This is a genomic window from Pseudomonas sp. PME37.24/025 (assembly GCF_055556615.1).
This window is the reverse complement of the sequence record NZ_JBVHNK010000004.1, coordinates 282,319-339,989: the sequence shown is the minus strand read 5'-3', so window position 1 is coordinate 339,989 and position 57,671 is coordinate 282,319. Positions and strand designations below refer to the sequence as shown.

Here is a 57,671-nt window from a genome sequence, read left to right as displayed (position 1 = left end):
GACGCGGCGACCGTTCCCTGACCTTGCGTCACCAGCAACACGACCGCAAGCCGCTGGGCGATTCCACTGACGAAGTACTCAAGCACCTGCATCGCCTCTGGGGCTTCGACATTCACCTGGAAACCCTGCAAGGGGATCAGGTGATGAAAACCCACCATGTCCCACCCAGAAGCGATCATGGCGAGGGGGATTACGGCCGGCTGGACTTGGCAGTCATTCATCTTTGATCCTGTTTTCTGCCTCCGGAAGTTCGACGCAAAGGTTATTCTGTCGGGCTAACGGAGGTTTTTTATGCAGATTTATAAAGTCGGCGGTGCGGTACGCGATCGCCTGCTGGGCCAGCCTGTCACTGATATCGACTGGGTCGTTGTAGGCGCCACCACCGAAGAAATGCTCGCCAAGGGCTTTCGCCCAGTGGGCGCGGACTTCCCGGTGTTTCTTCATCCCAAAAGCGGTGAGGAATACGCACTCGCCCGCACCGAACGCAAAAACGGGCGCGGCTACGGCGGCTTCATCTTTCACGCCAGCCCCGACGTCACACTCGAAGAAGATCTGATTCGTCGCGACCTGACAATCAACGCCATGGCCGAAGACGATCAGCAGAACCTGACCGACCCTTACCATGGTCAACAGGATCTAGAGGCGCGCCTGCTGCGTCACGTTTCCCCCGCGTTCGCCGAAGATCCGCTCCGTGTTCTGCGCGTTGCCCGCTTTGCCGCGCGTTATGCGGAACTGGGTTTTACCGTCGCGCCCGAGACATTGGAGCTGATGCGTCAGCTCAGCGAATCAGGTGAATTGGAGGCATTGACCGCAGAACGCAGCTGGAAAGAAATAGCCCGCGCGCTGATGGAAGACCAACCCCAAGTATTCATCGAGGTGCTGCGCGAATGCGGTGCTCTCAAGGTACTGATGCCGGAAGTCGACGCGCTGTTCGGTGTACCGCAACCCGAAGCCCATCACCCGGAAATCGACACGGGCGTGCATACCCTGAGCGTGCTGGAGCAAGCGGCGCTGCACAAACAACCGCTGACCGTACGCTGGGCCTGCTTACTGCATGACCTGGGCAAAGGATTGACGCCCAAGGAAGAATGGCCCCGCCACATCGCCCACGAGCACAAAGGCCTGAAGCTGATCAAAGCGGTCAACGAACGCTTCAAGGCACCGAAGGACTGTCAGGAACTGGCGCTGCTGGTGGGCGAATATCACACCCATGGCCATCGTGCGCTGGAGCTTAAGCCGTCGACCTTGCTGGAGTTGCTGCAGAGTTTCGACGTCTATCGTCGACCTCAGCGCTTTGAGGAGTTTATCGCTGCGTGCGAGATGGACGCCCGTGGACGCAAGGGGCTGGAGCAGCGTAGTTATCCACAGGCGGATTATTTACGTGGCGCGGCAACGGCGGCGCGAAGCGTTGTGGTTCAGCCGTTGTTGGAGAAGGGATTCAAGGGACCGGAACTGGGCGAGGCGATCAAGCGCGAGCGGCTCAAGGCGCTGAAGGTTTACAAAGAGGCGTCGTCGGTCTGAAAAGCTTCGCGGGCAAGCCCGCCCCCACAGGTGCGAGTCGTTTGTCGATTATGTAAACGACGCTAACTTGTGGGAGCGGGCTTGCCCGCGATGGCATCATCCGCCTCACAGCAAATTCAAAGGGGTCAGCTGCTTGCCGCGCCACTCAAACGCCACCGGCGCCAACACCTGATCGATCTGCGCTTCATCCCACAGGGTCGCAAAGCTCTTGCCTACACCCGGATGCACACGATCCGGTGCAATCAGCGACAACGGCCACAGCACGAAGGCATTTTTCAGAATCTCTGCCCGCGGCAAGATCAAACCATCGAAGTTGCCCACCAGGTCGCCGAACAGCAGCACGTCGATATCCAGCGGCAAGCCCTTGCGGTCCGGCGCGTAACGGCCGTTATCCGCCTCGATGAATTTCAACCGTCGATCCAGCTCCATCAGCGGCAGATCGGTGAAGGCCGAGACCACAAAGTTGTAGAACGGCCCGCTCTTGATCCCCACCGGCTGGCTTTCGAATACCGCCGAGCAGCGCATATCCACCAGGAAACCCGCCAGGGCGTCCAGGCCAGCCTGCAAATGGGATTCGCGCTCGATATTGCTACCGAGCCCGAGATACACCTGAGTCAGCGACATCCGCGCTCGATCTCCACGCCCACACCACCCGTGGCAGCCGGGATGGCACCTGGCTTGGTTAGCTTGAGGCGCATCCAGGTGATCTTGAATTCGCTCATCAGCACTTCAGCCAGACGCTCGGCAAAGGTCTCGACCAGCTGGAACTGCGCCTGCTCGGCGAACGCCTGAATGCGTGACGAAACGCTCGCGTAGTCGAGCGCCAGGGTCAGGTCATCACCAGCGGCGGCCGGACGATTGTCCCAGGCGAAGCTCAGATCAAGTCGAAGACACTGTCGGATGCCTCGTTCCCAGTCGTAGGCACCAATCACGGTGTCGACTTCCAGGCCCTCGATAAACACTCTGTCCAAGCACTTCTCTCCACTGCACGACAAGGGCGCAATGCGCCGTTAGAATCAGGGCGTCCTCGCCCGGAATAGTTAGCATGTTTTGGTTACTGGCGATCCTCGCCTACCTGCTTGGCTCTCTGTCCTTCGCCATTTTGCTCAGCCGCCTGACCGGTAACCCCGATCCGCGAATGAGTGGCTCGGGCAATGCCGGCGCCACCAACATGTTGCGTCTGGCCGGCAAGAAACTCGCCATCCTGACCTTGCTCGGCGACCTGAACAAAGGCCTGCTGCCTGTATTGATCGCGGGCGCAATAGGCCTTTCACTACAAGAACAGGCCTGGATCGGCGTCTGTGCCGTTATCGGCCACCTGTTTCCGCTGTACTTTCGCTTTCGCGGTGGCAAGGGCGTCGCCACCGCAGCTGGCATGCTGCTGGGGCTCTACCCGCCTGCCGCGCTGCTGGCGCTCTGCGCCTGGCTGCTGACGTTCTACCTGACCCGCACCAGCTCACTCGCCGCCCTGATTGCCACGCCACTGACCCTGCCGCTGCTTGCCTGGCAAGAACCGGCGGCACTGCTACCCATGAGCGCGCTCACGGGCCTGATCGTCTGGCGTCATCGCGGCAATCTACGCGACCTGTTTGCCGGGCGCGAACGGCATTTTTAAATACCGCACGTGAGCGTCGCTCATCACAGCGCCGACAACTGCTCCATCGGCCAGCGTGCCTGCACGCTGATCGCCAGGCTTTCATGCTGACCGGCCTGCAAACGCTGGCAGCCAGCAAACGCAATCATCGCGCCATTATCGGTGCAGAACTCCGGACGGGCATAAAACACATCGCCCTTCATGTCGCCGAGCATTTTCTCCAGTGAAACCCGCAGCGCTTTGTTGGCGCTGACGCCCCCTGCGATCACCAGACGCTTGAGACCCGCCTGTTTCAGGGCACGCTTGCACTTGATGGTCAAAGTCTCCACCACGGCCTGCTGGAACGCCAGCGAGATGTCGCAACGGGCTTGCTCGCTGTCGTCCCCGGCGTTGACGCTCTGCTGCCAAGTGTTCAGCGCAAAGGTTTTCAGGCCGCTGAAACTGAAAGCCAAGCCTGGACGATCACACATCGGACGCGGAAAAGTGAAACGTCCTGCAACGCCCTGCTCCGCCAGACGAGCAATCTCCGGGCCGCCCGGATAATTCAGGCCCATCATTTTCGCGGTTTTATCGAAAGCTTCGCCGGCAGCATCGTCGAGGGTCTCGCCCAAGAGCGTGTATTGGCCAATCCCGTCGACCTGAACCAGCTGCGTATGACCACCCGACACCAACAAAGCGACGAACGGAAACTCCGGAGGTTGCGACTCCAGCATCGGCGCCAGCAAGTGACCTTCCATGTGGTGCACGCCCAAGGCCGGAATACCCCAGGCAAAGGCCAGCGCCTGCGCGCAGGAAGCCCCCACCAGCAATGCCCCGACCAGGCCAGGACCCGCGGTATAAGCGATGGCGTCGATCTCGGTCGGAACACAGTCGGCCTCGGCCAGGACCTGACGAATCAAGGGCAGCATGCGCTTGACGTGATCACGCGACGCCAGCTCCGGCACCACGCCGCCATAGGCACGATGCAGATCGATCTGACTGAACAGCGCGTCGGCCAACAACCCGCGTTCACTGTCGTAAAGTGCGACACCGGTTTCGTCGCAAGAGGTTTCTAATCCCAGTACTAGCATGGGTTTGCGCCTTGTAGAGGCTGAATTCGAAGGCGCGCATAATAGTCGTCGCGTGATGCCCCGACCAGCGGTTTTCGATCAGAGGCTTTGCATTCCGAGCGATGAGGGGTTAACATCCGCAACCCTTAAAAACCGACGTCTTCAAGTGCTCTTTTGCCGCGAGGATGTTGACCCCGGTAATGAATGAAGGTAGCTCTGGATGCCAGCCGTCAAAGTAAAAGAGAACGAACCCTTCGACGTAGCTCTGCGTCGTTTCAAGCGCTCCTGCGAAAAAGCCGGTGTACTGGCTGAAGTTCGTAGCCGCGAATTTTACGAGAAGCCAACTTCTGAGCGTAAGCGTAAAGCAGCAGCCGCTGTTAAGCGTCACGCCAAGAAAGTTCAGCGCGAACAGCGCCGCGCCGTTCGCCTGTACTAATACACAGACGATCGTAGCAAGCTTCTGCCAAGCCCGGCCCTCAGCCGGGCTAATGGCATTTGCGGAAAACGCTTGATGCTTCACCGTCGAAGCCGCAGACGCGACCGAGACAAATCTGCTTCACAGCGTCAGACCTGGCTCTTTTGCCAGCGGTGCACGTCTTTTCTGACGAGCCTTCCAAGGCTACTGACGAGCACACCCACTGATTCCTCTCACGACGATCAGCCCAAGGCGCCTTCTTGCGTGCCCGCTTATGAGCTATCCGAGGCCAATGACCGGCCGTCGCCGGATTCAGCGAAACACTTTCAAATAGTCGATTACTGATTGGTACTAACGTCAGTGGATTTTCGGCAGATACACTTCCCGACAGCGATACGCAGACGACACCGGTCGAGCCGCACACCCTGCGCGCCTCAAACAACGACCCGCGTTCGGCCGCCCTTCGTTTTGGGTCCATTTCAGCGCAGACGACGAGAACGCCATGGCCGGGCTAATTCCCCAGAGCTTCATTGACGACCTTCTGAACCGCACCGACATCGTCGACGTGGTCAGCTCGCGCCTGCAAATGAAAAAAGCCGGCAAGAACTACACTGCCTGCTGCCCGTTTCATAAAGAGAAAACCCCCTCCTTCAGCGTCAGCCCCGACAAACAGTTCTATTACTGCTTCGGCTGTGGCGCTGGCGGTAACGCCCTCGGCTTCATGATGGACCATGACAACCTGGATTTCGTCCAGGCTGTCGAAGAACTGGCCAAAGCCGCCGGCATGGAAATTCCCCGCGAAGAAAGTGGCCGACCGCACAAACCGCGGCAGCCCACCGACTCGCCGCTGTATCCGCTGCTCACCGCCGCCGCCGACTTTTATCGTCAAGCCCTGAAAAGCCATCCGTCGCGCAAAGCCGCCGTGGATTACTTGAAGGGTCGCGGACTAACGGGAGAAATCGCCCGGGACTTCGGGCTCGGTTTTGCCCCGCCCGGATGGGACAATCTGTTCAAGCACTTGAGCAGCGATACCCTGCAGCAAAAGGCCATGATCGATGCCGGCCTGCTGATCGAGAACGCCGAAACCGGCAAGCGCTATGACCGCTTCCGCGATCGCGTGATGTTCCCGATCCGCGACAGTCGCGGGCGCATCATCGCCTTCGGTGGCCGGGTATTGGGCGACGACAAGCCGAAATACCTGAACTCACCGGAAACCCCGGTTTTCCATAAAGGCCAGGAACTCTACGGCCTTTATGAAGCACGCAAGAACAACCGCAACCTCGACGAAATCATCGTCGTCGAAGGCTACATGGACGTCATCGCCCTCGCCCAGCAAGGCCTGCGCAATGCCGTCGCGACCTTGGGTACCGCTACCAGCGAAGAGCACTTGAAGCGGCTGTTTCGCGTCGTGCCCAATGTGCTGTTCTGCTTTGATGGCGACCAGGCGGGCCGAAATGCCGCCTGGCGAGCATTGGAAGCGACCCTGCCATGTTTGCAGGACGGGCGTCGGGCGCGCTTTCTGTTCCTGCCCGAGGGCGAGGACCCGGATACTCTGGTCCGCTCCGAGGGCACTGACGCCTTCCGTGCGCGAATCAATCAGCACGCCCAGCCGCTGGCCGATTATTTTTTTCAACAGCTGACCGAAGAATCGGACCCGCGCTCCCTCGAAGGCAAGGCCCACATGGCCACCCTCGCCGCGCCACTGATCGACAAAGTCCCGGGCGCCAACCTGCGCATACTGATGCGCCAGCGCCTGAGCGAAATTACCGGGCTTAGCGGTGAAGCCGTGAGCCAACTCGTTCAAAGCACGCCCCACCCTCAGGAAGCGCCACCCGCATACGATCCGGGCATCGATTACGACGCTATGCCGGATTACAGCGACTACCATCAGCCGCAGGCGCAAGAGATGTACGCGCCGCAGCAGGAATGGACGCCGAAAAAGCCTGGCGCAGGCGGCAAGAAATGGGACAAGAAGCCGTGGGACAAGAACGGCAAACGTGGCGGCGATCGCGATCAACCGCGCGCGCCACGGGTGCCGGCCGCTGTAGAGCCGCCCACCCTGGCCGCCTTGCGCACGCTACTGCATCACCCGCAACTGGCTGAAAAAGTCGAGGACGCCGGGCACTTCGCTGCCGAGGACCATACCAACACGCAACTGTTGGTCGCCCTGCTCGAAGCCGTACAGAAGAATCCCAAGCTAAACTCATTTCAACTGATTGCGCGTTGGCACGGCACCGAACAAGGCCGATTGCTCAAAGCGCTGGCAGAAAAGGAATGGCTGATTGATGGAGATAACCTTGAACAACAGTTTTTCGACACCATTACTAGCTTGTCAGCCCGCCAACGCGAGCGAAACCTGGAACAACTTCTTCGAAAAGCACGTCAAAGTGAATTGAGCACCGAAGAAAAAAATCAACTGCGCGACCTTTTAAGTCGCAATGTTTCCGCATCAAGCCCGACCTCAACTGGCGCGTGAGGTCATAGCTCAGGTATAATCCTCGGCTTGTTTTTTGCCCGCCAAGACCTTCAGTGGATAGGGTGTTATGTCCGGAAAAGCGCAACAGCAGTCTCGTATCAAAGAGTTGATCACACTTGGTCGTGAGCAGGGCTACCTGACTTACGCGGAGGTCAACGACCACCTGCCGGAGGATATTTCAGATCCGGAACAGGTGGAAGACATCATCCGCATGATTAATGACATGGGGATCAACGTATTCGAGGTTGCGCCAGATAAGGATTCCCTTATGCTGGCCGACGCCGATACCGACGAAGCCGCGGCCGAAGAGGCAGCAGCAGCGTTGGCAGCGGTCGAGACCGACATTGGTCGCACCACCGACCCAGTGCGCATGTATATGCGTGAAATGGGTACGGTAGAGCTCCTCACACGTGAAGGCGAAATCGAAATCGCCAAACGTATTGAAGAGGGCATCCGCGAAGTGATGGGCGCAATCGCGCACTTCCCTGGCACGGTTGACCATATTCTCTCCGAGTACACTCGCGTCACCACCGAAGGTGGCCGCCTGTCCGACGTCCTGAGCGGTTATATCGACCCGGACGACGGCATTGCGCCGCCTGCAGCCGAAGTGCCACCGCCTGTCGACCCAAAAGCCGTGAAAGCGGATGACGACACCGACGACGATGACGCCGAAGCGACTGATGACGAAGAAGAAGCCGAAAGCGGTCCGGATCCGGTCATCGCCGCACAGCGCTTTGGCGCTGTCGCCGATCAGATGGAAATCACCCGCAAGGCCCTGAAAAAGCACGGTCGTGGCAACAAGCTGGCAATTGCCGAGCTGATCGCCCTGGCTGAGCTGTTCATGCCGATCAAACTGGTGCCGAAGCAATTCGAAGGCCTGGTCGAGCGTGTTCGCAGTGCCCTGGATCGTCTGCGTCAGCAAGAGCGCGCGATCATGCAACTGTGCGTTCGTGATGCCCGTATGCCGCGTGCCGACTTCCTGCGCCAGTTCCCGGGCAACGAAGTCGACGAAAGCTGGACCGATGCACTGGCCAAAGGCAAAAGCAAATACGCTGAAGCCATTGGTCGCCTGCAACCGGACATCATTCGTTGCCAGCAGAAGCTGACCGCGCTGGAAACCGAAACCGGTTTGACGATCGCCGAGATCAAGGACATCAACCGTCGCATGTCGATCGGTGAGGCCAAGGCCCGCCGCGCGAAGAAAGAGATGGTCGAAGCGAACTTGCGTCTGGTGATCTCCATCGCCAAGAAGTACACCAACCGTGGTCTGCAGTTCCTCGATCTGATCCAGGAAGGCAACATCGGTCTGATGAAAGCGGTAGACAAGTTCGAATACCGCCGCGGCTACAAATTCTCGACTTATGCCACCTGGTGGATCCGTCAGGCGATCACTCGCTCGATCGCCGACCAGGCCCGCACCATCCGTATTCCGGTGCACATGATCGAGACGATCAACAAGCTCAACCGTATTTCCCGGCAAATGCTGCAGGAAATGGGTCGCGAACCGACCCCGGAAGAGCTGGGCGAACGCATGGAAATGCCTGAGGACAAGATCCGCAAGGTATTGAAGATCGCTAAAGAGCCGATCTCCATGGAAACCCCGATCGGTGATGACGAAGATTCTCATCTGGGTGACTTCATCGAAGACTCGACCATGCAGTCGCCAATCGATGTCGCCACTGTTGAGAGCCTTAAAGAAGCGACTCGCGAAGTCCTGTCCGGCCTCACTGCCCGTGAAGCCAAGGTTCTGCGCATGCGCTTCGGTATCGACATGAATACCGACCACACCCTCGAAGAGGTTGGTAAGCAGTTCGACGTGACCCGTGAACGGATTCGTCAGATCGAAGCCAAGGCGCTGCGCAAGCTGCGCCACCCGACGAGAAGCGAGCATTTGCGCTCCTTCCTCGACGAGTGATCACAGAACCCCCGGCCCAGGCCGGGGGTTTTGCTTTATACAGATTAAATGCCTCGTACATCCCCCCCGCCGCATAGCCCGTCTACACTCGAAACATTCCCCCAAGCCGTAACGAGACCGTTATGCCCAGATGGCCGACCGTGCTTTTTTTGCTGTCGCTGATGACCTGGACCGCAACGGCTGGCGCGTTGACTCTTACCGACGAAGAACGTAGCTGGCTGACGGCTCACCCGGAATTGCGCCTGGGCGTGGACGCGTCTTGGCCGCCGTTTGAGTTTCGCGACGAACATGGGCGCTATCAAGGCCTGGCAGCGGACTACATCAACGTCATCCGTCAGCGGCTGGCCATCAAACTCACGCCCATCGAGCCAGTCAGCTGGACCGAAGTCTTGCAGCAGGCCAAACAAGGCAAGCTGGATGTCTTGCCAGGCATCATGTCGACTCCCGAGCGTCAGACATATCTGTCGTTCACCCGCCCCTATCTCGACTTTCCGATAGTTATTCTGGCTCACGTCGGAGGGGCCCAACCGCGCAAACTCGAAGACCTGTACGGGCTGAAGATCGCCGTGGTGGAAAACTATGCCCCCCACGAACTGTTGCGTAGCCACCATCCCGACTTGAATCTGGTGGCGATGCCCAACGTCAGCTCGGCGCTGCAGGCGCTCGCCACCGACGCCGTGGACGCCGTAGTGGGCGATCTTGCCTCCAGTGTCTGGAGCCTGCGCCAGCTCAAGCTCGACGGGCTCTACGTCAGCGGTGAAACACCCTATCGCTACCAATTGGCGATGGCCGTTCCCCCGAACAACAAGCTGCTGGTCAGCATCCTGGACAAAGTCCTGGCAGACATGACCCCGAGTGAAATCAGTGCCATCCAGGAACACTGGGTCGGTAACGTCCTGGACCATCGAACCTTCTGGCTCGACGTGCTGAGTTACGGCCTGCCAGGATTATTGTTTTTGATGATCGTGCTGGCAGTGGTTATCCGGATCAACCGCCGTCTCAGCTCTGAAATTGCCCGTCGGGTCGCCCTGGAACAGGAGCTGCGCAGCAGCGAATACCATTACCGCGGGCTGGTGGAGAGCCTTTCAGCCATTGCCTGGGAAGCACGGATCAGCGACTACACCTACAGTTACGTGTCACCTCATGCCCAGGATCTCCTTGGTTATCCCCTGCCCCATTGGCTGATTCCGGGCTTCTGGCGCAACATCATTCACCCCGCGGATCTGACCCGCGCCCAGACCTTCTGCGACCGTGAAGTGGCGGCCGGGCGCGATCACAGTGTCGATTACCGGGTCATCACCGCTGATGGCCGTTGCCTGTGGGTTCGCGACATCGTCAGCCTGATCGAGCACGCCCACGAACCGGTACTGCGCGGGCTGATGATCGACATCAGCGAAGCCAAGCGCACTGAAGAGGCGCTGCGCCTGTCGGAGCAGAAGTTCGCTTCGGTGTTCCAGCAATGCCCGGACATTCTGGTGATCGCGCGGCTTTCCGACGGTTGTCTGCTGGAGGTCAATGAAGCGTTCGAAGAACAGATCGGCCTCAAGGCCGAAGACGTCATAGGCCAGACCGCCACCGACCTGAACATCTGGGGCGTACCCGGTGTGGGGCCGGGTTTGTTGCAGCGCTTGCAGGCCGGCAGCATCCGCAACCTGGAGATGCCCTTTCGTCGCAGCAATGGCCAGGTGTTTACCGGCCTGATTTCTGCCGAGCCTTTCGATCTCGATACGACCCCGGCCCTGGTGGTCGTCGTGCGGGACATCAGTCAACTCAAGGAAACCCAACAACAGTTGCAAACCTCCGAGGAGAAATTCGCCAAGGCCTTTCATGCCTCCCCCGACGGCTTGCTGCTGTCCCGGCAGAGCGACGGTTTGCTGTTGGAGGTTAACGAAGGCTTCAGCCGTATAACCGGCTTCAACAGCGCGATGTCCGTGGATCGGTCAGCCCTGGACCTGGGGATCTGGGTCAATCTCAACGAGCGCAAACAGATGCTCGAGCTGTTGCATCGGGATGGTTTCGTCCGCGACTTCAGTTGCCACATTCGCCGCAAAGACGGGCAGATCCGGCTCTGTGAGGTTTCAAGCCGGCCGTTGCCCATTGGCGATGAAGATTGCATGCTGACCATTGCCCGGGACATTACCGAGCGACATCTGATGCAGGAGAAACTGCAACAGGCCGCCACGGTGTTCGAGAGCACTGCCGAGGGCGTATTGATCACCGACACCCAACAGCACATCAGCGCGGTCAATCGTGCCTTCACCGAAATTACCGGCTACAGCGAGAGCGAAGCGCTGGGCCACACCCCTCGCCTGCTCGCCTCGGGCCTGCATGACAGCGCATTTTATGCGGCGATGTGGCATCAATTGACCGCCGACGGTCATTGGCAAGGCGAGATTTCCAACCGGCGCAAGAACGGCGAGCTCTACCCGAGCTGGCTGACCATCAGTGCGGTGCGCAACCGAGACAAACTCATCACCCACTTTGTTGCGGTGTTCGCAGACATTTCCAGCCTCAAACACGCGCAGGCCAAACTCGACTACCAGGCGCACCACGACCCGTTGACGGGCCTGCCAAACCGCACGCTGTTCGAGAGTCGGCTGTTGACGGCACTGAACAGCCAGCAGGAAAACGGTGGCCAAGGCGCCGTGCTGTTTCTCGACCTGGACCGCTTCAAACACATCAACGACAGCCTCGGCCACCCGGTTGGCGACCTGCTGCTCAAAGGCATCGCCGTGCGCCTCAAGGAGCAACTGCGCGATATCGATACCGTGGCGCGGCTGGGTGGCGACGAATTCATCATCCTGCTCCCCGGCCTGCAACAGTCCAGCGATGCCGACAACATTGCCACCAAGCTGCTCAATTGCTTCTCCGCCCCTTTCCAGGCCGGCGAACACGAGTTTTTCATCAGCGCCAGCATTGGCACCAGCCTGTACCCCAAGGACGGCTGCGACGTCGCCACGCTGGTCAAGAACGCCGATGCCGCGATGTATCGCTCCAAGGCCAAGGGCCGTAACCGGGTTGAAAGCTACACTCGCGACCTCACCGCCCAAGCCAGCGAGCGCGTGGCGCTGGAACATGAACTGCGGCGTGCCATCGAGCGCAATGAGCTGTTTTTGTACTACCAGCCCAAAATCAGTCTGGACGATCATCGAGTGGTCGGCGCCGAAGCGTTGATTCGCTGGCATCACCCCACCTTCGGCGATGTACCTCCCGAGCACTTCATTCCCTTGGCCGAAGAAAACGGCATGATTCTGCAAATCGGCGACTGGGTACTTGAGACCGCCTGCCGACAGATGTACGAGTGGAATCAGGTCTATGAATGCCTGGGCCCACTCTCGGTCAACCTCGCGGGCGCGCAACTGCGCCAGCCGAACCTGCTCGGCCGGATCGAGCAATTGCTCAAAGACAACCACCTCAACCCCGGCTTCCTGCAACTGGAAATCACTGAAAACTTCATCATGAGCCAGGCCGAAGAGGCGCTGGCGGTGCTGCATCAACTCAAACGCCTGGGCGTGCAATTGGCAATCGACGATTTCGGCACTGGCTATTCGTCCCTGAGCTACCTCAAACGCCTGCCACTGGACATCCTCAAGATCGACCAATCCTTCGTCCGCGGCCTGCCAGACGACCCACATGACGCGGCGATTGTTCGCGCAATTATCGCCCTGGGCCGCAGCATGCAATTCACCGTCATCGCGGAGGGCGTCGAAACCCAGGCGCAGCAGCAATTCCTGGCTGCGGAGGGCTGTGAACAGATCCAGGGTTACATCGTCAGCCTGCCCTTACCAGCGGATGAATACGCCGCGACGTTTCTTCGTACAGCCATATTGGATTTTTCGGATAGCACAGCTGAGAAACCATCGCTATAATCCGCGACCTACTGAGGGCCTATAGCTCAGTTGGTTAGAGCAGGGGACTCATAATCCCTTGGTCGTAGGTTCGAGTCCTACTGGGCCCACCATACTCAAAGCCGCGCACTGCGCGGCTTTTGTGTTTTCTGGTCGGCCACCGCTGGTACAGTCCTATGGACACCGTCCCGATCCAGGACTGGTAACTCCTTCGCTGTAAAGGCTTGCGTGATCCGCCTTAACTCGATTGGTAAACTCCCTTTCAGCCGGTGCAAGTTCGGGGAACTCAACCAGCAGTGCCTTGTTACCCCTGGCGATGTGTTCCATCACCGCCATGGCGATGTTTTCACGCACCATCCCGACCGAGACGTAATACATGGCCCAGGCTTGTTCGGGCGTGCAGTGGCCGATCTGCTCCTCAATCTCCTTGTAGGCTTTGTATTCGTCCGACTCCAAGTAGCATTGGCAATCACCTTGGTACATGATTTTTCTCCTTCCTTAGAATCTTTGTGACAACCCCTAAGTAAGTCGGCTGATAAGGGCTGCCCCTGCTCCCTACGTGATTACCAGTGCTCCAAATAAACGCGGGCTATTGCAGGAAACGCACCAATTTCGCATATACAGAACCTTCCCATCAAGCGCCCTTCAGGAGTCCCGAACCGTTAGGCGCAGAGGATATTGGCTGGCTTGAAAGAGTCCGCTTTATCCGTCTCCGAGCCCTGAAGGTCGAATTGATATAGTTTCGCCTTTAATTTCTCTGCAACACCCCCCTCACATAAAACAAAGATCCTCATAGAACAACAAAAATGATAACCCAGTCAGATCACGTACCACTCTTCACTTTGGTCCAAACCCGAGTGCGAATTCGCTCCAACTTCAATGGCAGCGGCTCAAGTGGAACAAGTGTAGCAACGGTCTTTTTGTCTGGATAAATCCAAGTATTGTCGCGCAGTTTCTGCTCAACAAATTCAGTGGCATCTTTATTAGCGTTAGGATACAACGTGTGATTTGAGCTCTTGGCAATAATTTCTGGTCGTAACATATAATTAATAAATGCCATGCCTTCCTTTGGGTGGGGAGCATCTTTTAACAGAACCAGATTTTCTGACCAAACCAGCGCTCCCTCGCGAGGAAGGCTGTATGCAATCTTGCGTCCAGTATTAGTCTTCTCGTTGATGGCCTGCGCAGCAAGGGCACCATTGGCCCATCCTACAACTGCACAAATATTGCCATCAGCCAGGTCTGAGTCGATTCTGGATGAGTCGAAATAGAGGACATAGGGACGGATTTTTAACAACAGGGCTTGAGCTTTCTGGTAATCATCCGGGTTCCTACTGTTGCTAGGGAGCCCAAGGTAATGCAAAGCAATTGAAATGATCTCACTTGGAGAGTCGAGCATTGCCACACCGCACGACTTGAGTTTGCTGATGTTTTCTTCTTTGAAGATCAAGTCCCAGCTATTCACCGGAGCATTATCACCCAATGCCGCTTTGACTTTATCAACGTCATAGCCAATGCCGGTGGTGCCCCATAAATAGGGAACAGCGTAGCGATTACCAGGATCATTGATCGCAAGCTGGGACAAGATATCAGGATCGATGTGTGACAAATTACTCAGTTGATTACGGTCCAACGGCTGAAGGACTCCCGCCTGGATCAGGCTTGGCAACACGTTGGAGGTAGCCACAACCACGTCGTACCCCGTGCGCCCAGCCATCACTTTACTCTGCATGATTTCGGCACTGTCGAACGCATCCATATGGATGCTGGTGCCGGTTTCCTGCTCAAACTCCTTTGGGGTCTGCGGTGCGATAAGATCGAACCAGTTATACAGATACACCCCAGGCTCTACAGCCCCCACTGATGTGCTTATCCCTGCACAGAGAAGCGAGGCGGCAAAAAGGGTTCGCAAAGGTGATTTGCTCATACAACTATCCTTGTCAAGACGACATGCCTTCATGGCCATCGTGAATCCTGATCGTGAATATACCCGGCATTGACGAATAGTAAATACCTACGAATACTTACCTGCGACCCACGAATCCCTAACCCTAAAGGGGTAGAAAATGCCACTCGACCTTCATAGCCTGGCTTGGCACCGATCGATTGGAAAGCTGATCATGCAGTTGAACCGTCCAGAATTCTGGAGCTCACTTATTCGTACGTTAAATGAATATGTGCAAATCGATAACTGGGTCGTATTAATATTTAGCAATCAGCAAGTGCAAGTTGTCAGCCTTCCTGAAGTAGCAGATACAGAAGAGATAGATGCGTTCACTCATCGCTATGTGAAGGGGCTTTATATGCTGGATCCGTTTTATATTGCGAATCGAGAAAACCCACAGAGCGGTTTCTTTCATATGCTGGATATTGCGCCGGAGCACTTCCTTAACACCGAGTATTATCATCAATACTTCGCGCAGTATATTTGCGTCGATGAAGCGCAGTACAATGTCCAGCTTGACGCCGATAGAACGTTATGCATTTCCTTTGGTAGCAAAGCCCGCTTTAATCCAGAGCAAATAACAATACTTGATACTATCAAACCATGGGTGACTGCGTTAATGCATCAACGTATGTGCTTTGAGACTGACGTAGCAAAAGATCTCCCTGAACCACCTTCATGGCCAGAAACGATCATTCAGCTTGGCACACAAATAACAACGCGCGAAAAAGACGTACTCAAACTATTACTTAGCGGCTTTTCCAACAAAGAGATAGGCGGAAAACTTGCACTGTCAACAGAAACGATAAAAGTTCACCGCCGAAACATTTACGCCAAATTAAACATCAAGTCACAACCTGAACTATTTGCTCGGTTTTTTATGCCAAAACAGGATATCTTCCCTGCAAATTGAAGTCAGCGCTTGGCACTTTTCAGGCCCAAACACTCAACGACGGAATCGCCTGCACTGGCCGCAGTCGCTCAAGCATTTCACCCGTCAACACAACCTCATAGGTATCCGCCGGCCTACCCCATTGCTCCACAATGGTCATGCCGTCTACTAGTGCCGCGCCCAATCCGGTAATCGTATCGGCCAACGCCTCTACGATTTGTTGAGTCCGCAGCCATACACGATCAGTAATCTCTTTAAGTTCGGCAGTTATGCGCTCGGACGACGCTGGATCCGTATCAGGGTAGGAGATATTCCGCAGCAAGTGCCGTAACTCCCTTATTTTTGCGTAATCCTGTTCCGCTCCAAGTTCTCCATTCAGAATGGCTGTCGCTTTCGATTTATCGACGAGTTTCCTGGCTGAATGTTTTGCAGGTAATGTCTGACTCATAGCACCAGCAAAGAGGACGATCAGCCGACCTTCCAAATGTTCCTTCATGTCTTCTATCGAGAGAATTGACCGCGTCAAGATAATGGAAGCCCCGGCCTGATGCCTCAAGTCCATGGTGACTTTCAGGGTCACATCACCCGTTTCAAAGCCCAAGGCTCGGGCAACTACGTAGTGCCCCATTTCGTGATTCGCAATCTGCAATGCATGTTCCCGTATAGCGGGAGGCATCTTCTTCATCATTTCCATCCCGTCGCAGTCCTTAGTAGCGCATTCGACTACGAGTTACGACACCTGTCCATGCTATCGACCATTGTTTATCCAACCTGAATCAGCGATTAACCATTTCGTTACACCGCATCCTGGTAAACCGACCGAGATGCCTCTGATGATCCGGATCGGACAACCGCCACGAGCACCGCGCAGGATGTGCCTGTAACATGCCTGCCCATTGATCTGTGCCGCTGGAGACGACCTTTGCCTGACACCCGCCCGCCTGTTCTTGACGAAATCGACCGCCAATTGATCGCAGCTTTGCAGATCAATGCCCGCGAAAGCGTGGCCATGCTCGCCCGGCAACTGGGCATCGCCCGCACCACGGTGACGTCGCGTCTGGCGCGGCTGGAAAAGGCCAAGGTGATCACCGGTTACGGTGTGCGCCTGGGACAGCGCGTGGTGGATGGCGGATTGCAGGCGTATGTCGGGATTACGGTGCAACCACGGTCCGGCAAGGAAGTGCTGCGGCGCCTCAGCGCCATGGCGCAGGTTCAGCAGTTGTGCGCGGTGAGTGGTGAGTTTGATTATGTGGCGTGGTTGCGCACCGACTCGCCGGAGCAGCTGGATCAGTTGCTGGATCAGATTGGCAGTGTGGATGGCGTGGAGAAGACGACGACTTCGATCATCCTGAGTAGCAAGATTGATCGGGGGCAGCCGGTTTGAGTGTCTACCGGTAGGTCTTCGGTGTCTGGTCGGGCCTCATCGCGGGCAAGCCCGCTCCCACATTGGACAGTGTGCAGTAATAGATCGTCGCATTGCATAGATAACTAGCAAAATGACGACACATTGCGTCTTATTAACGTGTTCTACGCTCTCTAGAATGGCTGCCATCTTTTCCTATACTCAGACGCGCACTCTGCGTCAGGTCGCCAGCAAGGTCAGCCATGAACAAGCACAATCGCCATCCTGCAGACGGTAAAAAACCGGTCACCGTTTTCGGCCCGGATTTTCCTTTCGCCTTCGACGACTGGATCGAGCACCCGGCCGGGCTGGGCAGCATTCCGGCGCACAATCACGGCGCCGAAGTGGCGATTGTCGGGGCTGGCATTGCAGGCCTGGTGGCCGCCTACGAATTGATGAAGCTGGGTCTTAAACCCGTCGTCTACGAAGCCTCGAAGATGGGCGGCCGTCTGCGCTCCCAGGCCTTCAACGGCGCTGAAGGCATCATCGCCGAACTCGGCGGTATGCGTTTCCCGGTGTCGTCGACCGCGTTTTATCACTACGTCGACAAGCTCGGCCTGCAGACCAAACCCTTCCCCAACCCGCTGACGCCTGCGTCGGGCAGCACCGTGATCGATCTGGAAGGCAAAACTCATTACGCACAGAAACTGGCGGATCTTCCCGCACTGTTCCAGGAAGTCGCTGACGCCTGGGCGGATGCTCTGGAAGCAGGCTCGCAGTTCTCCGATATCCAGCAAGCGATCCGAGACCGCGACGTGCCGCGTCTCAAGGAACTGTGGAACACTCTGGTGCCGCTGTGGGACGACCGCACGTTCTATGATTTCGTCGCCACCTCCGAAGCTTTCGCCAAGCTCTCGTTCCATCACCGCGAAGTGTTCGGTCAGGTCGGTTTCGGTACTGGCGGCTGGGATTCGGACTTCCCCAACTCGATGCTGGAAATCTTCCGCGTGGTGATGACCAACTGCGACGATCACCAGCACTTGGTGGTCGGCGGCGTGGAACAAGTGCCACTGGGCATCTGGCGCCATGTGCCGGAGCGTTGCGTGCATTGGCCTGAAGGCACCAGTCTCAGTTCGCTGCACAGCGGCGCGCCGCGCTCCGGCGTAAAGAAAATCGCCCACGCACCGAACGGGCGTTTTACCGTTACCGACAACTATGGCGACACCCGCGAGTACGCAGCGGTGCTGACCACCTGCCAGAGCTGGCTACTGACCACCCAGATCGAATGCGACGAAAGCCTGTTCTCGCAAAAGATGTGGATGGCCCTGGACCGCACCCGCTACATGCAATCGTCGAAGACTTTCGTGATGGTCGATCGCCCATTCTGGAAGGACAAGGACCCGGAAACCGGCCGCGACCTGATGAGCATGACCCTCACCGATCGCCTAACCCGTGGCACTTATCTATTCGACAATGGCGACGACAAACCCGGCGTGATTTGCCTGTCGTACTCGTGGATGAGCGACGCGCTGAAAATGCTCCCGCACCCGGTGGAAAAACGCGTGAAGCTGGCACTGGACTCGCTGAAGAAGATCTATCCGAAAGTCGACATCGCCGCACGGATCATCGGCGATCCGATCACCGTGTCGTGGGAAGCCGACCCGCACTTCCTCGGGGCTTTCAAAGGTGCACTGCCCGGCCATTACCGCTACAACCAGCGCATGTACGCGCACTTCATGCAGGACGACATGCCGGCCGAGCAGCGCGGGATTTTCATCGCCGGCGATGACGTTTCGTGGACGCCGGCCTGGGTCGAAGGTGCGGTGCAGACGTCGCTCAATGCGGTATGGGGGATCATGAAACACTTCGGCGGTGAAACTCACGCCGAAAACCCCGGCCCAGGAGATGTGTTCAACGAAATCGGTCCGATCGCCCTGCCCGAGTAAGAGGAATCCGAAATGCGCGTAGCCCTTTACCAATGCCCACCGCGGCCCCTGGATGTCGCAGGTAATCTACAACGCCTGCATCAACTGGCGCTGGAGGCCAAGGGCGCGGACTTGCTGGTGCTGCCGGAGATGTTCCTGACCGGCTATAACATCGGCATCGATGCGGTCAGCGTGCTGGCGGAGGTGTATAACGGTGAATCGGCGCAGCACATCGCGCGCATTGCCAAGGCGACGGGGATCGCCATTTTGTATGGCTACCCGGAGCGCACCGAAGACGGGCAGATCTACAACGCCGTGCAGTTGATCGACGCCCATGGCGAGCGGCTGTGCAACTACCGCAAAACTCATCTGTTCGGTGACCTCGATCACTCGATGTTCATCCCCGGGCCGGATGAGTTTCCGTTGGTTGAACTCAACGGCTGGAAGCTTGGCTTTTTGATCTGCTACGACCTGGAGTTCCCGGAAAACGCCCGGCGTCTGGCATTGGCCGGCGCCGAACTGATTCTGGTGCCGACGGCGAACATGATTCCCTACGATTTCATCGCCGACGTCACCGTCCGCGCACGCGCCTTCGAAAACCAGTGTTATGTGGCTTACGCCAACTACTGCGGGCACGAAGGCGAGATCCAGTATTGCGGCCAGAGCAGCATCGCCGCACCGGATGGCAGCCGCATCGCCCAGGCCGGACTTGATGAAGCGCTGATTGTCGGTGAACTGGATCGTCAGCTGATGATCGATTCCCGCGCCGCCAATCGCTACTTCCTCGATCGCCGTCCCGAGCTATACGGCGAGCTGAACAAGCCCTAATCCGCTAGCATTAGCGCTTCTCTGTTCTGGAAGTGCTCATGCCTGCGCTGAATCACCCTCGCCTCCACACTGAAACCCTCGCCAATGGCCTGCGGGTGACGCTGCGTCATGCTCCCGATTTGAAGCGCTGCGCCGCCGCGTTGCGGGTCGCTGCCGGCAGTCACGACGTGCCATTGGCCTGGCCGGGGCTGGCGCACTTTCTTGAGCATTTGCTATTCCTGGGTACAGAGCGCTTTCCCGCAGAGCAAGGGCTGATGGCCTACGTACAAAGTCATGGCGGGCAGGTGAATGCGCGAACCAGCGAACGTACGACGGATTTCTTTTTCGAGCTGCCGCCTCAGGCATTCAGCGGTGGGCTGGAGCGTCTGTCAGACATGCTCGCTCATCCGCGTATGAAGCCGGACGATCAGCGGCGGGAACGGGAAGTGCTGCATGCCGAATTTGTCGCCTGGTCGCGGGATGCGACAGCCCAGCAACAATTTGCATTGTTTGATGGACTGTCGGCGGCTCACCCATTACGGGCATTTCATGCGGGAAACCGTTACAGCCTGCCGGTACCGCAGCCCGAATTTCAGCAAGCATTGAAGGACTTCTATCGGCGGTTTTACCAGACCGGGCAAATGACGCTGAGCCTGGCCGGGCCACAGAGTCTCGATGAGTTGAAGGGGATGGCGCAGGCGTTTGCCATTTCCCCTGGCGAGAAAGTCCCTCAGACGAAGCCCACCCTGCTGATGGATTCTTCAGACAGTAGTTATCAACAGGCTGGAGAGCGTCGGCTGGATTTGCTGTTAGCCTTCGAAGCGCTGCCCGACTCATCGCCCGAAGCGCTGGAGTTCCTGTGCCACTGGCTGAACGCCGAAAAACCCGGCGGCCTGTTGGCGCAGCTGCGAGAGCAAGGGTTGGCGGACAACCTGAAAGCCACGCCGCGCTATCACTATGCCGGCCAAGCTTTGCTGCACATCGAATTCACCCGGCCCGCCAACACTACGCAACCGGACAACGTGATCCGCAAACGGCTCCTGGATTGGCTGGGCTTCTTTGCCTCTCATCAGGATTGGGTCAAGTTGCGCGAAGAATATGCAGCTCTGCTGCAGCGCCAACAGCAAGTCAGCAGTGCCTTGCAACTGGCCCAACGAGACAGCGAACAGCTTGAACCCGGGCTATCCGAACAGGGCGTTGTCGCCCTCAAGGCAATCCTCAAACAAATCGGCGCTGTGGATAACTTCACCGACCAGTGGCAACTACCGACCCCCAACCCGTTTTTGCGCGCCGAGACTCCAGCCTCGAATGCCGGATTGATTCGCGGCCAGACCAGCGCCCACCGTGGCCTGCGGACCTTTGCCCAGGATCGCTCACGCAGTCGCCGCGAACGATCGCCGATGCAGTTCAGTCAGGCGTTGCCGGATAACACCGATGTAGGTGCGGTTTATCTGCGCTGGCGCCTGGAATTCACACCTCACAGTCGCCTTCAGTGGAGTCTGGAAAACAACCTGCGGATGCTGCGCGAAGATGCGCGTCAGGCCGGTGTCGACTTTTCCTTCAGCGCATCAGGCAATGAATGGCTGCTGAAAATGACGGGCCTGCAGGAGCCGATGCCGACAGTCCTCGAACATGCGCTGAAAGAACTGACAAAACCTGATTCCGATTTCTCACAGGAAGAGCTGGCGGCCGTTGCACTGATGCCGATTCGACAATTGCTCAAGGCACTGCCCGATCTATGCCTTGAGCACACCGTGGCCTCAGATAACCTACAACAACTCTGGTCGAGCGCACGCTGGGATGGTCTGGCGACGGGCCTGTCTGCCCAGACTCAAGCGGCGATGGGGCTTGCCTTGAGTCGTATTCCCGGCACTGCGGATAGTCAATTGACGCCGTCTCCGTCGATTCGCTCGCAGCGTCTCTGGGGTTCCGTCGCCACCGAATCCAGCGAACATGCGCTGTTGCTCTTTTGTCCGACAGCAACCCATGACATCGCCGATGAAGCCGCCTGGCGTTTGCTCGCGCACGTGTGCCAGACGCCGTTCTACCAGCGCCTGCGGGTGGAGCTGCAACTTGGTTATGCCGTTTTCAGCGGACTACGCCAGATAAACGGTCAGACCGGGCTGCTGTTCGGTGTGCAATCGCCGAGCGTCGCGCCTCTGGATTTGCTGGAGCACATCGAACAGTTCCTCAGCGAATTGGAAGGGATGATCGAAAGCATCGATGACACGACCTTTATCGCTCAGCGCCAAGCCCTGGCCGATCAATTCGACAGCACTGCTCTGCCCAACGCCCAAGCCGCCGAACTGCTCTGGCAAGGCAAACTGGCCGGCCACTCGTCGGATTACCTGAAACGTCTGCCCCAGGCAATTCTGATGATCGACCGTGAAGCCTTGCTGGCGGCGGCACAACGACTGAGTCGGGCCGACGGTGGATGGCGCTGTCTGGCCAACGGGCCTTGCCCTACTACGCTTTGGCAAGTGGCAAAATGATCATTACCAGCGCTGCAATTAGCTTTCTCAAAGATTCGTGGCCAATCGCTGTGTAATTTTGAGTAACATAGCCACCTAACTATCTGAACATCTCCGGTTGGAGGTGGACTATATGTATAGGTCTCAACTGTCCCATCCACCTGAAGGAGCGCTTCTATGTCCTGGTCCAAACCTGCTTACACCGACCTGCGTATCGGCTTCGAAGTCACCATGTACTTCGCAAGCCGCTAAGCTCTGCCGTCCGGTAGAGAATGCAGTGCTACGCCTCGGCTCGCCGGGGCGTTTTTATTTTCAGCTTTCAATGATGGAGCGGCCATGTTTGTCCAGATTCTAGGTTCCGCCGCCGGCGGCGGTTTCCCCCAGTGGAACTGCAACTGCGTGAACTGCGCAGGTTTTCGCGACGGCAGCCTGCGGGCCGAGGCGCGTACCCAGTCGTCCATCGCGATTTCCGATGACGGCGTGAACTGGGTGCTGTGCAATGCTTCGCCGGACATCCGCGCCCAGCTCCAGAGCTTCGCTCCGATGCAGCCAGGTCGCGCGCTGCGTGACACCGGCATCAGCGCAATCATCCTGATGGACAGCCAGATCGATCACACCACCGGCCTGCTCAGTCTGCGCGAAGGTTGCCCGCACCAAGTGTGGTGCACCGACATGGTCCACGAAGACCTGAGCACCGGTTTTCCGCTGTTCACCATGCTGACCCACTGGAATGGCGGGTTGAACTGGAACCGCATAGAACTCGATCAGAGCTTCACCGTCCCGGCCTGCCCGAACCTGCGCTTCACCCCACTGCCCCTGCGTAGCGCCGCCCCACCGTACTCGCCGCATCGGTTCGACCCGCATCCGGGCGACAACATCGGTCTGATTGTCGAAGACCTGAGCACCGGCGGCAAACTGTTCTATGCACCGGGCCTGGGCAAGGTCGACGCAGCGCTGATGAAGATCATGGCCAGCAGCGATTGCCTGTTGGTGGATGGCACGATGTGGGACGACGACGAAATGCAGCGTCGTGGTGTCGGCACGCGCACCGGCCGGGAAATGGGCCACCTGGCGCAGAACGGCCCCGGCGGCATGCTCGAAGTGCTGGAACAATTGCCCAAGCAGCGCAAAGTGCTTATCCACATCAACAACACCAACCCGATTCTCGATGAGGATTCGCCGGAGCGTGCGGAGCTGGTTCGGCGCGAGGTTGAAGTGGCGTATGACGGCATGAGTATTGTGTTGTAGCGGATGACCCCATCGCGGGCAAGCCACGCTCCCACAGTGATCGCGTAATCCTGTGGGAGCGGGCTTGCCCGCGAAGGCGTCAGACCAGACACCAAAGAATCCACCGGTTGTACCCGGAGAACCGCAATGACTGACACCGCAATGTCCCCCGCCGAATTCGAAGCGGCCCTGCGCGCCAAGGGCGCCTACTACCACATCTACCACCCGTATCACGTGGCGATGTATGAAGGCCGGGCGACGCGCGAGCAGATCCAGGGCTGGGTCGCCAACCGTTTCTATTACCAGGTGAACATTCCACTCAAGGACGCCGCTATCCTGGCCAACTGCCCGGACCGCGAGATTCGTCGCGAGTGGATTCAGCGCCTGCTGGACCATGACGGCGCCCCCGGCGAAGAGGGCGGCATCGAAGCCTGGCTACGCCTTGGCCAAGCGGTCGGCCTCGACCCGGATCAACTGCGCTCTCAGGAACTGGTGCTGCCTGGCGTGCGGTTCGCCGTGGATGCCTACGTCAACTTCGCCCGCCGGGCCCGTTGGCAAGAAGCCGCCAGCAGTTCGCTGACCGAGCTGTTCGCGCCGCAGATCCACCAATCGCGCCTCGACAGTTGGCCGCAGCATTACCCGTGGATCGACCCGGCCGGTTACGAATATTTCCGCACGCGTCTGGGCCAGGCTCGCCGGGATGTGGAGCACGGTCTGGCGATCACTTTGCAGCACTACACTACGCGGGAAGGCCAGGAGCGCATGCTGGAAATTCTCCAGTTCAAACTGGACATTCTTTGGAGCATGCTCGATGCCATGAGCATGGCCTATGAACTGAACCGCCCGCCTTACCACAGCGTGACCGAGCAGCGGGTCTGGCATAAAGGAATCATCGTATGAGTTTCGATCGCAGCAAAACCCCGACCTGGCGCCCTGGCTACCGTTTTCAGTACGAACCGGCGCAGAAAGGCCATGTGCTGCTCTACCCGGAAGGCATGATCAAACTCAACGACAGCGCCGCGCTGATCGGCGGCTTGATCGATGGCCAACGGGATGTCGCGGCCATCATCGCCGAGCTCGACAAACAGTTCCCCGGCGTGCCCGAGCTCGGTGACGACATCGAGCAATTCATGGAGGTCGCCCGTGCTCAGCACTGGATCGAACTTGCCTGATTCCGTGTCAGACAAGTTACCGCCCAAGCCTGAAATCGGCCTGCCACTGTGGTTGCTGGCCGAGCTGACCTATCGCTGCCCGCTGCAATGCCCGTACTGTTCCAATCCGCTGGATTTCGCCGAGCAGGGCAAAGAATTGACCACCGAACAGTGGATCAAAGTATTCCGCGAAGCCCGGGAGATGGGCGCGGCGCAGCTGGGCTTTTCCGGCGGTGAACCGCTGGTGCGCCAAGACCTCGCCGAGCTGATCGCTGAGGCGCGCAAGCTGGGTTTTTATACCAACCTGATCACCTCCGGCATCGGCCTCACCGAGCAGAAAATCAGCGACTTCAAGAAGGCCGGTCTGGACCACATCCAGATCAGTTTTCAGGCCAGCGACGAGCAGGTGAACAACCTGTTGGCCGGCTCAAAAAAGGCCTTCGCGCAAAAACTCGAAATGGCCCGTGCGGTGAAGGCTCACGGCTACCCGATGGTGCTGAACTTCGTCACGCATCGGCACAACATCGACAAGATCGACCGGATCATCGAGCTGTGCATTGCCCTTGAGGCAGACTTCGTCGAACTCGCGACGTGCCAGTTCTATGGTTGGGCTCAGCTCAATCGGGTCGGCCTGTTGCCGACCAAGGAACAACTGGTTCGCGCCGAACGCATCACCAATGAATACCGCGCAAAACTGGAAGCCGAAGGGCATCCGTGCAAGCTGATTTTCGTGACGCCGGACTATTACGAAGAACGTCCGAAAGCTTGCATGAACGGCTGGGGCAGTATTTTTCTGACGGTCACGCCGGACGGAACTGCCTTGCCCTGTCATGGTGCCCGACAGATGCCAGTGCAATTTCCCAACGTGCGCGACCACAGCATGCAGCACATCTGGTACGACTCGTTCGGCTTCAACCGCTTTCGCGGTTACGACTGGATGCCCGAGCCGTGCCGTTCCTGCGACGAGAAAGAAAAGGACTTCGGCGGCTGCCGCTGCCAGGCGTTCATGCTCACGGGTGACGCGAGCAACGCCGACCCGGTGTGCAGCAAGTCGGAACATCACGGCGTGATCCTCAAGGCCCGCGAAGAAGCCGAGCACGCGTCCCAGACCATCGAACAACTGGCCTTTCGCAATGAACGAAACTCACGCCTCATCGCCAAAAGCTGAACCCTTGAGCGCCGCCAGGGCTGTTGCGGCCGGCATCGACTTCGCCGAGTTGCAGGTCGGGCAACATGGCCTGTTCTGGAACGAGTACCGCCCCGAGGATGCCGCCTGCCGAATCTGGCAGTGGCGCGACGGTCAGGCTCATTGCCTGACACCGCCCACCTTCAGTGTGCGCAGCCGGGTGTACGAATATGGCGGCGGGTCGTTTTGTCTGACCGATGACGGGCTGGTTTTCGTTAACGAGGCCGATCAGCAGCTGTATCGGCAATCGCTGACCGGTGAGGCGCCTGAGGTACTGACTTCAAGTGAATGCCGCTACGGCGATTTGCACTTCGCTAACGGGCAAGTGCTGGCGGTGGAAGAGAACCGCGATCGACATCGCCTGGTGGCTATCGATCTGGCTGACGGACAACGTCATCTGCTGGCCGAAGGCGCCGACTTCTACGCGGCACCGACCGTGAGTCCTGACGGTCTACGTCTGGCCTGGATCGAGTGGAATCGCCCGGATCAGCCCTGGACCGCCACTCGCCTGATGGTTGCCAAACGCCAGAGCGATCACACCTTTGCGCCACCGCACTGTGTGGCGGGTGACGGTGCCCAGGAGTCACTGCAACAACCACGATTCGATGACTGCGGCCGTCTGTTTTGTCTGACGGATCGAGGCGGTTTCTGGCAGCCGTGGGTGGAGTCGGGCAACGGTCTGAATCCGCTCCCAAGCGCTGCTGCCGACCATGGACCGGCGCCTTGGCAACTGGGTGGTTGCACCTGGTTGCCGTTGGACGAAGACACCTATCTGGCGAGTTGGACCGAGGGCGGTTTTGGTCGACTGGGGCTTTGTCATGGCGATGGCTCCTGTGACGATTTCACGGGCGACTACAGCCGCTTCCGCCATCTCGCACAGGATGAACAGTTCATCTACTGCATCGCCGCTTCGCCGGTCAGTTCGTCGGCAATCATTGCCATCGACCGTGAAACACGCCTGGTCAACGTTCTGGCCGGCGGTATCGCACCGCTGCCCGCCGAACAGATCAGCCGCCCGCAAACCCTGCGCTATCCGAGCGGTTCGGGAGAGGCCCACGGTTTCTTCTACCCGGCGATGACCGGTGACACGAAAGCGCCGTTGGTGGTGTTCATTCACGGCGGCCCGACTTCGGCCTGCTACCCGATGTTCGACCCGCGAATCCAGTATTGGGCACAACGCGGCTTCGCCGTGGCCGACCTCAACTACCGAGGCAGCAGCGGCTACGGCCGCGCTTATCGCCAGGCGCTGCATTTGAGTTGGGGCGATGTGGATGTGGAAGATGCCTGTGCGGTGGTGGCCTACCTCGCCGATCGGGGGCTGATCGACGCCAACAAGGCGTTTATCCGTGGCGGCAGCGCCGGTGGCTACACCACGTTGTGCGCACTGGCCTTTCACAAGGTCTTTCGTGCGGGCGCCAGCCTGTATGGCGTCAGCGATCCCGTTGCGCTAGGCCGCGCTACGCACAAGTTCGAAGGCGATTATCTGGATTGGTTGATCGGCGACCCGGTGCAGGACGCTGAACGCTACGCCGCACGCACGCCATTGCTGCACGCGAACAACATCAGCGTTCCGGTGATTTTCTTTCAAGGTGAACTGGACGCCGTGGTGGTGCCGCAACAGACCCGCGACATGGTCACTGCGCTACAGGACAACGGGATTCTGGTTGAAGCGCATTACTACGCCGACGAACGCCATGGCTTTCGCAAGGCCGGCAATCAGGCCCATGCGCTGGAGCAGGAGTGGTTGTTTTATCAAAGGGTGATGGCGTTGGCGGACTGAAGTCTGCGCTCAGTGCAGCTATTTGCGGCGGCCCATTCGCGAGCAAGCCCGCTCCCACATTTGATCTCTGGTGTTCACAAATGATGTGTTCACAGAAGGTCGCGTGTGGGAGCGGGCTTGCTCGCGAATGTGATTTAACCGGCGCCACAAAACTCAGCGCTTGGCGATGATGTACACCGCATGCACGATCCCAGGAATGTAACCGCACAACGTCAGCAGAATGTTCAGCCAGAATGCCCCAGCGAAACCGACTTGCAGAAACACACCCAGTGGCGGCAACAGAATGGCGATGAGGATTCGAATAAAGTCCATGGGGTAGCTCCTGATTGAAGTAGGCTCTTGTGAACCCTACAGCTAATCGACCTGCGGCGTTCTTCAGGGTTCAGTTGTGGACTCTGATCACAGCCCCTCCAAATACCGATGAAGAAAAAAACGCCCACGCCAAAAGAATCAGGCGTGGGGCGATGCGTTATACCGCGAGACGGTTCTGGAATTCGTGTAGGACGGGTCTGATCAGACCGCAATACCTTTGCGGCACTGCAGTTGCGCGGTGCGTACGCGGGAGAAAGCGCGGGCCAGACGCAGGAGCATTTCGTCGACATTGGCCTTGCTGACGGTGAGGGCCGGGGTAAAGCGCAGGCAATCGGGTTGTGGGGCGTTGAGCAGCAAGCCTTCGTACAACGCAGCTTTGACTACGGCCTCAGCCGAATCGTCGGACAGATCAAGCCCCCAGAGTAGTCCTTGCCCGCGCAATTCACCGTGACCATAGCGATGAGCCAGACGACTCAGCCCTTCACGCAGATGCTGACCCATTTCCCGTACATGATCGAGATGGCCCTTGTCCTGCACGTTGTCGAGGACGACAAGACCGGCCGCACTCGTCAGTGCATTGCCATGATGCGTGCCGGTCAATTCGCCGACTTCGAAACAACAGGCCTTGCCCCGTGCCAGCAATGCCGCCAATGGCACGCCACCGCCAAGCCCTTTGCCGAGCACGACGATATCTGCCCGCACGCCGTAGGACTGTTCGGCGAGCAAGGTGCCGCAGCGACCGAGGCCGGTTTGCACTTCGTCGAGTATCAGCAAGATGCCAAGCTCACGACACAGGCGCTCGACACCTTTGAGGTAGTGTTCGGTGGCGGGAATCACTCCGGCCTCGCTCTGGATCGGCTCGAGCATGATTGCGACAGTCTGGGCGTCTACGGCCGCATGCAGTGCTGGCAGGTCATTGAACGGGACATGACTTAAGCCCGGCAGTTGTGGCTCGAATCGGTTGATCAGATTCGAACTGTCCGACGCTGAAATCGTCCCGAGACTACGGCCATGACAACCTTTACTGGCAACGATGATCCGCGAAGCGCCGCCACGATGTCGCTGGCCCCATTTGCGCGCCAACTTGATCGCCGCTTCACAGGCTTCGCTGCCACTGTTGAGCAGGTACGCCTGGTCACTGCCGGTGCAGGTACAGAGCCGTTCGGCAAGATTGAGCATGCCACGGTTATGCAAACTGAAACCTGGGTTGATCAACGACTGAGCCTGTTCCGAAATCGCCTTGACCAGTACTGAGGGGCTATGTCCGAGGCTATTGGCGCCGCCACCCTGGGAGAAATCCAGATAAGCGCGGTCATCGCTGTCCCACAGCCATGAGCCTTGGCCCCGCACGAAAATCTGTTTCGGCCGTTCGACACTGGGCATCAGGCACTCGCTGGATAAGTTGTCGCTTCTGGACGACTGGGAGGTATCCATCGCCAGGTCATCAAGGCTTGGTGGTTTGCGTCGCAGGTTGAACAGATTCATTGGATAAAACCTCGTTTGAGGTTTTCTGCCTTGCCTATGTAAACACCATCGTCGTAAACGGTATTCATCGTGCGCTCTGGCCCTGTAAGCCTTGTGAATGCGGTTAGACTAGGCTTAGGCAAGGCACTGAGCCATTTCGATTTCCCAGCATTTTCGATAAGTATTACTTATGGATTTCAAGCAACTGCGTTATTTCGTCGCGGTCTACGAAGAAGGCCACGTCGGTCGGGCCGCCGAGCGACTTTCAATCTCCCAGCCAGCGTTGTCCCAGCAGATTCGCCAACTCGAAAAAAACCTCGATGTGAGCCTGTTCGAACGCAGCAGCAAACGTCTGCTGCCCACCCTGGCGGCCCACACGTTGTACAACCATGCGCTGCCCTTGCTCGATGGCCTGCAACGCGCACGCGAAGCCTTGGGCAATTTCAAAGGGAAGGCGCTGCGAACCTTGGCCATCGGCGTACTGCAGACCGTCCATTCCAGTCTGGTGCCGCAAATGCTCGAACGCGTGCGCAAGGCACAGCCACATTTGGTGGTGCAGATCTATGAACTGACCGGCCTGGAAATCGAGCGGCGGCTACTCAACGGATCTCTGGACATTGGCATCAGTTACCTGCCGCCCCGTCAGCCGGGTTTGCACGGCGTGCAGTTGTACGAAGATGAACTGACCCTTGTCATCCCGGCGGACCACCCGTTGCGGGAATTCAAGAAAGTATCCATGAGCCAAGCCGCCGAGTTGCCGATGTTGCTACTGGGTGAGGAGTTTCAGGTGCGGCAGATCTGGCAGGCGCAATTGGCCAATCTTGGACGTCGCCCGCAGGTGCAGGCTGAGCTGAACAACATGGCGGGGATTCTCGACAGCCTGCCGCACACGCGACTGGCGACGGTTCTGCCTGGGCGCTCACAAAAGACCCATGCCGATCAGGCTTTGCTGTGGAAGCCTCTGAGCGAGCCGCGGGTGCCGCTGAAAGTCGGATTGGTGTGTCGGGATGTGCAGCGGCAACAGGCTTCGCTGACGTTGTTGCGGACATTGTTGGAAGAAGTGATGAATGGGCCGGATGACCACTTGAATGGCCCGGCGACACTGGAGGGGTTGAGCTGAGTACTTTTTTCCAGACAAAAGAAAACCCCGCCGAAGCGGGGCTTTGCAGACTGTTTCCCTGACATCCATTTCACTCCGCCATCCTGGCAGAATCCTACGTGTCCATGTTGTTGCTTTGCGCTTCCTGCGCGACGTCCATGTGAAGTAGATTAGCTCTGGATCCAATCTTCGCCTATGGGAAAACAGCAGCACGTTATGTAAGAGAATGCTTACATAACGTTAAAGGGTCAGAATTGTCCTGCGTCCAGCAGGAACAGCGATTCGCTACCGGCCTTTACCGACGCGCTCAACGAGTGAATACGCGGCAGCAGACGTGCGAAATAGAACCGCGCCGTACCGAGTTTGCTCGCGTAGAAATCGTCCTGCGCTTCTTTACCGAAGGCTGCCTTGGCCATCAGTGCCCACATGTAGGCGTAGGCCATGTAACCGAATGCTTGCAGATACTCGACCGACGCCGCGCCGATCTCGTTCGGGTTGTTTTTCGCCCGATCCAGCAACCACGCAGTCAGTTCGTCGAGGGTTCCCACCGCATCACTCAGCGGCTGGGTGAACTCCGCCAGGTCAGCATTGGCTGTCCCGATGAAGTGACGAATCTCGTCAGCGAACAGATTGTAGAACGCCCCGCCGCTACCAACGATCTTGCGCCCTACAAGGTCCAGCGCCTGAATACCGTTGGTGCCTTCGTAGATCTGGGTGATCCGTACATCACGAACCAGTTGCTCCTGGCCCCACTCACGGATGTAGCCGTGACCGCCAAATACCTGCTGGCCGTGAACCGTGGTTTCCAGACCCAAGTCGGTCAGGAAGGCCTTGGCCACCGGCGTCAGCAGCGCAACCAGATCTTCTGCGCGCTTGCGGGTGGTGGCGTCTTCGCTGAATTTTGCGGTGTCCAGCTGCATCGCCACGTAAGTGGAGAAGGCACGGCCGCCTTCATTCGAGGCTTTCATAGTCAGCAGCATGCGACGCACGTCCGGGTGGACGATGATCGGGTCAGCCACCTTGTCCTTGTTCTGCGCGCCGGTCGGCGAACGGCTTTGCAGACGGTCGCGAGCGTATTCGATAGCGTTCTGGTACGAGCGCTCGCCAGTGGCCAGGCCCTGGATGCCGACGCCCAGACGCTCGTAGTTCATCATGGTGAACATTGCCGCCAGGCCTTTGTTCGGCTCACCGACCAGGTAACCCACGGCTTCGTCGAAGTTCATCACGCAGGTCGCGGATGCCTGGATGCCCATCTTGTGTTCGATCGAACCACAATTCGCCGGGTTGCGCGCCCCCAGGCTGCCATCGGCATTGACCATGAACTTCGGCACCAGGAACAGCGAAATGCCTTTCGGCCCCGCTGGCGCGTCGGGCAGTTTGGCCAATACCAGGTGGATGATGTTCTCGGTCAGGTCGTGTTCACCGCCGGTGATGAAGATTTTGGTGCCGCTGACTTTGTAGGAGCCATCGGCCTGAGGCTCGGCCTTGGTGCGGATGATCCCCAGGTCAGTACCGGCATGCGGCTCGGTCAGGCACATGGAACCGGCCCAGACACCGGCGTACATGTTCGGCAGGTACGCGGCTTTCAGCTCTTCGCTGGCGTGGGCGTTGATCGACAGGCAAGCGCCGGCGGTCAGCATCGGGTACAGACCGAACGACAGGCTCGCGGAGTTGACCATTTCTTCGACCTGCGCCGAAACCGCCTTGGGCATGCCCATGCCGCCGTAGGTCGGGTCACCACCGACACCGACCCAACCGCCTTCAGCGTAAGTCTGATAAGCCTGTGGGAAACCGGCCGGGGTGGTGACGGCACCGTCGGCCCAGTGGCAACCTTCTTCGTCAGCTGCACGGCTCAGGGGCGCGATGCTTTTGCTGGTGACCTTGCCGGCTTCCTCGAGAATGGCTTCAACCGTTTCCGCATCGACGGTCTCGGCCAGCGCAGGCAGTTCGGCCCAGAGTTTGGCGACCTCGAAAACTTCATTGAGGACGAAGCGCATATCGCGCAGGGGCGCTTTGTAGTCAGCCATGGCAAACCTCGCAAGATCTAAACAGGTGGTTCGTAGAATAGTGATTTCGTTGTGTCCGAGTGTACCTCAACAACTTTTACGACACATAGGGTCAACTCATGACTGTTTTGTTATTTTTAGTCACTGAAGATCAGGCGGATGTCTTAGGTGCCAAAACGCATTCGCGGGCAAGTCGGATCGCCGCACCGCTCGCTCCTACAGGTCGTGTCGCATGCATTTCACGTGAACGACATAGAACCGTAGGAGTAAGGCTTGCCCGCGAAGCTTTCAAATATTCCTCAGAGCGCAAACAACTCCGCCGGCAGTTTCATCAGACAATCGCTGCCCGCCTCGATGGCCGCCCGATGTGCGGCGGTGCGTGGCAGCAAACGCTTGAAGTAAAACTCGCTGGTTGCCAGTTTTCCCCGGCAGTAATCGGCATCGCCGCCGCCCGCCTCCAACTGCGTCTGAGCCACCAACGCCATGCGCAACCACAGATAGCCAAGGATGATGTAGCCGCTGTACATCAGGTAATCCACCGAGGCGGCGCCGACTTCATCCGGATTTTTCATCGCCGCCATACCGACCTTGGTAGTCAACTCGCCCCACTGCTGATTCAAGCCATTGAGTTGCGCTACATAGCTGCCGAGTTGCGGATGTTCAGTGTTTGCCGCACAGAACTTGTGGACGATTTTGGTGAAGCCGCGCAGCAGTTTTCCCTGACTGCCAAGGACTTTACGCCCAAGTAAGTCGAGCGCCTGAATGCCGTTGGTGCCTTCGTAGATCGGCGCGATCCGGCAGTCGCGAACCAGCTGCTCCATGCCCCACTCACGAATGAAACCGTGGCCACCAAACACCTGCATGCCGAGGTTGGTCACCTCCAGCCCGGTGTCGGTCATAAAGGCTTTGCAGATCGGCGTCAGGAATGCCAACAGATCTTCGGCATCCTGACGCGCCGTTTCATCCGGGCTCAGATGAGCAACGTCCAGCAACTGCGCGGTGAAATAGGTCAGCGCCCGGTTGCCTTCGTTGAAGGCCTTCATGGTCAGCAACATTCTGCGCACATCGGGATGAACGATGATTGGGTCGGCGACTTTTTCCGGTGCTTTCGGGCCGGTCAGCGAGCGCATTTGCAGGCGGTCGTTGGCGTATTTGATCGCGCCCTGGAAGCTCGCCTCCCCCAGACACAAACCTTGCATACCGGTGCCGAGCCGAGCGTGGTTCATCATGGTGAACATGCAGTTCAGGCCCTTGTTCGGCTCACCAATCAAGAAGCCTTTGGCGTCGTCGAAATTCAGCACGCAGGTGGCCGAGGCCTTGATACCCATTTTGTGCTCGATCGAACCGCAGGAAACGCCATTGCGCTCGCCCGCTTCACCCTCGGCATTGGGTAGGAATTTGGGAACGATAAACAGCGAAATGCCCTTGGTACCGGCGGGAGCGTCCGGCAGTTTGGCCAGCACCAGGTGAATGATGTTGTCACTCATGTCGTGCTCGCCGGCGGAGATAAATATCTTGCTGCCGGAGATCGCGTAACTGCCATCGGCCTGAGGCACGGCGCGGGTCTTGATGATGCCCAGATCGGTGCCGCAATGGGCTTCGGTCAGGCACATGGTGCCGGTCCATTGGCCGGCAGTGAGCTTGCTCAGGTAGGTTTGTTTCTGCTCTTCGGTGCCATGGGCGTGAATCGCCGACATCGCACCGTGAGTCAGGCCAGGGTACATGCCCCAGGAGGTGTTGCTGGAACCGACCATTTCACTGATGACCAAACCCAAAGAACTTGGCAAACCCTGGCCACCGTAAACCGGATCCGCCGCCAGACCATGCCAGCCGCCCTCAACGTATTGTGCGAATGCTTGCTTGAAGCCTGTAGGCGTTGTGACCACGCCGTTGTCGAAATGGCAGCCTTCTTCGTCGCCGCTGCGGTTGAGCGGTGCGAGAACGTTTTCACAGAATTTTGCGCCTTCTTCAAGAATCGCATTGATCATGTCCGGGCTGGCATCGGTGGCGCCCAGCGCGGCGTAGTTGCTGTGAAAATCGAAGACGTGGTCGATCAAAAAGCGCATATCGCGCAGGGGAGCTTTGTACTCGGGCATGGTCATTTCTCCGGCAGCAGATTGCTCAAACCTACTGCCGCGCACCACGCCTCACAATCACAGTCCAGACGCTGAATGCGCCATCATCACTCAACCCGCAGCGGCGTCCATGCGCACCGCCCCACGGCGGTTCTGACCGAAGGCCATCACACAATTTCGCCCCGCGCCTTTGGCGCTGTAGAGCGCCTGGTCAGCGGATTTGAGCACTTCTTCCGGCGTGCGTTGCTCCAACCGCTCGGCGACACCGATGCTGACCGTGACGGATACACTCGACGTACCCGAGCCTGCACGGCGCTGGCGTCCCTGTTGGTCATCCTGAGGACGGTTGTCCTGATTGCGCAATTGGATGTTGTAGGTGGCGATAGATTCGCGGATGACTTCCAGGTGCGGCATACACTCTTCGAGGGTTTTGCCTGCGAATACCAGAGCAAATTCTTCACCGCCGTAGCGATATGCCCTACCGCCCCCGCTGATTTTCGACAACTTGCTGGCGACCAATCGCAGCACCTGATCGCCGACATCGTGGCCGTGGGTGTCGTTGAATTTCTTGAAGTGATCGACGTCGCCCATGGCCAGCACGTAATTGCGCCCCAACCGTTGCATGCGTTCGTTCAGGGCGCGGCGACCCGGCAGACCGGTGAGCTCATCGCGGAAGGCCATCTGATAGGCCTCATGGGCAACCGCGGCGGCAATCATCAACATCACCTGACTGCACATGATGTTCAGGGTGAATGGCAGGATGAAGGTTTTCGGCAACATCCAGAACAATCCCAACAGCCCCACCAATTGCGCAGCATGCAAGGGTCTTGGGTTGCGCCAGTATTGCCAGGCCAGTAACAGGAATGAGGCAATGAATACCGGGTAAGACAACTGAATCAAGCTCATCCAGGCGCCATGCAAAGCTGGCCAGCGGATCTCCGAAAGCCACATCAGCAGCGCCTGTGGGTAACTTTGTTCCAGCCCCAGCGCCACGCTGCCGAACGCCAGCAACACAGCAAAGCGCGCCACCATGTCCTGGAACAGGTGAGTACGCTCTTGCCAGGCGGCGAACACGCCAAAGAGCAACGGCAGCAACAGACAGCACAGATGGAAAACCACGGCGGCGTCTTCACGGACTTTGCCGTTGTCGCGGTAGAAGTCGGTCTGGGTGTCGAGCAGGAAGTAGGCGATATACACCGTGACCATCAGAAACAGTTCACGCTGACGTCGGTAAACCGCGCAATACGCCCCGCCGAGCAACAGCACCAGAGTGGGCAGCACGTTAAACAGCGAAGTGAAGAAGACGTTGAGATCCTTGACGTAAGCAGCCGCAAGCCCCGCGAGCAACAACAGCAGCGATGGCAAAAAATGACTGAAACGTACAGCGGAAGAACGCGGCAAGGGTAAAGCTCCGACCCGGCAAACAAAGATGGCATTGTGCCTGCATTTAGAGCAGCTAAGCACGTGCGATGTGACGTGTGTCACATCGCCATCCTCTTTAACGGCAGCAATGGTGTTCTTCTTAGCGTTTTAGTCAGGAATATTTACAAGCGCAGCCCGTTTGCGTCAGGCACAAAAAAGCCGCTGCTCCCGAGGAAGCAGCGGCTTTATGAAGGACTTAGTAGGGCTTAGTAACCCAGTGCGAAGTCTTCTTCTTTCATGTCCATCAGGTTGTTGGCGCCCGACAGCATGGTTACGACGTGAGTGCGGGTACGCGGCAGGATACGCTGGAAGTAGAAGCGCGCAGTCTGCAGCTTGGCGGTGTAGAACGCCTCTTCGGTGGTGCCGGCAGCCAGTTTCTCGGCAGCCAGACGCGCCATGTCAGCCCAGAAGTAGGCAAGGCACACGTAACCGGAGTACATCAGGTAGTCCACCGACGCCGCGCCAACTTCTTCGCGGTCTTTCATGGCAGCCATACCGACCTTCATGGTCAGCTCGCCCCACTCTTTGTTCAGCGCAGCCAATGGCTCGACAAACTCTTTGACCGCGGCATTGCCTTCGTTGGTCTGGCAGAACTTGTGGACGATCTTGGTGAAGCCTTTGAGCGCTTCGCCTTGAGTCATCAGCACTTTACGGCCCAGCAGGTCGAGTGCCTGGATACCTGTGGTGCCTTCGTACAGCATCGAAATGCGGCTGTCGCGAACGTTCTGCTCCATGCCCCACTCGGCGATGAAGCCGTGGCCGCCATAGATCTGCACGCCATGGTTAGCGGATTCGAAACCGACTTCAGTCATGAAGGCTTTGGCGATCGGTGTCATGAAGGCCAGCAATGCGTCGGCTTTCTTCTTCTCTTCTTCATCGACGCCGTACTTGACGATGTCGACTTGCTTGGCGGTGAAGTAAACCATCGCACGGTTGCCTTCGGCGAAAGCCTTCATGGTCAACAGCATGCGACGTACGTCAGGGTGAACGATGATCGGGTCAGCGGCTTTGTCCGGCGCTTTCGGGCCAGTCAGCGAGCGCATTTGCAGACGATCGCGAGCGTATTTCAGGCCGCCCTGGAAGCCGATCTCGGCGTGTGCCAGACCTTGCAGCGCAGTCCCCAGACGTGCGGTGTTCATAAAGGTGAACATGCAGTTCAGGCCTTTGTTCGCCGGGCCAATCAGGTAACCGGTGGCCGCGTCGAAGTTCATCACGCAGGTGGCGTTACCGTGGATGCCCATTTTGTGTTCCAGGGAACCGCAGGTCACAGCGTTGCGTTCGCCGATCGAGCCTTCTGCGTTTGGCAGGAATTTCGGAACGATGAACAGGGAAATGCCTTTGGTGCCGGCCGGTGCATCCGGCAGACGTGCCAGAACGATGTGGACGATGTTGTCGGCCATGTCGTGTTCACCGGCCGAGATGAAGATCTTGGTGCCGGAAACTTTGTAGGAACCGTCGGCCTGAGGCTCGGCCTTGGTGCGCAGCATGCCCAGGTCGGTGCCGCAGTGCGGTTCGGTCAGGCACATGGTGCCGGTCCATTCGCCGGAAACCAGTTTGGTCAGGTAAGCCTCTTGCTGCTCAGGCGTACCGTGTTCGGAAATGGTGTTCATCGCGCCATGGGACAGGCCTGGGTACATGCCCCACGACCAGTTGGCTTCGCCAACCATTTCGCTGACTGCCAGACCCAGAGACTCAGGCAGGCCTTGGCCGCCGTGCTCTACGTCGTGAGCCAGGCTAGGCCAGCCACCTTCGACGAATTGTTTGTAGGCTTCTTTGAAACCGGTCGGGGTTTTAACGCCGGACTCGCTCCAGGTGCAGCCTTCGGTGTCACCCACTCGGTTCAGCGGAGCCAGCACCTGCTCACAAAACTTGGCGCCTTCTTCGAGAATGGCGTCAACCATGTCCGGAGTTGCGTCTGCACAAGCCGGAAGGCTCTGATAGTGCGCTTCGTAGCCGAGCAGTTCGTCACGAACGAAGCGAATATCACGCAAGGGGGCCTTGTAGTCAGGCATAGCGATAAACCTCTGCTGATGTAACCGGGAATGAACGACCGCGTTGATTTGTTGTGACGGTCAAACAGTTGTTTGAAACATACGTTTACGCCTAAATCTTGTCAAGCGCCGATCTTTTGCCGTTCGTCATGCAAGGGGCTTTCGATCTTCCGAAAACCACTCACCATTGGCCCTCAAAGGATGTGAATTGGCTTCTAAAGAATGATGAACTGTTATTTTTTACAGGTTCGGAAACTCTGCAAAACGTATGTACTGACTATAGCTGTCGCGCTTCAGGCCATGGTGGTCATGGAAAATGCGTACTGCAGGAGAGTCAAAATGGAAGTGCAAACTCGCGACAATAGTCAGCCTCGCAGCCCCGGCGAGCTCGACCGTACCTTCGCTACCGATGGCTACATCGAGATCAGCGAAAGAGGCACCGCAAACTCAATCACCTCTGACAAAGACGGCAAGCTGATTCTTGCCTCCCAGATCGGCGACAGTTTTCGGTTATCGCGTTACCTCGTCGACGGAGCTAAAGATGGCTCATTCGAGGAAACAACCTGGAACTTCGAAGATGGCGACCAATCCGCGCCGATGCGCGTACTGTTGCAGGAAGATGGAAAAATTCTGGTCATCGGTGACTCGCTAAAAGCCGGAGCAGTGAGGCCCGCCGTCACCCGCTTGAACTCCAGTGGCAGCCCCGACCTGATGTTTGGCCGCCAAGTCATTACTACCGGACCAGAAAATGCGAAGCCACCAAATTTTCGCTACAAGTTCGTAGATGGCTGTCTGCAAAAGGCTCAAAAAATACTCATAGCAGCGAGCTATACACTTCAATCAGGTCGCCCTTTGAGCAGGCTGTTTTGTCTGCTAGCTGATGGCGAGGCTGACAAACTTTTTGGCGAAGGCCGTGGATTCATCGATATCAAGTTCCATGACCGCGATAGCTACGCCTGTGACGTCCAGATCCAAAGTAATGGCAGCATTATCGTCGCGGGCAGTTGGAGATATGACGGCGAACAACAGAGAACACGGACCGTCGCTCGATACACGGTTGAGGGCATTCTGGACAATACCTTTGGCCAAGCAGGTTATGCCGATGTTGTGGTGCCCGGCGAGCAAGGGGAAATGTCACCGACCGAGAAGCTTTTTCTGGACGATATTGTCAGCCGGGTTGCTGTTCAGAAAGACGACAAAATCATCATCGCCGGCTCTGCAAAAGGCCCTGACGGCCTCGGCAGCGGGCTGCTGGCCAGACTCGAAGCCGACGGCAAGAAACTTGACGAGCAATTCAATGGCGGGAAACCTCTACTGATCTCTCGCCCATTGAATGATTTGTCCTTCCATTCCATTACGATACAACCGGATGGAAAAATCGTGGCCGTAGGTAGAGGCAACATGGCAAACACGACCATGGAGTTTTACGAACGGGTTAGCGAAAACGGAGAAATAGAGGGTTTTAGGAGCGACTGTAGTTTCGGTGACTGTACCGATGTGACGACTCAGCTGACAGGACGAGTTGTTATTTCGGGTAGTCGCGGGAGCTCTCTCACCGGCCCTCGCTTTCCAAGAGTATGGGGGCGCCTGGGGTCCTGATTCTGATTTTTTGCCACACACGTACGCTTAATAGTCACAAGCCATTGAGCGTACACATTAAAAGGACATTGGTTTGTCGCTCAACCAGGATCAGGCGAACGTATCGATCAGCGTACCGAGCATTTCATCGGATGCCTTGGCAACTTTGACGCCCAGCTCCACCTGGAACTTGCCTTGGGACATCTCGACCATATTGCTGGCCAGATCCGATTGCTGGCTGCGGTCTACCGAGCGCAGGCGATCGACCTGAACCTCAGAGGATTGACTGGTGACTGAACGCTCGATGGTGTTGTTGGCGATCTGACCCGAAGCCTGATCGACACGGTTCTGCCCTGTCTGAATGGTGCTCAGACCAGCATAAAAAGCAGTGTTTCCTGAGATTTCCATGGGGGAACTCGTCCGACAAAGGATCAACAGCGGCCATTGAACCAGACACGCCGACAAAAGGCCCGACAAAAACACTAATAGCACAGTGCCTTGTCATAGGTAAAACCCCAAGCCAACAATCAGTCCAACAGATCCAGCTGCAGATGTTCGGCTACCGCATCGGCTGTCACCGACTTGAGTTTCGGCACCCTCCCCAGACACGGCGCGGGAATGCGCTCGGCCAGCGTCGCGAGGTTCTCTTCCAGGCGTGAGGTCTTCGGATCGATGATGTTGGCCACCCACCCCGCCAACTGCAAACCATCCCGTGCGATCGCTTCGGCTGTCAGCAGTGCATGATTGATGCAGCCCAACCGTACGCCGACCACCAGTATCACCGGCAGACCCAGCGCCATGGCCAGGTCCGACAGATTGTCCTGATCCGCCAACGGCACTCGCCAGCCGCCAGCGCCTTCGATCAAGGTGAAGTCCGCCTGCATATCGAGAATCTGTCGCATCGGTGTCAACAGGGATTGCACGGTCAACGCCACGCCAGCTTCCCGCGCCGCCAGATGCGGTGCAATCGCCGGTTCGAACGCGACCGGATTGACCTGCTCGTAGGTCAACGGTATCGAGCACTCGGCAAACAGTGCCAGCGCGTCGGCGTTGCGCAAACCCTTGGGCGTCAGGTCGCAACCCGAAGCCACCGGTTTGCCCGCTGCCGTGCTCAAGCCCGCCAACCGCGCGGCATGCAGCAAACCTGCGGCGACGGTGGTCTTGCCGACATCGGTGTCAGTACCGGTGATGAAATAGGCTGCACTCATAAGGGTTTCTCCAACACGGCGTAAACCACTTGATAAGTCGCCGGCAGTCCCTGTGCCTGACGATACTGCTCGTAAGCCTCGATCAGGCCGAGGATCCGCGCCCTGCCGGTCAAACCGCCCGGCCGACCGGGGTTCAGATTGTGCGCCCCAAGTGCCTTGAGCTCATGGGTCAGGCTGCGGACATCGGGGTAATGCAACACATGCGGCTGCGTTTCGAGGCTGACGACCTTCAAGCCGCTGCCCGCGCAAAGCTGTTGGTAAACACCGAACTCGCGGAAGCGGTTGACGTGCACCATGCCATCCACCTGACGCCAGCTGTCGCGCAATTCGTACAGAGTGCCTACACACAGACTAGCAAACGCGAAAATTCCGCCCGGTTTAAGTACTCGATACGCTTCATTGAGCACCGAGGAGAAATCCGCGCACCATTGCACCGCCAGGCTGGAGAAGACCAGATCGCAGGTCGAGTCCTGCAACGGCAAGCGCTCGGCATCGCCCGCGATGAAGTGGGTCGCGCCGCCCAAGGGGCGGGCGTGATTGAGCATGCCTTCTGCGATGTCCAACGCCACTCCGGCGCTTGCAGGAAACTTCTCCGCCAAGGCTCGGCTGAAATACCCGGTGCCACAGCCCATATCCAGCCAACGAGCAGGGACAAAATCTTCCGGCAACCGACGTAACAACTCGCTGCCCACGTCGCGCTGCAATTCGGCCACGCTGTCGTAGCTCGCCGCCGCACGGGAAAAGGATGCCGCCACCTGGCGTTTGTCGGGCAAGCCGCCGGGCAGGTTGGGAAGAGACAAATCAGTCATCACCGGACTCATGCAAAAAGGCCTGAATCGCCCCCGCCACACCGTGAGGGTCTTCCAGAAGAAACGCGTGACTGGCCTGTTCAATCAGGCCGATTTCGACATCCGGCAGCAGTGCCAGCAAATCCCCCGCCGCTTCGGCCGGGACCAGCCCGTCGAGGCCGCCAAACAAATGCAATTGCGGCCCGCGAAACGCTTGCAACGCTTGCCGGGTATCCAGCTGGGCAAGCAGTTCCAGGCCGCTCATCAGCACCGGCGAAGACGTATGCGGTGCGCCAGCGAGCAACAGTCGCGATAGCCCGCGTGGGTCTTCGGCACCTTGGGCGCACAGCAGCGAAAAACGTTTTAACGTCATGCGCGAGTCAGCCTTGCAGCCGGCCAGAAACGCATCGAAGGTCTCGCCGGGCATCGCGCTCGGCCACTGCTCATGGGCGACAAAAGAAGGGTTACTCGCCAGCGTCACCAAGCCACAGCAGCGGTCACCGCGTCGCGCCGCCAATTCGGACGCCAGCATGCCACCCAATGACCAGCCACCGAGCCAGGCATCCTGTGGCAACGTCGAGTCCAGTTCATCGAGCCATTCTTCAAGGTCGCTCGATTCCAGTTCCGGCAACGGCTCGATCTCGACGCGCAGGTGCTCATCCAAACCCTGCAAGGCGGCCGCCAAGGGTTCCAGCGGCGAAATCCCGAGACCCCAACCCGGCAGCAGAATCAGACGATCACGCATGGCTTGGCTCCGGTCCCAGTTGTTGAAAACAATCGGCCAGTCCATTTAACAATAGCTGTACCTGCGCCTCGCTGTGAGCGGCGGTCAGGGTTACGCGCAAGCGTGCGCTGCCTGCGGGCACAGTCGGTGGACGAATCGCAGTCACCATCAGCCCGCGGTCGCGCAGCATCTGCGACAGTCGCACTGCGCGCCCGGCGTCGCCGATCATGATCGGCTGGATCGGCGTGAAGCTGTCCATCAGCTCCAGGCCAATCTGCTCGGCGCCATTGCGGAACTGGCGAATCAGCGTCTGCAGATGCTCACGTCGCCAGTGTTCGCTGCGCAACAGCTCCAGGCTTTTCAGCGTCGCGCAGGCCAGCGCCGGCGGTTGGCTGGTGGTGTAGATATAAGGGCGAGCGAATTGGATCAGGCTTTCGATCAACTCTTCACTGCCTGCCACAAAAGCACCGGCCGTACCGAACGCCTTGCCGAGGGTGCCGACCAGTACCGGCACATCTTCCTGGCTCAGACCGAAATGCTCGACGATACCGCCGCCATTGGCCCCCAGAGGACCAAAACCGTGAGCGTCATCGACCATCAGCCAGGCGCCTTTGGCCTTGGCTTCCCGCGCCAGCGCCGGCAAGTCGGCGATGTCACCGTCCATGCTGAACACGCCATCGGTGACCACCAGCGTATTGCCGGTGGCCTTCTCAAGGCGCTTGGCCAGACTGGCCGCGTCGTTATGCAGATAGCGATTGAAACGCGCACCGGACAACAGCCCCGCATCCAGCAACGACGCATGATTGAGACGGTCTTCCAGCACCGTATCGCCCTGCCCGACCAGTGCGGTGACTGCGCCGAGGTTGGCCATGTAACCGGTGGTGAACAGCAACGCTCGCGGGCGGCCGGTGAACTCGGCGAGGGCTTCTTCCAGTGCGTGATGCGGGCCGCTGTGGCCGATCACCAGATGCGAAGCACCACCACCCACGCCCCAACGCGACGCGCCGGCACGCCAGGCTTCGATCACTTGCGGATGATTGGCCAGGCCCAGGTAATCGTTGTTACAGAACGCCAGCAACGGCTGACCATCGACCACCACTTCCGGGCCTTGCGGGCTTTCGAGCAATGGGCGCTGGCGATAAAGGTTTTCGGCACGACGGGCAGCAAGGCGCGCGCTGAGATCGAAAGACATGCAGGCCTCGAAGGTCATTTCACAATCTGATGCAGGAACAATGGACTTGGCTGGAAACCGAGTCGCGGCCATCGCGGGCAAGCCACGCTCCCACAGGTTCTACGCAGTTCCTTGTGGGAGCGAGCCTGCTCGCGATGAGGCCATGACTCCAACATCTATGTTGAATATCTAATTGCTATCGCGAGCAGGCTCGCTCCCACAGGGGTTTTGCATTCCTTCAGAGGAATCGGTGAAGGTTTCAGACAGCAGCGTTATAGAACTGCTCGCTGCTCTTCTGCTCCACCAGTGCCTGTTCGATGGCGGCCTGATGCACTTCGTCGGCGTGCTCTTCGCGCGCTTCCGGCAGGATGCCCAGACGCGAGAACAGCTGCATGTCCTTGTCCGCCTGCGGGTTGGCGGTGGTCAGCAGTTTTTCGCCGTAGAAAATCGAGTTGGCGCCGGCAAAGAACGCCAGGGCTTGCATCTGCTCGTTCATCGCTTCACGGCCGGCGGACAGACGCACGTGGGATTTCGGCATCAGGATGCGAGCGACAGCGAGCATGCGGATGAAGTCGAACGGGTCGACGTCGTCGGCATTTTCCAGCGGCGTACCGACAACTTTCACCAGCATGTTGATCGGCACCGATTCCGGATGCTCGGGCAGGTTGGCCAGCTGGATCAACAGGTTGGCGCGGTCGTCGAGGGACTCACCCATGCCGAGAATGCCGCCGGAGCAGATCTTCATCCCCGAATCACGCACGTAGGCCAGGGTTTGCAGGCGTTCGCTGTACGTACGGGTGGTGATGATGCTGCCGTAGAATTCCGGCGAGGTATCGAGGTTGTGGTTGTAGTAATCCAGGCCGGCTTCGGCCAGCGCGACGGTCTGATCCTGATCGAGACGACCGAGGGTCATGCAGGTTTCCAGGCCCATGGCTTTCACGCCTTTGACCATTTCCAACACGTAAGGCATGTCTTTGGCCGACGGGTGTTTCCACGCCGCGCCCATGCAGAAACGGGTCGAACCGATGGCCTTGGCACGAGCGGCCTCTTCGAGGACCTTCTGCACTTCCATCAGCTTTTCTTTTTCCAGGCCTGTGTTGTAGTGGCCGGACTGCGGACAATATTTGCAATCTTCAGGGCACGCACCGGTCTTGATCGACAGCAGCGTCGACACCTGAACGCGGTTGGCGTCGAAATGCGCGCGGTGCACCGTCTGCGCCTGAAACAGCAGGTCGTTGAATGGCTGAACGAAGAGAGCTTTGACTTCGGCCAAAGACCAATCATGACGCAGGGTTGCAGTGGTGCTGGCGCTCATGGGCGTTTCCTTGTTTATGCTTGGCAAGCGGCTGGGGAATGGAATACCCACAGACGCGACACGGATGTTCGGCATATTTAAGGAAGAGTGATGCGCTGTCAACCACGTTACGTAGGACCGGTTTACATCTGGTTAAACAATAACCAACACTGCTTACTTTGCAACGAAGCGGCCGAGGATATCAGGCCAATCTGTATGGCCTGCGAAACTGACCTGCCTTGGCTTGGCGATCACTGCCAAACATGCGCCCTGCCCTTACCGGCGGCGGGCCTGACGTGTGGCCAATGTTTAAAGCTACCACCGGCCTTCGAACGAGTCGCCGCACCCTGGACTTACAGCTTTCCTGTCGACAGTTTGATCACGCGCTTTAAGCACAGCGCGAAATGGCCATTTGGCCGCCTGCTCGCCGAACTTCTCGCTCAATTCCTGCAACATCGTTTTGATGAGGATCTGGACCGGCCCGAGGCGCTGATACCGGTACCTCTGGCCACCAAACGTCTGCGCCAGCGGGGTTTCAACCAGGCAGCGATGCTCGCCCGCTGGCTTAGCGTCAGCCTCGACATTCCTTGTGATGAAACGCTGTTGCTGAGAGTCCAGGACACCAGCGCGCAACAAGAGCTGAATGCCGACGCCCGTAAAAAGAACCTGCGCCACGCCTTTGCCCTGGCGCCCGCGGCCTCAATCAAGGGTCGCCACTTCGCTTTGATCGACGACGTGCTGACTACCGGCGCCACCGCCCAGGCCCTGGCTCGCTTGTTGAAGGATGCGGGGGCCGCGCGAGTCGATGTCTACTGCCTGGCCCGTACACCCAAACCTGGCGATGAGGGCTGACTTGACTCCCGCACCTCAAGCCGCCAACGTCCTATCCATCGTCACAGCCCAAAGCGTCTCGCCATGTCCTTGCCTACGTTGTTGTCCCAGCACATTGTCCGTCGCCCGCAGCGCATCGCGCTGCTGCAACACATCGCCGAACAAGGCTCAATCACCCGCGCCGCGAAAAGCGCGGGCCTGAGTTACAAAGCGGCGTGGGATGCCATCGACGAGCTGAACAACCTCGCGCAGAAACCGCTGGTGGAGCGCAGTGTCGGCGGCAAGGGCGGCGGTGGCGCCAAACTGTCCAGCGAAGGCGAGCGCGTGTTGCGTCTGTATCAAAAGCTGCAAGCCTTGCAGGCCCAGGTGCTGGAAGCTGCTGAAGAGGCCAGTGACCTGGACCTGCTCGGTCGCCTGATGCTCAGAACCAGCGCGCGCAATCAACTGCACGGCAAGGTCGTGGCGATCGATGCACAGGGACGCAACGACCGGATCCGTCTTGAACTGGCCGAAGGCTTGCGTATCGATGCGCAGATCACCCACGACAGCACTCTGCGTCTGGAACTGCAAGCCGGCACCGAAGTGGTGGCACTGATCAAGGCTGGCTGGCTGGAACTGCTGGCCATCGATCAAGCCGCGACGCCCGGCAACAATTGCCTGAAGGGCATGATCGAAGAAGTCCTCGACGCCGATGACGGCCCCAGCGAAGTGCGCATCGGCTTGCCTAATGGCCAGACACTTTGCGCCCTGGCCGAGCCTCTGCACTTGAAAACCCTCGAGCTTGCCGTTGATAAACCGGTGCTGGTGCAATTCGCGCCGTCCAACATCCTGCTGGGCACACCGCTCTAGATCAAACGACGAAAAATCAATGCAGCGGCTGCAACAAAACCTTCATCGATCACCATTAAGGTGACTGCAAAAACCCGCAGGGAGCCTGATGTGAGCTTATTAGAAGACAACCAACCCACCGACCTCGAAAAGATGGTTGGCCTCAGCCGTCGAGGCTTCATCAGCGCTGGCGCCCTCTGCGGTGCAGCGATGTTTCTCGGTGGCAATTTGCTGAGTCGCAGTGTGCTGGCCGCCAGCGTCAGCGCCGGCTCCAGCAAACTGTTGGGTTTCGCCAGCATCGCCGCCGCCACGACCGACGCCATTACCCTGCCGCCTGGCTACAAGTCTTCGGTTCTGATCAGTTGGGGGCAGCCATTGCAAAAAAATGGCCCGGCTTTCGACCCGAGCGGCAACGGCACGGCCCAGGCGCAGGAAGTCCAGTTCGGCGACAACAACGACGGCATGAGCTTGTTCGAATTCCCCGGTGACAAAGACCGGGCGCTGATGGCGATCAACAACGAATACACCAACTACCGTTACCTCTTCCCCCACGGCGGCACGCCGCAATCGGCAGAAGATGTGCGCAAGGCCCTGGCTTGTGAAGGCGTGTCGGTGATCGAAGTGCAGCGCAGGAACGGCCAATGGCAGTTCGTCCAGGGCTCGCGCTACAACCGGCGCATTCACGGTAACGCGCCGATCAGCCTGAGCGGTCCGGCGGCCGGTCACGAGTTGATGAAAACCAGCGCCGACAAACACGGCAAGAACGTCCTCGGCACCTTCCAGAATTGCGCCAATGGCAAGACGCCGTGGGGCACTTACCTCACCTGCGAAGAGAACTTCACCGACTGCTTCGGCAGCAGCAATGCCGAGCAGAAATTCGACGCCGCGCAAAAACGCTACGGCGCGGTGGCGGCCAGCAAAGACATCAACTGGCATCAACATGACCCGCGCTTCGATCTGGCGAAAAACCCCAATGAACTCAACCGCCACGGCTGGGTCGTGGAAATCGACCCGTTCGATCCGCAGTCGACGCCGGTCAAACGCACCGCGCTGGGCCGTTTCAAACATGAAAACGCCGCCCTGGCCGAAACCAACGACGGTCGCGCCGTGGTGTACATGGGCGACGACGAACGTGGCGAGTTCATCTATAAATTCGTCAGCCGCGACAAGATCAACCACAAAAACCCCAAAGCCAACCGCGACCTGCTGGATCACGGCACTTTATACGTGGCGCGTTTCGACGCGGGCGACGGCAACGCCGATCACCCGAAAGGCCAGGGTCAGTGGATCGAACTGACCCATGGCAAGAATGGCATCGATGCCAGCAGCGGTTTTGCCGACCAGGCCGAAGTGCTGATTCATGCACGCCTCGCCGCCAGCGTTGTGAGCGCCACGCGCATGGACCGTCCGGAATGGATCGTTGTCAGCCCCAAGGATGGCCAGGTTTATTGCACCCTGACCAACAACGCCAAACGTGGCGAAGAAGGCCAGCCGGTGGGCGGGCCGAACCCGCGCGAGAAAAACGTCTACGGGCAGATTCTGCGCTGGCGCACCGACCGCGACAATCACGGCTCGAAAAGCTTTGCCTGGGACCTGTTTGTGGTTGCCGGCAACCCGGGCGTCCACGCCGGTACGCCGAAGGGCGGTTCGTCGAACATTACCCCGCAGAACATGTTCAACAGTCCGGATGGCCTGGGCTTCGACAAGGACGGGCGCCTGTGGATTCTCACGGATGGCGATTCGAGCAACGCCGGTGACTTCGCGGGTATGGGCAATAACCAGATGCTCTGTGCCGACCCCGTAACGGGCGAGATCCGTCGTTTCATGGTCGGCCCGGTGGGCTGCGAGGTGACGGGGATCAGCTTCTCGCCGGATCAGAAAACCTTGTTTGTCGGGATTCAGCATCCGGGGGAAAACGGTGGGTCGACGTTCCCTGAGCATCTGCCCAATGGCAAGCCGCGGTCTTCGGTGATGGCGATTTCCCGCGAGGATGGCGGGATCGTCGGCGCCTGACAGGGCCTCTTCGCGGGCTTGCCCGCGAAGGCGTCGGTGCGAACAACACTTACCTCAACCCAACCACTAAAGAAGCCCCGTCTGCGCTACCATGCTTGGCCGGACGCGGCAGCCTGCTGCGCGCAGGAGTCAGCATGGCCCACCCGTTTGCAACGCTCACCCCAGACCTCGTGCTCGATGCCGTCGAAAGCATCGGCTTTCTCAGCGACGCACGCATTCTGGCGCTCAACAGCTACGAGAACCGTGTCTATCAGGTCGGCATCGAAGACTCTGAGCCGCTGATCGCCAAGTTCTACCGTCCGCAGCGCTGGACCAACGAAGCGATTCTCGAAGAGCATCAATTCACCTTCGAACTCGCCGAGTGCGACGTACCGGTGGTCGCGCCGATGATTCACAACGGTGCCAGCCTGCACGAACACAACGGTTTCCGTTTCACCCTGTTCCCCCGCCGTGGCGGCCGTGCGCCGGAGCCGGGCAATCTCGACCAGCTGTATCGCCTGGGCCAACTGCTGGGTCGCCTGCACGCGGTCGGTGCTACAAAACCGTTCGAACACCGTGAAGCGCTGGGGGTAAAGAACTTTGGTCAGGACTCGCTGACGACCCTGCTCGAAGGCAATTTCGTACCCAAAAGTTTGCTGCCGGCCTACGAGTCCGTGGCCCGCGACCTGCTCAAACGCGTCGAAGAGGTCTACAAGGCCACGCCGCACCAGAACATCCGCATGCATGGCGATTGCCACCCCGGCAACATGATGTGCCGCGACGAGATGTTCCACATCGTCGACCTCGACGACTGCCGCATGGGCCCGGCGGTGCAAGATATCTGGATGATGTTGGCGGGTGATCGTCAAGAATGTCTGGGACAGTTGTCGGAATTGATGGACGGCTACAACGAATTCCACGACTTCGACCCGCGGGAACTGGCGCTGATCGAACCGCTGCGTGCCTTGCGCCTGATGCACTACAGCGCCTGGCTCGCACGTCGCTGGGATGACCCGGCCTTCCCTCGCAGCTTTCCGTGGTTCGGCACTGAACGCTATTGGGGCGATCAGATATTGGCGCTGCGTGAGCAATTGGCTGCGCTTAATGAAGAACCGTTGAAATTGTTTTGAGTTCCCAGAGATCCTGTGGGAGCGAGCTTGCTCGCGATGACGGTGAAACATTCAGCACATCATTGACTGACATACCGCTATCGCGAGCAAGCTCGCTCCCACAGGTTTTGTGTTCACAAATGACCTACCTATTCAGTCAGGACATTCGTAAACAAATCTCCTTACAATCCCCTCTTTGTTAGCTGCCTAAGCAAGGATTCTCATGCAAGCCGCCAACCCGCGTCGCGGGTACATCCTGGGCCTGAGTGCCTACATCATCTGGGGCCTGTTCCCGATCTACTTCAAAGCCATCGCCAACGTACCCGCCGTGGAGATCATCATCCACCGAGTGCTTTGGTCTGCGCTGTTTGGTGCTTTGCTGTTGCTCGTCTGGAAGCATCCCGGCTGGTGGCGTGAGCTGCGTGAGAATCCGCGGCGGCTGGCAATCCTGGCCCTGAGCGGCACGTTGATCGCCGCCAACTGGCTGACCTACGTCTGGTCGGTGAACAACGGACGCATGCTTGAAGCCAGCCTCGGTTACTACATCAACCCGTTGGTAAACGTGCTGTTGGGAATGCTGATCCTCGGCGAACGGCTGCGGCGCATGCAATGGCTGGCGGTTGGTCTGGCGGCGGTCGGTGTTGCGCAGCAAGTGTGGCAAGTCGGCAGTCTGCCGTGGGTGTCGCTGGTACTGGCATTGACCTTCGGCTTCTACGGACTGATCCGCAAGCAGGCACCGGTCAAGGCGCTGCCGGGGCTGGTGGTGGAAACCTGGATGCTGGTGCCGATTGCCGTCGCTTGGCTGCTGTTCAATCCGACAGCGAGCAGTGCGCAAGCCGAATTCTGGACCACCTCTGAAGCCTGGTGGCTGGTGGCTGCAGGTCCGGTGACGCTGGTGCCGCTGGTGTGTTTCAACGCCGCCGCACGGCACTTGCCCTACACCACCCTCGGATTTCTCCAGTACCTGGCGCCGACGCTGGTGTTGTTGCAAGCCGTTCTGCTGTTTGGCGAGCACTTGTCGTCCAGCACGCTGGTGGCGTTCATCTTTATCTGGGCCGGTCTGGCAGTTTACAGCGTCGACGCGTGGATAAGCCTGCGCCGCCGCCGCTGATCAGAAAACGTACAAACCTCTACAGGCCACGTCTCCCGTGGCCTGCATCCATCCTTCCCAAGGTTATCCACAGTGTGATCCCCGGCGTTTGTGCGCAAGTCACTGAAACTGCTGGTTTTTTGATCAGATCCTGAAGAGCACCGGCCGACGTGGCCTGGCGAGGTGTCTCTACAGGTTATCCACAGGCAGGTGCACGTATAACTTGGATAACCTTTTCAGGGTTCGCTGCGCAGCACCAACTCGACCATCAGATCGTCCGCCAGGGTTTCCAGGCGCGATTGCAGCACCTCCAACGACAATGTCAGTGGCACCGCAAGAATCGCCTCGGCATGGAACAGCGGCTCGCTGCTCATGGGCGCCGGTCGAACTTCGGTCACCAATTGCTCCAGGTTCACGCCCTGCTCACTCAGCAGACGCGTAATGTCTCGCACAATGCCCGGACGATCATTGCCCACCAGCTCCATGGCAATCGGCTTCCAGGTGCAGGACTGCTCGATGCCACTTTCGGCGATCAGCACGCGGATCCCTTGATCCGCCAATCTCTGTAGGGCGTCTACCAGTTCGTCGTAGGCCTCGGCCGGCACACCCACCCGAAGAATCCCGGCGAACTGCCCGGCCATGCGCGACATGCGGCTCTCCAGCCAGTTGCCGCCGTGCTCGGCAATGCATTGAGCAATGCGCTCGACCTGCCCGGGCTTGTCTGGAGCAATTACAGTGAGTACGAGATGGTCCATGGCGCAGCCCTCTGGTCATGACTTTTGTTATAGAAAAACAAGTATAGGCAAGGGGCTGGTTGTGGCGAGGGGGCTTGCCCCCGTTCGGCTGCGCAGCAGTCGCAAAAATCAGCGAATGCGGTCTATCTGGATAAATGCAGGGGGCCGCTTCGCGTCCCAGCGGGAGCAAACTCCCTCGCCACAAAAGCAACGCCCCATAGCAGGGCACTGAAGATTATGTGTACAAGTTTTTATATTTAACTGGAACAATCCAATAGTTTTTTGAGAACATCCCGTTCCCCGACCTGACCGCAATGCGTCATGGGGTCGCAGAACGACGTAATTAGTCTAATTTTCACAACCGCAATTCATCATGTAGTATGCCGCAGCGCGCACTACATAACGCTGGATCGATGTCTGCCGCAGGTGCCGTCGCAACCCCTGAAAGCCCTGTCAGCAAGGCCGCAAAGCCGTTGATCGGATCGAACCCAGCCGCCAGCAATGGCATGTACTGGTAGATGGGTTTGTGGTTTAAATGGCCAGAGGCTTCATTGTTAAATTGAAGAGCTGAAAAGCGAAATAGCTGAGCAGAGTGAGGCAAGCAATGACTGAACACGTTCAAGTCGGTGGCCTGCAGGTCGCCAAAGTCCTGTTCGACTTCGTGAACAACGAAGCCATTCCCGGTACCGGCCTCACCGCCGACACGTTCTGGGCCGGTGCCGACAAGGTCATCCATGACCTGGCGCCGAAGAACAAAGCCCTACTCGCCAAACGCGATGATTTCCAGGCACGTATCGATGCCTGGCACCAGGCTCGTGCAGGTGTTGCGCACGATGCGGTGGCCTACAAAGCCTTCCTGCAAGACATCGGTTATCTGCTGCCAGAAGCGGCCGATTTCCAGGCAACGACACAAAACGTCGATGACGAAATCGCCCGCATGGCCGGCCCACAGTTGGTGGTACCGGTAATGAATGCGCGCTTCGCGCTCAACGCCTCGAACGCCCGCTGGGGTTCGCTGTATGACGCGCTCTACGGCACCGACGCCATCAGCGAAGCGGACGGCGCGGAAAAAGGCAAAGGCTACAACAAGGTTCGCGGCGACAAGGTCATCGCCTTCGCCCGCGCCTTCCTCGACGAAGCCGCGCCACTGGCAGCCGGCTCCCACGTCGACTCCACAGGCTACAAGATCATTGACGGCAAACTGGTGGTCGCCCTCAAAGGCGGAAGCAACACCGGCCTGCGCGATGATGCCCAACTGATCGGTTTCCACGGCGATACAGCCGCTCCAACCGCGATCCTGCTGAAGAACAACGGCCTGCACTTCGAAATCCAGGTCGACGCCAGCACCCCGGTCGGCCAGACCGATGCGGCCGGCGTCAAAGACATCCTGATGGAAGCCGCGCTGACCACCATCATGGACTGCGAAGACTCGGTCGCCGCGGTCGATGCCGATGACAAAGTGGTGATCTACCGCAACTGGCTCGGCCTGATGAAGGGCGATCTGTCGGAAGAAGTTTCCAAGGGCGGTCAGACCTTTACCCGCACCATGAACGCCGATCGCATCTATACCGCCCTCGATGGCAGCGAACTGAGCCTGCACGGTCGCTCGCTGTTGTTTGTGCGTAACGTCGGTCACCTGATGACTATCGACGCGATCCTCGATAAAGACGGCAACGAGGTACCGGAAGGTATTCTCGACGGTCTGGTGACTTGCCTCGCGGCGATCCACAGCCTCAACGGCAACAGCTCGCGCAAGAACAGCCGCACCGGCTCGGTCTATATCGTGAAGCCGAAGATGCACGGCCCGGAAGAAGCTGCGTTCACCAACGAGCTGTTCGGTCGCATCGAAGACGTCCTCGACTTGCCGCGCAACACCCTCAAAGTCGGGATCATGGACGAGGAGCGCCGTACCACGGTCAACCTCAAGGCCTGCATCAAGGCTGCCGCCGAGCGCGTGGTGTTCATCAACACTGGCTTCCTCGACCGTACCGGCGATGAAATCCATACCTCCATGGAAGCCGGCCCGATGGTGCGCAAGGCCGACATGAAGGCTGAGAAGTGGATCAGCGCCTACGAGAACTGGAACGTCGACATCGGCCTGAGCACCGGCCTGCAAGGTCGCGCCCAGATCGGTAAAGGCATGTGGGCCATGCCAGACTTGATGGCAGCGATGCTCGAACAGAAAATCGCTCACCCGATGGCCGGTGCCAACACTGCCTGGGTTCCATCGCCGACTGCCGCCGCGTTGCACGCGCTGCACTATCACAAGGTCGACGTGTTCGCCCGTCAGGCCGAACTGGCCAAACGTGCTCGCGCTTCGGTGGACGACATCCTGACCATCCCGCTGGCCGTCAATCCAGACTGGAGCACGGAGCAGATCAAGAACGAACTGGACAACAACGCCCAGGGTATTCTCGGTTACGTGGTGCGCTGGATCGACCAGGGTGTGGGTTGCTCGAAAGTGCCGGACATCAATGACGTCGGCCTGATGGAAGACCGTGCGACGCTGCGTATTTCCAGCCAACACATCGCCAACTGGCTGCGCCACGGCATCGTCACTGAAGATCAGGTCATGGAAAGCCTCAAGCGCATGGCGCCGGTGGTTGACCGTCAGAACGCCAGCGACCCACTGTACCGTCCGCTGGCACCGAACTTCGACAGCAACATCGCCTTCCAGGCGGCGGTCGAACTGGTGGTCGAAGGCACCAAACAGCCGAACGGCTACACCGAGCCGGTTCTGCACCGTCGTCGTCGCGAGTTCAAGGCTGCCAATGGCCTTTGAGTAAACGCTGACGCCGGACATGAAAAAGCCCTGATCGAAAGATCAGGGCTTTTTTGTTTGTGCATGCTACTTCTGTGGCGAGGGGGCTTGCCCCCGTTCGGCTGCGCAGCAGTCGTAAATCCTGTGTATGCGGTGTATCAGGCACATTGGGATTGCTGGATTTGGGGCTGCTTCGCAACCCAGCGGGAGCAAGCCCCCTCGCCACAAAAGCTGAGCAGCCTGGAGGTCCGCGCTACACATCAATCCCCAGCTCATGCTTGACCAATTCAAGCAGTTTGCCGCTATCGATGGGTTTGAGCAGAAAGTCCACCACATGCAAATGCATGGCTTCGATCGCATCTTTCACGTCAGCGTCGCCGGAGACGATGATGATCGGCAACGCCGCACGCGCCGAGTCTCGCACCTGGCGGATCAGTTCCAGGCCATCGACGTGCCCCATCCGCAGATCGGTAATCACCAACCCAATCGATGACTTCGTCTCCAGTAACTTGAGCGCCGCTTCGCCACTGGCCGCCGTCATGCAGTGAATGCCGTCCAGTCCCAGAATTTCCGACAGCAATTCCCTGGAGTCCTTATCGTCATCGACGATCAACACCCGCTGCGGCGGTAAGTCTGGTTCCAACATGACGGCACTGAGCGCTTCGCGCTCGGCATCACTCAAAATATCGTGGTCGGACATGGCTCTCTCAACGTTTTCGATTCGATCCCTGACACAGTGGTCAGACATCGCTCAGCAGACTTCAATGTGCACTTCGTCGGAAACATTTCCAATAGACAATGTAGGAGGTTTTTCCCACAGTTGTGTCAGACATTTCCCATATTACGGTCGCTGCACTGCCTACCTAGACTTACGTCCAATGGGCACCCTGCCCGCAGGGGCCGACCATGCCTGTAACGATCCGACACAACAATCAGAAAAAGACTGCGGTAATGGTTATGAGTAAAGCGGACGCCTTCACCCAGGCAGGGAAAACCGCGGTGTTGCAGAACATCCAGGGCACTTTGCAATTCCTACAGCGCTTCCCGCCGTTCAATCAGATGGAAAATGCCCACTTGGCCTATCTGGTCGAGCAATGTCAGCTGCGTTTTTATGGCCCCGGCGAAAGCATCATCAAACCTGCCGATGGCCCGGTTGAGCACTTCTACATCGTCAAACAGGGCCGGGTTGTGGGCGAACGTCCGCACACGGCCAAGGGCGGGACCGAAACCACCTTCGAAATTACCACCGGCGAGTGTTTCCCCCTCGCCGCGCTGTTGGGAGAGCGGGCGACTCGCACCGAACATCTGGCGGCCGAAGACACCTTTTGCCTACAGCTGAACAAGCTGGCGTTCATCAAACTGTTCGCACTTTCCAGCCCGTTTCGCGACTTTGCCCTACGCGGTGTCAGCAGTTTGCTGGATCAGGTCAACCAGCAAGTCCAGCAAAAAGCCGTGGAAACCCTCGGCACCCAGTACTCGCTCAATACCCGGTTGGGCGAATTGGCCATGCGTCACCCGGTGACCTGCAGCCCGATCACGCCTCTGCGTGAAGCCGTGACGCTGATGCACGATCAGCAAGTCGGCAGCATTGTGGTGGTCGATGAGCAAAAGGCGCCGCTGGGTATTTTCACCCTGCGCGACTTGCGACATGTGGTGGCCAACGGCACCAGCGATTTCAATGAAGCCATCGAAGGGCACATGACCCGGGCGCCGTTTTACCTGACGCCGGACCACAGCGCCTTCGACGCCGCGATTGCCATGACCGAGCGGCATATCGCCCACGTCTGCCTGGTCAAGGACCAGCGCCTGTGCGGCGTGGTCTCGGAGCGCGACCTGTTTTCCCTGCAAAGGGTCGATCTGGTGCATCTGGCGCGGACTATTCGCAGTGCCCAGAAGCTGGAAAACCTGGTGGTGATGCGCGGCGAAATAGGCCAATTGGTGGAGCGGATGCTGGCCCACGGCGCGTCCTCGACCCAGATCACCCACATCATCACCCTGCTCAATGACCACACCGTATGCCGGGTAATCGAATTGGTGCTCGCCGAGAAAGGTGACCCCGGCGTGCCATTCAGTTGGCTGTGTTTTGGCAGCGAAGGCCGCCGCGAGCAGACGCTTCACACCGATCAGGACAACGGCATTCTGTTCGAAGCCCGCGACGCGGCCCACGCCGCCGAGATTCGCGGCAAGTTGCTGCCCATCGCCCAACAGATCAATCAGAACCTGGCGCTGTGCGGCTTCAGCCTGTGCAAGGGCAATATCATGGCCGGTAATCCCGAGCTGTGTTTGTCCCGGGCCGAATGGGCGCGACGCTTTGCGGCGTTTATCCGCGAGGCGACACCGGAGAATCTGCTGGGGTCGAGCATCTATTTCGACCTGCGTGTGGTCTGGGGCGACGAGCGAGGCTGCGAGCAACTACGCCAAGGCATTCTCGATCAGGTCGGCGACAACCGCTTGTTCCAGCGGATGATGGCCGAAAACGCCCTGCGTAACCGCCCTCCCGTAGGCCGTTTCCGCGAATTCGTGCTGGCTCGCAAGAATGGCGAGAAAGCCACCCTCGACCTGAAACTCCAGGGCCTCACCCCTTTCGTCGACGGTGCTCGAGTGCTGGCCCTGGCCCACGGCATCGACACCAACAATACCTTGGAGCGCTTTCGCCAATTGGTGGACAAAGAGGTCATCGAACGGCTCGACGGCGCGGCGTACGAAGAGGCGTATCACTTCATCCAGCAAACCCGCATGCAGCAACATCAGCTACAGACCCGGGAGAATTTGCCCTACTCCAACCGCGTCGATCCCGACAGCCTCAATCATCTGGACCGACGCATCCTGCGTGAATCCCTGCGCCAGGCCCAACGCCTGCAAAGCAGCCTGACCCTGCGGTATCAGTTATGAGCCTGTTTTCATGGCTGCGGCCGGTAAGCCCCATTTTGCCCGGCGAACTGCAACAACGTCTGGAGCGCTTGCCTGCCGTGGCCGAGCTGGGCGATTGCAGCCTGCGCGAGCAACGCTGGGTGGTGCTCGACCTGGAAACCACCGGGCTGAACCTGAACAAGGATCGGCTGCTGTCCATCGGCGCGGTGGTGATCGAGGATGGGGCGATCGATTTCAGCCAGCAATTCGAGCGCACGTTGCAATGCACCGAACTCAAACTCGGCCCCAGCGTGTTGATTCATGGTCTGGGCCCGAGCGCCATTGCCGCCGGCAGCGACCCCGTGCAGGCCTTGCTCGAATTCATGGAGTTCGTCGGCGACAGTCCGGTGTTGGCGTTTCATGCGCCGTTCGACCAGCACATGCTGGGGCGTGCGCTGAAAGAACATCTGGGCTACAAGTTGCAGCATCCGTTTCTGGATGTGGCAGACATCGCGCCCCTGCTGTGCCCGCAGGCGCACTTTCGCGAAGCCGGGCTGGACGAGTGGATCGACTGGTTCAAGCTGGAGGTCTTCGAACGGCATAACGCCAGTGCCGATGCCTTGGCGACGGCGGAGCTGGTGCTGATTTTGTTCAGCCGGGCGCGGCAGCAGCAGATTCATAGCCCGTTGAATTTGCAGCAGCGGCTGAGTCAGTGGAAGCGGCGGCGGCAAGCGCCTTCGTTCTAGGCTGCACAAATCTCTGTGGCGAGGGAGCTTGCTCCCGCTGGGGCGCGCAGCGCC

The 57,671-nt window shown here is 58.5% G+C and carries 49 protein-coding genes and 1 tRNA gene (1 of these 50 running past the window's edge); 29 read left to right on the top strand and 21 right to left on the bottom strand.

Going from position 1 to position 57,671, the window contains the following annotated elements; all coding sequences use genetic code 11:
• On the top strand, positions 1 to 227 hold the end of the coding sequence (locus ACZ3HH_RS10255) for a SpoVR family protein (protein ID WP_465804287.1). 1,336 nt of this gene lie to the left of the window's left edge; the window shows 227 of its 1,563 coding nt (coding positions 1,337-1,563); its start codon lies beyond the left edge, outside the window; it ends in the stop codon at positions 225 to 227.
• A 64-nt stretch (positions 228 to 291) separates the two neighbouring features.
• On the top strand, positions 292 to 1,521 hold the full coding sequence (locus ACZ3HH_RS10250; RefSeq protein ID WP_465804286.1) for a multifunctional CCA addition/repair protein: 1,230 nt from the start codon (positions 292 to 294) through the stop codon (positions 1,519 to 1,521).
• A gap of 105 nt (positions 1,522 to 1,626) precedes the next feature.
• Here the strand turns inward: ACZ3HH_RS10250 and folK are convergent, their stop codons facing one another.
• Both folK and folB read right to left on the bottom strand, forming a co-directional pair.
• On the bottom strand, positions 1,627 to 2,145 hold the full coding sequence (gene folK / locus ACZ3HH_RS10245) for a 2-amino-4-hydroxy-6-hydroxymethyldihydropteridine diphosphokinase (RefSeq protein WP_465804285.1): 519 nt from the start codon (positions 2,143 to 2,145) through the stop codon (positions 1,627 to 1,629).
• Complete coding sequence (gene folB / locus ACZ3HH_RS10240; protein WP_030129997.1) at positions 2,136 to 2,492, bottom strand: dihydroneopterin aldolase; 357 nt, start codon at positions 2,490 to 2,492, stop codon at positions 2,136 to 2,138. Before folB ends, folK begins: the two co-directional genes overlap by 10 nt.
• Positions 2,493 to 2,566: 74 nt before the next feature.
• On the opposite strand from folB, the gene plsY reads away from it, so the two are divergent.
• Complete coding sequence (gene plsY / locus ACZ3HH_RS10235) at positions 2,567 to 3,136, top strand: glycerol-3-phosphate 1-O-acyltransferase PlsY (RefSeq protein ID WP_465804284.1); 570 nt, start codon at positions 2,567 to 2,569, stop codon at positions 3,134 to 3,136.
• A gap of 23 nt (positions 3,137 to 3,159) precedes the next feature.
• Here the strand turns inward: plsY and tsaD are convergent, their stop codons facing one another.
• Positions 3,160 to 4,185 (bottom strand): tRNA (adenosine(37)-N6)-threonylcarbamoyltransferase complex transferase subunit TsaD, encoded by a 1,026-nt coding sequence (tsaD, locus tag ACZ3HH_RS10230; RefSeq protein WP_465804283.1) that lies wholly within the window; start codon positions 4,183 to 4,185, stop codon positions 3,160 to 3,162.
• Between the two features lie 199 nt (positions 4,186 to 4,384).
• On the opposite strand from tsaD, the gene rpsU reads away from it, so the two are divergent.
• The 5 genes from rpsU (at position 4,385) to ACZ3HH_RS10205 (ending at position 12,931) form a co-directional block, all read left to right on the top strand.
• On the top strand, positions 4,385 to 4,600 hold the full coding sequence (rpsU, locus tag ACZ3HH_RS10225; protein ID WP_002551877.1) for a 30S ribosomal protein S21: 216 nt from the start codon (positions 4,385 to 4,387) through the stop codon (positions 4,598 to 4,600).
• A 481-nt stretch (positions 4,601 to 5,081) separates the two neighbouring features.
• A complete protein-coding gene (dnaG, locus tag ACZ3HH_RS10220) occupies positions 5,082 to 7,055 on the top strand; it encodes a DNA primase (protein ID WP_367373188.1) in 1,974 nt (657 codons plus the stop codon).
• A gap of 67 nt (positions 7,056 to 7,122) precedes the next feature.
• Positions 7,123 to 8,970: an RNA polymerase sigma factor RpoD gene (gene rpoD / locus ACZ3HH_RS10215; protein ID WP_123719577.1), complete on the top strand. Its 1,848-nt coding sequence runs from the start codon at positions 7,123 to 7,125 to the stop codon at positions 8,968 to 8,970.
• Positions 8,971 to 9,092: 122 nt separating this feature from the next.
• Entirely contained in the window at positions 9,093 to 12,839 is a 3,747-nt protein-coding gene (locus ACZ3HH_RS10210) for a bifunctional diguanylate cyclase/phosphodiesterase (protein ID WP_465804282.1), read from the top strand.
• Between the two features lie 15 nt (positions 12,840 to 12,854).
• Positions 12,855 to 12,931 (top strand) — tRNA-Ile (locus ACZ3HH_RS10205).
• Between the two features lie 61 nt (positions 12,932 to 12,992).
• Here the strand turns inward: ACZ3HH_RS10205 and ACZ3HH_RS10200 are convergent.
• Positions 12,993 to 13,301, bottom strand: coding sequence for a hypothetical protein (locus tag ACZ3HH_RS10200; protein ID WP_465804281.1), 309 nt, complete (start codon positions 13,299 to 13,301; stop codon positions 12,993 to 12,995).
• A gap of 340 nt (positions 13,302 to 13,641) precedes the next feature.
• A complete protein-coding gene (locus ACZ3HH_RS10195; RefSeq protein WP_465804280.1) occupies positions 13,642 to 14,745 on the bottom strand; it encodes a polyamine ABC transporter substrate-binding protein in 1,104 nt (367 codons plus the stop codon).
• Between the two features lie 139 nt (positions 14,746 to 14,884).
• Between ACZ3HH_RS10195 and ACZ3HH_RS10190 the strand changes: the two genes are divergently transcribed.
• On the top strand, positions 14,885 to 15,676 hold the full coding sequence (locus ACZ3HH_RS10190; RefSeq protein ID WP_465804279.1) for a response regulator transcription factor: 792 nt from the start codon (positions 14,885 to 14,887) through the stop codon (positions 15,674 to 15,676).
• 19 nt (positions 15,677 to 15,695) lie between these two features.
• On the opposite strand, the gene ACZ3HH_RS10185 is transcribed toward ACZ3HH_RS10190, so the two are convergent.
• A complete protein-coding gene (locus tag ACZ3HH_RS10185; RefSeq protein WP_465804340.1) occupies positions 15,696 to 16,343 on the bottom strand; it encodes a peptidase M41 in 648 nt (215 codons plus the stop codon).
• Between the two features lie 234 nt (positions 16,344 to 16,577).
• On the opposite strand from ACZ3HH_RS10185, the gene ACZ3HH_RS10180 reads away from it, so the two are divergent.
• The 10 genes from ACZ3HH_RS10180 to ACZ3HH_RS10135 all read left to right on the top strand — a co-directional run bounded on the left by ACZ3HH_RS10180 (position 16,578) and on the right by ACZ3HH_RS10135 (position 27,544).
• A complete protein-coding gene (locus tag ACZ3HH_RS10180) occupies positions 16,578 to 17,039 on the top strand; it encodes an Lrp/AsnC family transcriptional regulator (protein ID WP_007980298.1) in 462 nt (153 codons plus the stop codon).
• Positions 17,040 to 17,260: 221 nt separating this feature from the next.
• Positions 17,261 to 18,943, top strand: a complete 1,683-nt coding sequence (locus ACZ3HH_RS10175; protein WP_465804278.1) for a flavin monoamine oxidase family protein — start codon at positions 17,261 to 17,263, stop codon at positions 18,941 to 18,943.
• Positions 18,944 to 18,955: 12 nt separating this feature from the next.
• Positions 18,956 to 19,750 carry a carbon-nitrogen hydrolase family protein gene (locus ACZ3HH_RS10170; RefSeq protein WP_465804277.1) on the top strand — a complete coding sequence of 265 codons (795 nt, stop codon included), beginning with the start codon at positions 18,956 to 18,958 and terminating at the stop codon, positions 19,748 to 19,750.
• A gap of 38 nt (positions 19,751 to 19,788) precedes the next feature.
• On the top strand, positions 19,789 to 22,221 hold the full coding sequence (pqqF, locus tag ACZ3HH_RS10165) for a pyrroloquinoline quinone biosynthesis protein PqqF (protein ID WP_465804276.1): 2,433 nt from the start codon (positions 19,789 to 19,791) through the stop codon (positions 22,219 to 22,221).
• 156 nt (positions 22,222 to 22,377) lie between these two features.
• Positions 22,378 to 22,452 (top strand): pyrroloquinoline quinone precursor peptide PqqA, encoded by a 75-nt coding sequence (pqqA, locus tag ACZ3HH_RS10160; RefSeq protein ID WP_009045898.1) that lies wholly within the window; start codon positions 22,378 to 22,380, stop codon positions 22,450 to 22,452.
• A gap of 84 nt (positions 22,453 to 22,536) precedes the next feature.
• Positions 22,537 to 23,448, top strand: a complete 912-nt coding sequence (pqqB, locus tag ACZ3HH_RS10155) for a pyrroloquinoline quinone biosynthesis protein PqqB (RefSeq protein ID WP_320393117.1) — start codon at positions 22,537 to 22,539, stop codon at positions 23,446 to 23,448.
• A 126-nt stretch (positions 23,449 to 23,574) separates the two neighbouring features.
• Entirely contained in the window at positions 23,575 to 24,327 is a 753-nt protein-coding gene (gene pqqC / locus ACZ3HH_RS10150; protein ID WP_123497360.1) for a pyrroloquinoline-quinone synthase PqqC, read from the top strand.
• Complete coding sequence (gene pqqD / locus ACZ3HH_RS10145) at positions 24,324 to 24,599, top strand: pyrroloquinoline quinone biosynthesis peptide chaperone PqqD (RefSeq protein ID WP_019580716.1); 276 nt, start codon at positions 24,324 to 24,326, stop codon at positions 24,597 to 24,599. The genes pqqC and pqqD overlap by 4 nt, the downstream gene beginning before the upstream one ends.
• A 4-nt stretch (positions 24,600 to 24,603) precedes the next feature.
• Entirely contained in the window at positions 24,604 to 25,746 is a 1,143-nt protein-coding gene (pqqE, locus tag ACZ3HH_RS10140; protein WP_465804338.1) for a pyrroloquinoline quinone biosynthesis protein PqqE, read from the top strand.
• Entirely contained in the window at positions 25,712 to 27,544 is a 1,833-nt protein-coding gene (locus ACZ3HH_RS10135; protein ID WP_465804275.1) for a S9 family peptidase, read from the top strand. Before pqqE ends, ACZ3HH_RS10135 begins: the two co-directional genes overlap by 35 nt.
• 153 nt (positions 27,545 to 27,697) lie before the next feature.
• Here the strand turns inward: ACZ3HH_RS10135 and ACZ3HH_RS10130 are convergent, their stop codons facing one another.
• Together ACZ3HH_RS10130 and ACZ3HH_RS10125 are read right to left on the bottom strand one after the other, a co-directional pair.
• On the bottom strand, positions 27,698 to 27,856 hold the full coding sequence (locus ACZ3HH_RS10130) for a YqaE/Pmp3 family membrane protein (RefSeq protein WP_207284819.1): 159 nt from the start codon (positions 27,854 to 27,856) through the stop codon (positions 27,698 to 27,700).
• Between the two features lie 201 nt (positions 27,857 to 28,057).
• Positions 28,058 to 29,341: an aspartate aminotransferase family protein gene (locus ACZ3HH_RS10125; RefSeq protein WP_465804274.1), complete on the bottom strand. Its 1,284-nt coding sequence runs from the start codon at positions 29,339 to 29,341 to the stop codon at positions 28,058 to 28,060.
• Positions 29,342 to 29,510: 169 nt separating this feature from the next.
• Here ACZ3HH_RS10125 and ACZ3HH_RS10120 point away from each other — a divergent pair, with 169 nt between their 5' ends.
• A complete protein-coding gene (locus ACZ3HH_RS10120; protein WP_465804273.1) occupies positions 29,511 to 30,440 on the top strand; it encodes a LysR family transcriptional regulator in 930 nt (309 codons plus the stop codon).
• Between the two features lie 227 nt (positions 30,441 to 30,667).
• On the opposite strand, the gene ACZ3HH_RS10115 is transcribed toward ACZ3HH_RS10120, so the two are convergent.
• From ACZ3HH_RS10115 to ACZ3HH_RS10100, 4 genes are all read right to left on the bottom strand, one after another.
• Positions 30,668 to 32,446, bottom strand: a complete 1,779-nt coding sequence (locus tag ACZ3HH_RS10115) for an acyl-CoA dehydrogenase C-terminal domain-containing protein (protein WP_465804272.1) — start codon at positions 32,444 to 32,446, stop codon at positions 30,668 to 30,670.
• Between the two features lie 278 nt (positions 32,447 to 32,724).
• The gene (locus ACZ3HH_RS10110) at positions 32,725 to 34,521 is read right to left on the bottom strand and encodes an acyl-CoA dehydrogenase C-terminal domain-containing protein (RefSeq protein WP_465804271.1); all 1,797 of its coding nucleotides are present in this window, start codon (positions 34,519 to 34,521) and stop codon (positions 32,725 to 32,727) included.
• 90 nt (positions 34,522 to 34,611) lie between these two features.
• Positions 34,612 to 35,901: a GGDEF domain-containing protein gene (locus ACZ3HH_RS10105; RefSeq protein ID WP_465804270.1), complete on the bottom strand. Its 1,290-nt coding sequence runs from the start codon at positions 35,899 to 35,901 to the stop codon at positions 34,612 to 34,614.
• A 227-nt stretch (positions 35,902 to 36,128) separates the two neighbouring features.
• Positions 36,129 to 37,934, bottom strand: coding sequence for a phenylacyl-CoA dehydrogenase (locus tag ACZ3HH_RS10100; protein WP_465804269.1), 1,806 nt, complete (start codon positions 37,932 to 37,934; stop codon positions 36,129 to 36,131).
• Between the two features lie 318 nt (positions 37,935 to 38,252).
• Between ACZ3HH_RS10100 and ACZ3HH_RS10095 the strand changes: the two genes are divergently transcribed.
• Entirely contained in the window at positions 38,253 to 39,512 is a 1,260-nt protein-coding gene (locus tag ACZ3HH_RS10095; protein ID WP_465804268.1) for a hypothetical protein, read from the top strand.
• Between the two features lie 90 nt (positions 39,513 to 39,602).
• Here ACZ3HH_RS10095 and ACZ3HH_RS10090 read toward each other — a convergent pair whose 3' ends face one another.
• From ACZ3HH_RS10090 to bioB, 6 genes are all read right to left on the bottom strand, one after another.
• Positions 39,603 to 39,899 (bottom strand): hypothetical protein, encoded by a 297-nt coding sequence (locus ACZ3HH_RS10090; protein ID WP_008076394.1) that lies wholly within the window; start codon positions 39,897 to 39,899, stop codon positions 39,603 to 39,605.
• Positions 39,900 to 40,018: 119 nt separating this feature from the next.
• The gene (gene bioD, locus ACZ3HH_RS10085) at positions 40,019 to 40,699 is read right to left on the bottom strand and encodes a dethiobiotin synthase (protein ID WP_465804267.1); all 681 of its coding nucleotides are present in this window, start codon (positions 40,697 to 40,699) and stop codon (positions 40,019 to 40,021) included.
• On the bottom strand, positions 40,696 to 41,508 hold the full coding sequence (gene bioC, locus ACZ3HH_RS10080) for a malonyl-ACP O-methyltransferase BioC (protein WP_465804266.1): 813 nt from the start codon (positions 41,506 to 41,508) through the stop codon (positions 40,696 to 40,698). The genes bioD and bioC overlap by 4 nt, the downstream gene beginning before the upstream one ends.
• On the bottom strand, positions 41,501 to 42,232 hold the full coding sequence (locus ACZ3HH_RS10075; RefSeq protein ID WP_465804265.1) for an alpha/beta fold hydrolase: 732 nt from the start codon (positions 42,230 to 42,232) through the stop codon (positions 41,501 to 41,503). The genes bioC and ACZ3HH_RS10075 overlap by 8 nt, the downstream gene beginning before the upstream one ends.
• Entirely contained in the window at positions 42,225 to 43,403 is a 1,179-nt protein-coding gene (bioF, locus tag ACZ3HH_RS10070; RefSeq protein ID WP_465804264.1) for an 8-amino-7-oxononanoate synthase, read from the bottom strand. Before bioF ends, ACZ3HH_RS10075 begins: the two co-directional genes overlap by 8 nt.
• A 238-nt stretch (positions 43,404 to 43,641) precedes the next feature.
• Positions 43,642 to 44,697 (bottom strand): biotin synthase BioB, encoded by a 1,056-nt coding sequence (gene bioB, locus ACZ3HH_RS10065; protein WP_465804263.1) that lies wholly within the window; start codon positions 44,695 to 44,697, stop codon positions 43,642 to 43,644.
• A gap of 90 nt (positions 44,698 to 44,787) precedes the next feature.
• Here bioB and ACZ3HH_RS10060 point away from each other — a divergent pair, with 90 nt between their 5' ends.
• From ACZ3HH_RS10060 to rarD, 5 genes are all read left to right on the top strand, one after another.
• The gene (locus ACZ3HH_RS10060; RefSeq protein ID WP_465804262.1) at positions 44,788 to 45,528 is read left to right on the top strand and encodes a ComF family protein; all 741 of its coding nucleotides are present in this window, start codon (positions 44,788 to 44,790) and stop codon (positions 45,526 to 45,528) included.
• Positions 45,529 to 45,591: 63 nt separating this feature from the next.
• On the top strand, positions 45,592 to 46,356 hold the full coding sequence (locus ACZ3HH_RS10055; protein ID WP_465804261.1) for a TOBE domain-containing protein: 765 nt from the start codon (positions 45,592 to 45,594) through the stop codon (positions 46,354 to 46,356).
• A 90-nt stretch (positions 46,357 to 46,446) separates the two neighbouring features.
• A complete protein-coding gene (locus ACZ3HH_RS10050) occupies positions 46,447 to 48,348 on the top strand; it encodes a PhoX family protein (RefSeq protein ID WP_465804260.1) in 1,902 nt (633 codons plus the stop codon).
• A 134-nt stretch (positions 48,349 to 48,482) separates the two neighbouring features.
• Positions 48,483 to 49,457, top strand: coding sequence for a serine/threonine protein kinase (locus ACZ3HH_RS10045; RefSeq protein ID WP_465804259.1), 975 nt, complete (start codon positions 48,483 to 48,485; stop codon positions 49,455 to 49,457).
• Positions 49,458 to 49,659: 202 nt separating this feature from the next.
• Positions 49,660 to 50,547, top strand: a complete 888-nt coding sequence (rarD, locus tag ACZ3HH_RS10040) for an EamA family transporter RarD (protein ID WP_465804258.1) — start codon at positions 49,660 to 49,662, stop codon at positions 50,545 to 50,547.
• A 215-nt stretch (positions 50,548 to 50,762) separates the two neighbouring features.
• Here the strand turns inward: rarD and ACZ3HH_RS10035 are convergent, their stop codons facing one another.
• Complete coding sequence (locus tag ACZ3HH_RS10035; protein WP_052967399.1) at positions 50,763 to 51,281, bottom strand: glycine cleavage system transcriptional repressor; 519 nt, start codon at positions 51,279 to 51,281, stop codon at positions 50,763 to 50,765.
• A 334-nt stretch (positions 51,282 to 51,615) separates the two neighbouring features.
• On the bottom strand, positions 51,616 to 51,882 hold the full coding sequence (locus tag ACZ3HH_RS10030) for a hypothetical protein (RefSeq protein WP_131816009.1): 267 nt from the start codon (positions 51,880 to 51,882) through the stop codon (positions 51,616 to 51,618).
• On the opposite strand from ACZ3HH_RS10030, the gene ACZ3HH_RS10025 reads away from it, so the two are divergent.
• Positions 51,865 to 54,042, top strand: a complete 2,178-nt coding sequence (locus ACZ3HH_RS10025; protein WP_465804257.1) for a malate synthase G — start codon at positions 51,865 to 51,867, stop codon at positions 54,040 to 54,042. The genes ACZ3HH_RS10030 and ACZ3HH_RS10025 overlap by 18 nt on opposite strands.
• A gap of 232 nt (positions 54,043 to 54,274) precedes the next feature.
• On the opposite strand, the gene ACZ3HH_RS10020 is transcribed toward ACZ3HH_RS10025, so the two are convergent.
• Positions 54,275 to 54,721, bottom strand: a complete 447-nt coding sequence (locus tag ACZ3HH_RS10020) for a response regulator (protein ID WP_465804256.1) — start codon at positions 54,719 to 54,721, stop codon at positions 54,275 to 54,277.
• A gap of 251 nt (positions 54,722 to 54,972) precedes the next feature.
• Between ACZ3HH_RS10020 and ACZ3HH_RS10015 the strand changes: the two genes are divergently transcribed.
• Positions 54,973 to 56,913, top strand: a complete 1,941-nt coding sequence (locus ACZ3HH_RS10015) for a putative nucleotidyltransferase substrate binding domain-containing protein (protein ID WP_465804255.1) — start codon at positions 54,973 to 54,975, stop codon at positions 56,911 to 56,913.
• On the top strand, positions 56,910 to 57,617 hold the full coding sequence (locus ACZ3HH_RS10010) for a 3'-5' exonuclease (RefSeq protein ID WP_465804254.1): 708 nt from the start codon (positions 56,910 to 56,912) through the stop codon (positions 57,615 to 57,617). The genes ACZ3HH_RS10015 and ACZ3HH_RS10010 overlap by 4 nt, the downstream gene beginning before the upstream one ends.
• The last annotated feature ends 54 nt before the right edge of the window (positions 57,618 to 57,671 follow it).

Bases quoted from the DNA above. Each gene is read 5' to 3' on its own strand.
- ACZ3HH_RS10250 (WP_465804286.1), top strand. From the start codon at position 292: ATGCAGATTTATAAAGTCGGCGGTGCGGTACGCGATCGCCTGCTGGGC.
- folK (WP_465804285.1), bottom strand. From the start codon at position 2,145: ATGTCGCTGACTCAGGTGTATCTCGGGCTCGGTAGCAATATCGAGCGC.
- plsY (WP_465804284.1), top strand. From the start codon at position 2,567: ATGTTTTGGTTACTGGCGATCCTCGCCTACCTGCTTGGCTCTCTGTCC.
- tsaD (WP_465804283.1), bottom strand. From the start codon at position 4,185: ATGCTAGTACTGGGATTAGAAACCTCTTGCGACGAAACCGGTGTCGCA.
- rpsU (WP_002551877.1), top strand. From the start codon at position 4,385: ATGCCAGCCGTCAAAGTAAAAGAGAACGAACCCTTCGACGTAGCTCTG.
- dnaG (WP_367373188.1), top strand. From the start codon at position 5,082: ATGGCCGGGCTAATTCCCCAGAGCTTCATTGACGACCTTCTGAACCGC.
- rpoD (WP_123719577.1), top strand. From the start codon at position 7,123: ATGTCCGGAAAAGCGCAACAGCAGTCTCGTATCAAAGAGTTGATCACA.
- ACZ3HH_RS10210 (WP_465804282.1), top strand. From the start codon at position 9,093: ATGCCCAGATGGCCGACCGTGCTTTTTTTGCTGTCGCTGATGACCTGG.
- ACZ3HH_RS10200 (WP_465804281.1), bottom strand. From the start codon at position 13,301: ATGTACCAAGGTGATTGCCAATGCTACTTGGAGTCGGACGAATACAAA.
- ACZ3HH_RS10195 (WP_465804280.1), bottom strand. From the start codon at position 14,745: ATGAGCAAATCACCTTTGCGAACCCTTTTTGCCGCCTCGCTTCTCTGT.
- ACZ3HH_RS10190 (WP_465804279.1), top strand. From the start codon at position 14,885: ATGCCACTCGACCTTCATAGCCTGGCTTGGCACCGATCGATTGGAAAG.
- ACZ3HH_RS10185 (WP_465804340.1), bottom strand. From the start codon at position 16,343: ATGATGAAGAAGATGCCTCCCGCTATACGGGAACATGCATTGCAGATT.
- ACZ3HH_RS10175 (WP_465804278.1), top strand. From the start codon at position 17,261: ATGAACAAGCACAATCGCCATCCTGCAGACGGTAAAAAACCGGTCACC.
- ACZ3HH_RS10170 (WP_465804277.1), top strand. From the start codon at position 18,956: ATGCGCGTAGCCCTTTACCAATGCCCACCGCGGCCCCTGGATGTCGCA.
- pqqF (WP_465804276.1), top strand. From the start codon at position 19,789: ATGCCTGCGCTGAATCACCCTCGCCTCCACACTGAAACCCTCGCCAAT.
- pqqB (WP_320393117.1), top strand. From the start codon at position 22,537: ATGTTTGTCCAGATTCTAGGTTCCGCCGCCGGCGGCGGTTTCCCCCAG.
- pqqC (WP_123497360.1), top strand. From the start codon at position 23,575: ATGACTGACACCGCAATGTCCCCCGCCGAATTCGAAGCGGCCCTGCGC.
- pqqD (WP_019580716.1), top strand. From the start codon at position 24,324: ATGAGTTTCGATCGCAGCAAAACCCCGACCTGGCGCCCTGGCTACCGT.
- ACZ3HH_RS10135 (WP_465804275.1), top strand. From the start codon at position 25,712: ATGAACGAAACTCACGCCTCATCGCCAAAAGCTGAACCCTTGAGCGCC.
- ACZ3HH_RS10130 (WP_207284819.1), bottom strand. From the start codon at position 27,856: ATGGACTTTATTCGAATCCTCATCGCCATTCTGTTGCCGCCACTGGGT.
- ACZ3HH_RS10125 (WP_465804274.1), bottom strand. From the start codon at position 29,341: ATGAATCTGTTCAACCTGCGACGCAAACCACCAAGCCTTGATGACCTG.
- ACZ3HH_RS10120 (WP_465804273.1), top strand. From the start codon at position 29,511: ATGGATTTCAAGCAACTGCGTTATTTCGTCGCGGTCTACGAAGAAGGC.
- ACZ3HH_RS10115 (WP_465804272.1), bottom strand. From the start codon at position 32,446: ATGGCTGACTACAAAGCGCCCCTGCGCGATATGCGCTTCGTCCTCAAT.
- ACZ3HH_RS10110 (WP_465804271.1), bottom strand. From the start codon at position 34,521: ATGCCCGAGTACAAAGCTCCCCTGCGCGATATGCGCTTTTTGATCGAC.
- ACZ3HH_RS10100 (WP_465804269.1), bottom strand. From the start codon at position 37,934: ATGCCTGACTACAAGGCCCCCTTGCGTGATATTCGCTTCGTTCGTGAC.
- ACZ3HH_RS10095 (WP_465804268.1), top strand. From the start codon at position 38,253: ATGGAAGTGCAAACTCGCGACAATAGTCAGCCTCGCAGCCCCGGCGAG.
- ACZ3HH_RS10090 (WP_008076394.1), bottom strand. From the start codon at position 39,899: ATGGAAATCTCAGGAAACACTGCTTTTTATGCTGGTCTGAGCACCATT.
- bioD (WP_465804267.1), bottom strand. From the start codon at position 40,699: ATGAGTGCAGCCTATTTCATCACCGGTACTGACACCGATGTCGGCAAG.
- bioC (WP_465804266.1), bottom strand. From the start codon at position 41,508: ATGACTGATTTGTCTCTTCCCAACCTGCCCGGCGGCTTGCCCGACAAA.
- ACZ3HH_RS10075 (WP_465804265.1), bottom strand. From the start codon at position 42,232: ATGCGTGATCGTCTGATTCTGCTGCCGGGTTGGGGTCTCGGGATTTCG.
- bioF (WP_465804264.1), bottom strand. From the start codon at position 43,403: ATGTCTTTCGATCTCAGCGCGCGCCTTGCTGCCCGTCGTGCCGAAAAC.
- bioB (WP_465804263.1), bottom strand. From the start codon at position 44,697: ATGAGCGCCAGCACCACTGCAACCCTGCGTCATGATTGGTCTTTGGCC.
- ACZ3HH_RS10060 (WP_465804262.1), top strand. From the start codon at position 44,788: ATGCGCTGTCAACCACGTTACGTAGGACCGGTTTACATCTGGTTAAAC.
- ACZ3HH_RS10055 (WP_465804261.1), top strand. From the start codon at position 45,592: ATGTCCTTGCCTACGTTGTTGTCCCAGCACATTGTCCGTCGCCCGCAG.
- ACZ3HH_RS10045 (WP_465804259.1), top strand. From the start codon at position 48,483: ATGGCCCACCCGTTTGCAACGCTCACCCCAGACCTCGTGCTCGATGCC.
- rarD (WP_465804258.1), top strand. From the start codon at position 49,660: ATGCAAGCCGCCAACCCGCGTCGCGGGTACATCCTGGGCCTGAGTGCC.
- ACZ3HH_RS10035 (WP_052967399.1), bottom strand. From the start codon at position 51,281: ATGGACCATCTCGTACTCACTGTAATTGCTCCAGACAAGCCCGGGCAG.
- ACZ3HH_RS10025 (WP_465804257.1), top strand. From the start codon at position 51,865: ATGACTGAACACGTTCAAGTCGGTGGCCTGCAGGTCGCCAAAGTCCTG.
- ACZ3HH_RS10020 (WP_465804256.1), bottom strand. From the start codon at position 54,721: ATGTCCGACCACGATATTTTGAGTGATGCCGAGCGCGAAGCGCTCAGT.
- ACZ3HH_RS10015 (WP_465804255.1), top strand. From the start codon at position 54,973: ATGGTTATGAGTAAAGCGGACGCCTTCACCCAGGCAGGGAAAACCGCG.
- ACZ3HH_RS10010 (WP_465804254.1), top strand. From the start codon at position 56,910: ATGAGCCTGTTTTCATGGCTGCGGCCGGTAAGCCCCATTTTGCCCGGC.